General features: G+C 65.9%; 54 protein-coding genes and 1 pseudogene (1 of these 55 only partly in view). 18 read left to right on the top strand and 37 right to left on the bottom strand.

Features of this window, described 5'->3' with window-relative positions; all coding sequences use genetic code 11:
• Window positions 1-312 precede the first annotated feature (312 nt).
• The 5 genes from DNK34_RS05865 to mtnA all read right to left on the bottom strand — a co-directional run bounded on the left by DNK34_RS05865 (window position 313) and on the right by mtnA (window position 7,254).
• Window positions 313-687 carry an endonuclease domain-containing protein gene (locus DNK34_RS05865; RefSeq protein ID WP_131173518.1) on the bottom strand — a complete coding sequence of 125 codons (375 nt, stop codon included), beginning with the start codon at window positions 685-687 and terminating at the stop codon, window positions 313-315.
• A 106-nt stretch (window positions 688-793) separates the two neighbouring features.
• Entirely contained in the window at window positions 794-1,900 is a 1,107-nt protein-coding gene (gene pheA, locus DNK34_RS05860) for a prephenate dehydratase (protein WP_131173519.1), read from the bottom strand.
• Window positions 1,900-2,985, bottom strand: a complete 1,086-nt coding sequence (serC, locus tag DNK34_RS05855) for a 3-phosphoserine/phosphohydroxythreonine transaminase (protein ID WP_131173520.1) — start codon at window positions 2,983-2,985, stop codon at window positions 1,900-1,902. The genes pheA and serC overlap by 1 nt, the downstream gene beginning before the upstream one ends.
• A gap of 152 nt (window positions 2,986-3,137) precedes the next feature.
• Entirely contained in the window at window positions 3,138-5,954 is a 2,817-nt protein-coding gene (gyrA, locus tag DNK34_RS05850; RefSeq protein ID WP_131173521.1) for a DNA gyrase subunit A, read from the bottom strand.
• A gap of 226 nt (window positions 5,955-6,180) precedes the next feature.
• Complete coding sequence (gene mtnA, locus DNK34_RS05845) at window positions 6,181-7,254, bottom strand: S-methyl-5-thioribose-1-phosphate isomerase (RefSeq protein ID WP_131173522.1); 1,074 nt, start codon at window positions 7,252-7,254, stop codon at window positions 6,181-6,183.
• A 377-nt stretch (window positions 7,255-7,631) separates the two neighbouring features.
• Here mtnA and DNK34_RS05840 point away from each other — a divergent pair, with 377 nt between their 5' ends.
• From DNK34_RS05840 to DNK34_RS05820, 5 genes are all read left to right on the top strand, one after another.
• Window positions 7,632-8,957, top strand: a complete 1,326-nt coding sequence (locus DNK34_RS05840) for a TRZ/ATZ family hydrolase (RefSeq protein ID WP_131173523.1) — start codon at window positions 7,632-7,634, stop codon at window positions 8,955-8,957.
• A 137-nt stretch (window positions 8,958-9,094) separates the two neighbouring features.
• Window positions 9,095-9,793, top strand: coding sequence for a bifunctional 2-polyprenyl-6-hydroxyphenol methylase/3-demethylubiquinol 3-O-methyltransferase UbiG (gene ubiG / locus DNK34_RS05835; protein WP_131173524.1), 699 nt, complete (start codon window positions 9,095-9,097; stop codon window positions 9,791-9,793).
• Complete coding sequence (mupP, locus tag DNK34_RS05830; RefSeq protein WP_131173525.1) at window positions 9,793-10,464, top strand: N-acetylmuramic acid 6-phosphate phosphatase MupP; 672 nt, start codon at window positions 9,793-9,795, stop codon at window positions 10,462-10,464. Before ubiG ends, mupP begins: the two co-directional genes overlap by 1 nt.
• A gap of 112 nt (window positions 10,465-10,576) precedes the next feature.
• Window positions 10,577-11,317, top strand: a complete 741-nt coding sequence (locus DNK34_RS05825) for a YciK family oxidoreductase (protein ID WP_131173526.1) — start codon at window positions 10,577-10,579, stop codon at window positions 11,315-11,317.
• A gap of 225 nt (window positions 11,318-11,542) precedes the next feature.
• Entirely contained in the window at window positions 11,543-12,469 is a 927-nt protein-coding gene (locus DNK34_RS05820; protein WP_131173527.1) for a GGDEF domain-containing protein, read from the top strand.
• A gap of 684 nt (window positions 12,470-13,153) precedes the next feature.
• Here DNK34_RS05820 and rluB read toward each other — a convergent pair.
• The 6 genes from rluB to DNK34_RS05790 all read right to left on the bottom strand — a co-directional run bounded on the left by rluB (window position 13,154) and on the right by DNK34_RS05790 (window position 18,010).
• Window positions 13,154-14,350 (bottom strand): 23S rRNA pseudouridine(2605) synthase RluB, encoded by a 1,197-nt coding sequence (gene rluB, locus DNK34_RS05815; RefSeq protein WP_131173528.1) that lies wholly within the window; start codon window positions 14,348-14,350, stop codon window positions 13,154-13,156.
• 141 nt (window positions 14,351-14,491) lie between these two features.
• Entirely contained in the window at window positions 14,492-14,671 is a 180-nt protein-coding gene (locus tag DNK34_RS05810) for a DUF1289 domain-containing protein (RefSeq protein WP_131173529.1), read from the bottom strand.
• 29 nt (window positions 14,672-14,700) lie between these two features.
• Complete coding sequence (gene scpB, locus DNK34_RS05805; protein WP_131173530.1) at window positions 14,701-15,489, bottom strand: SMC-Scp complex subunit ScpB; 789 nt, start codon at window positions 15,487-15,489, stop codon at window positions 14,701-14,703.
• Between the two features lie 157 nt (window positions 15,490-15,646).
• Window positions 15,647-16,498 carry a segregation and condensation protein A gene (locus tag DNK34_RS05800; RefSeq protein WP_131173531.1) on the bottom strand — a complete coding sequence of 284 codons (852 nt, stop codon included), beginning with the start codon at window positions 16,496-16,498 and terminating at the stop codon, window positions 15,647-15,649.
• 5 nt (window positions 16,499-16,503) lie between these two features.
• Entirely contained in the window at window positions 16,504-17,133 is a 630-nt protein-coding gene (locus DNK34_RS05795) for an L-threonylcarbamoyladenylate synthase (protein WP_131173532.1), read from the bottom strand.
• Window positions 17,134-17,146: 13 nt separating this feature from the next.
• Window positions 17,147-18,010, bottom strand: coding sequence for a PHP domain-containing protein (locus DNK34_RS05790; RefSeq protein WP_131173533.1), 864 nt, complete (start codon window positions 18,008-18,010; stop codon window positions 17,147-17,149).
• Window positions 18,011-18,152: 142 nt separating this feature from the next.
• Here DNK34_RS05790 and DNK34_RS05785 point away from each other — a divergent pair, with 142 nt between their 5' ends.
• From DNK34_RS05785 to DNK34_RS05765, 5 genes are all read left to right on the top strand, one after another.
• The gene (locus DNK34_RS05785; protein WP_131173534.1) at window positions 18,153-18,452 is read left to right on the top strand and encodes a YciI family protein; all 300 of its coding nucleotides are present in this window, start codon (window positions 18,153-18,155) and stop codon (window positions 18,450-18,452) included.
• Between the two features lie 38 nt (window positions 18,453-18,490).
• Window positions 18,491-18,895 carry a translation initiation factor 2 gene (locus tag DNK34_RS05780; RefSeq protein WP_131173535.1) on the top strand — a complete coding sequence of 135 codons (405 nt, stop codon included), beginning with the start codon at window positions 18,491-18,493 and terminating at the stop codon, window positions 18,893-18,895.
• Window positions 18,896-18,902: 7 nt separating this feature from the next.
• On the top strand, window positions 18,903-19,583 hold the full coding sequence (locus DNK34_RS05775) for a response regulator transcription factor (protein ID WP_131173536.1): 681 nt from the start codon (window positions 18,903-18,905) through the stop codon (window positions 19,581-19,583).
• A gap of 104 nt (window positions 19,584-19,687) precedes the next feature.
• A complete protein-coding gene (locus DNK34_RS05770) occupies window positions 19,688-20,098 on the top strand; it encodes a Spy/CpxP family protein refolding chaperone (protein WP_131173537.1) in 411 nt (136 codons plus the stop codon).
• A gap of 77 nt (window positions 20,099-20,175) precedes the next feature.
• Window positions 20,176-21,507: a sensor histidine kinase gene (locus tag DNK34_RS05765; RefSeq protein ID WP_131173538.1), complete on the top strand. Its 1,332-nt coding sequence runs from the start codon at window positions 20,176-20,178 to the stop codon at window positions 21,505-21,507.
• A gap of 1,039 nt (window positions 21,508-22,546) precedes the next feature.
• Here the strand turns inward: DNK34_RS05765 and DNK34_RS05760 are convergent.
• From DNK34_RS05760 to DNK34_RS05745, 4 genes are all read right to left on the bottom strand, one after another.
• The gene (locus tag DNK34_RS05760; protein WP_131173539.1) at window positions 22,547-23,476 is read right to left on the bottom strand and encodes an aliphatic sulfonate ABC transporter substrate-binding protein; all 930 of its coding nucleotides are present in this window, start codon (window positions 23,474-23,476) and stop codon (window positions 22,547-22,549) included.
• A 2-nt stretch (window positions 23,477-23,478) separates the two neighbouring features.
• Window positions 23,479-24,522: an L-glyceraldehyde 3-phosphate reductase gene (mgrA, locus tag DNK34_RS05755; RefSeq protein WP_131173540.1), complete on the bottom strand. Its 1,044-nt coding sequence runs from the start codon at window positions 24,520-24,522 to the stop codon at window positions 23,479-23,481.
• Between the two features lie 119 nt (window positions 24,523-24,641).
• Window positions 24,642-25,967, bottom strand: a complete 1,326-nt coding sequence (locus DNK34_RS05750) for an LLM class flavin-dependent oxidoreductase (RefSeq protein ID WP_131173541.1) — start codon at window positions 25,965-25,967, stop codon at window positions 24,642-24,644.
• Window positions 25,968-26,061: 94 nt separating this feature from the next.
• The gene (locus DNK34_RS05745) at window positions 26,062-28,290 is read right to left on the bottom strand and encodes a TonB-dependent receptor (protein ID WP_131173542.1); all 2,229 of its coding nucleotides are present in this window, start codon (window positions 28,288-28,290) and stop codon (window positions 26,062-26,064) included.
• A 286-nt stretch (window positions 28,291-28,576) separates the two neighbouring features.
• Here DNK34_RS05745 and DNK34_RS05740 point away from each other — a divergent pair, with 286 nt between their 5' ends.
• Window positions 28,577-29,620, top strand: a complete 1,044-nt coding sequence (locus DNK34_RS05740) for a LacI family DNA-binding transcriptional regulator (protein ID WP_131173543.1) — start codon at window positions 28,577-28,579, stop codon at window positions 29,618-29,620.
• 152 nt (window positions 29,621-29,772) lie between these two features.
• Here DNK34_RS05740 and DNK34_RS05735 read toward each other — a convergent pair whose 3' ends face one another.
• The gene (locus tag DNK34_RS05735) at window positions 29,773-30,342 is read right to left on the bottom strand and encodes a nitroreductase family protein (protein ID WP_131173544.1); all 570 of its coding nucleotides are present in this window, start codon (window positions 30,340-30,342) and stop codon (window positions 29,773-29,775) included.
• Window positions 30,343-30,642: 300 nt separating this feature from the next.
• Window positions 30,643-30,747: pseudogene (locus tag DNK34_RS25685) on the bottom strand (YkgJ family cysteine cluster protein); the annotation flags it as partial.
• Window positions 30,748-30,914: 167 nt separating this feature from the next.
• Between DNK34_RS25685 and DNK34_RS05725 the strand changes: the two are divergent.
• The 3 genes from DNK34_RS05725 to DNK34_RS05715 all read left to right on the top strand — a co-directional run bounded on the left by DNK34_RS05725 (window position 30,915) and on the right by DNK34_RS05715 (window position 34,828).
• Window positions 30,915-32,369, top strand: a complete 1,455-nt coding sequence (locus DNK34_RS05725; protein WP_131173545.1) for a TrkH family potassium uptake protein — start codon at window positions 30,915-30,917, stop codon at window positions 32,367-32,369.
• 331 nt (window positions 32,370-32,700) lie between these two features.
• Window positions 32,701-33,006, top strand: coding sequence for an Mpo1-like protein (locus DNK34_RS05720; RefSeq protein WP_131173546.1), 306 nt, complete (start codon window positions 32,701-32,703; stop codon window positions 33,004-33,006).
• A gap of 433 nt (window positions 33,007-33,439) precedes the next feature.
• Entirely contained in the window at window positions 33,440-34,828 is a 1,389-nt protein-coding gene (locus DNK34_RS05715) for an adenylate/guanylate cyclase domain-containing protein (protein WP_131173547.1), read from the top strand.
• 71 nt (window positions 34,829-34,899) lie between these two features.
• Here the strand turns inward: DNK34_RS05715 and DNK34_RS05710 are convergent, their stop codons facing one another.
• The 7 genes from DNK34_RS05710 to recQ form a co-directional block, all read right to left on the bottom strand.
• Window positions 34,900-35,943: a glycosyltransferase family 4 protein gene (locus tag DNK34_RS05710; RefSeq protein WP_131173548.1), complete on the bottom strand. Its 1,044-nt coding sequence runs from the start codon at window positions 35,941-35,943 to the stop codon at window positions 34,900-34,902.
• Window positions 35,940-36,764, bottom strand: coding sequence for a UDP-2,3-diacylglucosamine diphosphatase (locus tag DNK34_RS05705; protein WP_131173549.1), 825 nt, complete (start codon window positions 36,762-36,764; stop codon window positions 35,940-35,942). Before DNK34_RS05705 ends, DNK34_RS05710 begins: the two co-directional genes overlap by 4 nt.
• A gap of 260 nt (window positions 36,765-37,024) precedes the next feature.
• Window positions 37,025-37,324: an Rdx family protein gene (locus DNK34_RS05700; RefSeq protein WP_131173550.1), complete on the bottom strand. Its 300-nt coding sequence runs from the start codon at window positions 37,322-37,324 to the stop codon at window positions 37,025-37,027.
• Window positions 37,325-37,366: 42 nt separating this feature from the next.
• Window positions 37,367-39,325 carry a motility hub landmark protein FimV gene (locus DNK34_RS05695; protein WP_207401575.1) on the bottom strand — a complete coding sequence of 653 codons (1,959 nt, stop codon included), beginning with the start codon at window positions 39,323-39,325 and terminating at the stop codon, window positions 37,367-37,369.
• Window positions 39,326-39,540: 215 nt separating this feature from the next.
• On the bottom strand, window positions 39,541-40,944 hold the full coding sequence (locus DNK34_RS05690; RefSeq protein WP_131173551.1) for a DHA2 family efflux MFS transporter permease subunit: 1,404 nt from the start codon (window positions 40,942-40,944) through the stop codon (window positions 39,541-39,543).
• Entirely contained in the window at window positions 40,944-41,378 is a 435-nt protein-coding gene (locus tag DNK34_RS05685; protein WP_131173635.1) for a MarR family transcriptional regulator, read from the bottom strand. The genes DNK34_RS05690 and DNK34_RS05685 overlap by 1 nt, the downstream gene beginning before the upstream one ends.
• A 138-nt stretch (window positions 41,379-41,516) precedes the next feature.
• Entirely contained in the window at window positions 41,517-43,640 is a 2,124-nt protein-coding gene (gene recQ / locus DNK34_RS05680; protein ID WP_131173552.1) for a DNA helicase RecQ, read from the bottom strand.
• Between the two features lie 164 nt (window positions 43,641-43,804).
• Between recQ and DNK34_RS05675 the strand changes: the two genes are divergently transcribed.
• Window positions 43,805-44,392, top strand: coding sequence for a UPF0149 family protein (locus tag DNK34_RS05675; protein ID WP_131173553.1), 588 nt, complete (start codon window positions 43,805-43,807; stop codon window positions 44,390-44,392).
• A 231-nt stretch (window positions 44,393-44,623) separates the two neighbouring features.
• Window positions 44,624-45,025, top strand: coding sequence for a YbaN family protein (locus tag DNK34_RS05670; RefSeq protein WP_131173554.1), 402 nt, complete (start codon window positions 44,624-44,626; stop codon window positions 45,023-45,025).
• A 318-nt stretch (window positions 45,026-45,343) separates the two neighbouring features.
• Here DNK34_RS05670 and DNK34_RS05665 read toward each other — a convergent pair whose 3' ends face one another.
• From DNK34_RS05665 to ccmA, 10 genes are all read right to left on the bottom strand, one after another.
• Window positions 45,344-45,691 (bottom strand): hypothetical protein, encoded by a 348-nt coding sequence (locus DNK34_RS05665; protein ID WP_131173555.1) that lies wholly within the window; start codon window positions 45,689-45,691, stop codon window positions 45,344-45,346.
• Window positions 45,688-46,899 (bottom strand): c-type cytochrome biogenesis protein CcmI, encoded by a 1,212-nt coding sequence (gene ccmI / locus DNK34_RS05660; RefSeq protein ID WP_131173556.1) that lies wholly within the window; start codon window positions 46,897-46,899, stop codon window positions 45,688-45,690. Before ccmI ends, DNK34_RS05665 begins: the two co-directional genes overlap by 4 nt.
• A complete protein-coding gene (locus tag DNK34_RS05655; protein WP_131173557.1) occupies window positions 46,896-47,381 on the bottom strand; it encodes a cytochrome c-type biogenesis protein in 486 nt (161 codons plus the stop codon). The genes ccmI and DNK34_RS05655 overlap by 4 nt, the downstream gene beginning before the upstream one ends.
• Window positions 47,378-47,914, bottom strand: coding sequence for a DsbE family thiol:disulfide interchange protein (locus tag DNK34_RS05650; RefSeq protein ID WP_131173558.1), 537 nt, complete (start codon window positions 47,912-47,914; stop codon window positions 47,378-47,380). The genes DNK34_RS05655 and DNK34_RS05650 overlap by 4 nt, the downstream gene beginning before the upstream one ends.
• Window positions 47,911-49,884 carry a heme lyase CcmF/NrfE family subunit gene (locus DNK34_RS05645; RefSeq protein WP_131173559.1) on the bottom strand — a complete coding sequence of 658 codons (1,974 nt, stop codon included), beginning with the start codon at window positions 49,882-49,884 and terminating at the stop codon, window positions 47,911-47,913. The genes DNK34_RS05650 and DNK34_RS05645 overlap by 4 nt, the downstream gene beginning before the upstream one ends.
• Window positions 49,881-50,348, bottom strand: coding sequence for a cytochrome c maturation protein CcmE (gene ccmE / locus DNK34_RS05640; protein ID WP_131173560.1), 468 nt, complete (start codon window positions 50,346-50,348; stop codon window positions 49,881-49,883). Before ccmE ends, DNK34_RS05645 begins: the two co-directional genes overlap by 4 nt.
• Complete coding sequence (ccmD, locus tag DNK34_RS05635; protein WP_131173561.1) at window positions 50,345-50,521, bottom strand: heme exporter protein CcmD; 177 nt, start codon at window positions 50,519-50,521, stop codon at window positions 50,345-50,347. Before ccmD ends, ccmE begins: the two co-directional genes overlap by 4 nt.
• Window positions 50,518-51,276, bottom strand: a complete 759-nt coding sequence (locus DNK34_RS05630; protein ID WP_131173636.1) for a heme ABC transporter permease — start codon at window positions 51,274-51,276, stop codon at window positions 50,518-50,520. Before DNK34_RS05630 ends, ccmD begins: the two co-directional genes overlap by 4 nt.
• A gap of 93 nt (window positions 51,277-51,369) precedes the next feature.
• The gene (gene ccmB, locus DNK34_RS05625) at window positions 51,370-52,041 is read right to left on the bottom strand and encodes a heme exporter protein CcmB (RefSeq protein ID WP_131173562.1); all 672 of its coding nucleotides are present in this window, start codon (window positions 52,039-52,041) and stop codon (window positions 51,370-51,372) included.
• Window positions 52,038-52,682, bottom strand: a complete 645-nt coding sequence (gene ccmA, locus DNK34_RS05620; RefSeq protein ID WP_131173563.1) for a cytochrome c biogenesis heme-transporting ATPase CcmA — start codon at window positions 52,680-52,682, stop codon at window positions 52,038-52,040. Before ccmA ends, ccmB begins: the two co-directional genes overlap by 4 nt.
• 115 nt (window positions 52,683-52,797) lie before the next feature.
• Between ccmA and fliK the strand changes: the two genes are divergently transcribed.
• Together fliK and DNK34_RS05610 are read left to right on the top strand one after the other, a co-directional pair.
• Window positions 52,798-54,339, top strand: a complete 1,542-nt coding sequence (fliK, locus tag DNK34_RS05615; RefSeq protein ID WP_131173564.1) for a flagellar hook-length control protein FliK — start codon at window positions 52,798-52,800, stop codon at window positions 54,337-54,339.
• The gene (locus tag DNK34_RS05610; protein WP_131173565.1) at window positions 54,336-54,650 is read left to right on the top strand and encodes an EscU/YscU/HrcU family type III secretion system export apparatus switch protein; all 315 of its coding nucleotides are present in this window, start codon (window positions 54,336-54,338) and stop codon (window positions 54,648-54,650) included. Before fliK ends, DNK34_RS05610 begins: the two co-directional genes overlap by 4 nt.
• A gap of 76 nt (window positions 54,651-54,726) precedes the next feature.
• Here DNK34_RS05610 and DNK34_RS05605 read toward each other — a convergent pair whose 3' ends face one another.
• From DNK34_RS05605 to DNK34_RS05595, 3 genes are all read right to left on the bottom strand, one after another.
• Window positions 54,727-55,125, bottom strand: coding sequence for a DUF2802 domain-containing protein (locus DNK34_RS05605; RefSeq protein WP_131173566.1), 399 nt, complete (start codon window positions 55,123-55,125; stop codon window positions 54,727-54,729).
• 1 nt (window position 55,126) lies between these two features.
• Window positions 55,127-55,606: a chemotaxis protein CheW gene (locus DNK34_RS05600; protein WP_131173567.1), complete on the bottom strand. Its 480-nt coding sequence runs from the start codon at window positions 55,604-55,606 to the stop codon at window positions 55,127-55,129.
• Window positions 55,607-55,697: 91 nt separating this feature from the next.
• A protein-coding gene (locus DNK34_RS05595) for a CheW domain-containing protein (protein ID WP_131173568.1) crosses the window boundary here: on the bottom strand, window positions 55,698-56,174 show its 3' portion. It continues 342 nt past the right edge of the window; the window shows 477 of its 819 coding nt (coding positions 343-819); its start codon lies beyond the right edge, outside the window; it ends in the stop codon at window positions 55,698-55,700.

Below are 56,174 nucleotides of genomic sequence, written 5' to 3'. Positions count from 1 at the left end.
AGCCAGAACTCCAGCCACACATTCAAATACCCGCGATCCGCCTTTTGCCTCCCTCTATTACGGGAAAGCTTCAGTTGGGCGCCATACATACCATCTGCGTCGCACCTTTCCCTCACCCCTGGCCCCTCTCCCGGAGGGAGAGGGGAACCGTTAGGCGGTGGGCATTCATATGCGTTTCGCCAGGCAGTTCGTGTAGTCATTACGTTGCTTAATCTTTGCTGGCGTCAGGTTCCAGCCACACACTCGCAATACGCGCGATCCGCCTTTTGCCCCCCTCTCCCTCCGGGAGAGGGGTTGGGGGTGAGGGGCGGTTCAGCGCGGTAGCAGGGCAATCCGCTCACTCGCCACCCGGTATATTTCCTGCAGAACCGCCTCGGTTTCCTTCAGCACCTGATCATTCCAAAAGCGCAGCACCATAACCCCTTGCGCCTCGAGGCTCAATGTTCGCCTCACATCGTCCTCGCCGCCATGTTGCGAACCATCCAGTTCGACGACCAGCTTCGCCGCGTCACAATAGAAGTCGACGATGGAGGGCGGCATGGGATGTTGCCGGCGAAACTTGAAGCCGCCCAGGCGCCCGGCGCGCAGGTAGTACCACAGGCGAGCCTCGGCATCCGTGGCGGAGCTGCGCAGTTGACGGGCCCGCTGCTTGTGCCAGGCGGGCAAGGGTGTGTTGCGGGATGGCATCCTTGCCCTCCTTGGTTAATACCGTTGCGCTCCAGGCGCTGGGCACAGGGTACCTGCTCAACGGAGCACCCGGGCAGCCCTTCCCTCCTGGAGAAGCCGCTTCGCCTTACAACACCGCCTTGGGGTAGGAACCGAGCACCTTGAGCGCCACGGCTTCCTGGTTGATCTTCTCCAGCACGTCCTTGATCAGCGGATCGCGGTGGTGGCCGACGAAGTCGATGAAGAACGCATAGGTCCACTTGCCGCTGCGCGACGGGCGGGTTTCGATGCGGGTCAGGTCGATGTTGTTGTGGTGGAACGGCACCAGCAGTTCATGCAGCGCACCCGGCTTGTTGCGCATGGAGACGATCACCGAGGTCTTGTCGTCGCCGGTCGGCGGGACTTCCTGGGTGCCGATGATCAGGAACCGGGTGGAGTTGTCCGGGCGGTCCTCGATCTTCTCGGCCAGGCGGGTCAGGTCGTACAGGTTGGCCGCCATGTCGCCGGCGATGGCCGCCGAGTTCCACTCGCTCTTCACCCGCTTGGCGGCTTCGGCGTTGCTGGACACCGCCACCCGCTCGACGTTCGGATAATGGGCGTCCAGCCACTTGCGGCACTGGGCCAGGGACTGGGCATGGGAGTAGATGCGGGTGATGCGGTCGGTCTTGGTCGCGTCGCCGACCAGCAGGTGGTGGTGGATGCGCAGCTCCACCTCGCCGCAGATGACCAGGTCGTGCTCGAGGAAGCTGTCCAGGGTGTGGTTGACCGCGCCCTCGGTGGAGTTCTCCACCGGCACCACGCCGAAGTTGACCGCACCGGCGACCACTTCGCGGAACACTTCGTCGATGGCGGCCATGGGCTGGCTGATCACCGCGTGGCCGAAATGCTTCAGTGCCGCGGCCTGGGAGAAGGTACCTTCCGGCCCCAGGTAGGCGACTTTCAGCGGGTTTTCCAGGGCCAGGCAGGCGGACATGATTTCACGAAACAGGCGCGCCATCTCTTCGTTGCCGAGCGGGCCACGATTGCGCTCCATGACCCGCTTGAGCACCTGCGCCTCGCGCTCGGGGCGATAGAACACCGGCGTCTCGCCTTCGGCCAGGGAAGCCATCTTGACCCGCGCCACTTCTTCGGCGCAGCGCGCGCGGTCGCTGATCAGCTCGAGGATGCGTTCATCGAGGTTGTCGATGCGTACGCGCAGCGCCTGCAGCGCCTGATCCGAGGCGACATCCGTCATCAGCCGTGCTCCTTCTCGAACTCCGCCATGTAGGCGACCAGCGCCTGCACCGCATCCAGGCCCACGGCGTTATAGAGGGAGGCGCGCATGCCGCCCACCGAGCGATGGCCCTTGAGGTTGAGCAGGCCACGGGCGTCGGCACCCGCCAGGAACGACTTGTCCAGGCGCTCGTCAGCCAGACGGAACGGCACGTTCATCCACGAGCGGGCATTGCCGGAGATCGGGTTGCTGTAGAAGTCGCTGGCGTCGATGGCGCCGTACAGCAACTCCTTCTTGGCCTTGTTGCGCTGCTCCATGGCGGCGACACCGCCCTGCTCCTTCAGCCACTCGAAGACCAGGCCGGAGAGGTACCAGGAAAAGGTCGCCGGGGTGTTGTACATGGAGCCGTTGTCGGCGGCGATCTTGTAGTTGAGCATGGTCGGGCAGGCGCTGCGCGCACGGCCGAGCAGGTCGTCACGGACGATCACCACCACCAGGCCACTGGGGCCGATGTTCTTCTGCGCGCCGGCGTAGATCAGGCCGAACCGGGAGATGTCGATCTCGCGCGAGAGAATGTCGGAGGACATGTCGACCACCAGCGGCACGTCGCCGGCGTCCGGAATCCAGTCGAACTGCAGACCGCCGATGGTTTCGTTGCTGGCGTAGTGCAGGTAGGCGGCGTCCTTGGACAGCTGCCATTCGTTCTGCCCGGGAATGGCGAAGTAATCGTAGGGCTTGGCGCTGGCGGCGACGTTGACGTTGCCGTAGCGGCGCGCCTCCTCGATGCTCTTCTTCGACCAGATGCCGGTGTCGATGTAATCGGCGATACCGTCTTCGGGCAGCAGATTGAGCGGGATTTCGGCGAACTGCTGGCTGGCGCCGCCCTGCAGGAACAGCACCTTGTAGTCGGAGGGAACGTTGAGCAGATCGCGCAGATCCTGCTCGGCCTTCTCGGCGATGGCGGTGTATTCGTCGCTGCGGTGGCTCATTTCCATGACGGACAGGCCTTTGCCCTGCCAGTCGAGGAGTTCGGCCTGGGCACGCTGCAGAACGGCGGTCGGCAGCGCGGCCGGGCCGGCGCAGAAGTTAAAAGCTCGCTTGCTCACGTCTGTCTCTCTCAAGATCGATGCCTACCAGGCCCCGATAACCAGGGCCCATGAATCTCCTTCACGCCCGCCTTCATGATTCACAGCGGGTTGCAACCCGTGGGAGGCGCTTCAGCGGCGAGCTCGCGGCCAAAACCCCTTCCACGACAACCTTACTCCTCGCGGCCTTCCTCGGCCTGCTCGCCGGCATCCGCCGCCGGCTCGTCGCCGAGCGCTTCTTCGAGCTCGGCCGCGGCGAGCGGATTGCCCTCTTCGTCCAGTGTCACCTCGTCGAGGTCATCGTCCTCGGATGGCTCCTGCACACGCTCCAGGCCGACCAGCTTCTCGTCCTTGGCCAGCTTGATCAGGGTCACGCCCTGGGTGTTGCGGCCGGAACTGGACACTTCGTCGACGCGGGTGCGCACCAGGGTGCCCTGGTCGGAAATCAGCATGATCTCTTCGCCGTCCTGCACCTGGATGGCGCCGATCAGCTTGCCGTTGCGCTCCTTGGTGACCATGGCGATCACCCCCTGGCCGCCACGGCCGCGACGGGGGAACTTGCTCAGCGCGGTGCGCTTGCCGAAACCGCGCTCGGAGGCGGTGAGGATCTGCGCGCCCGACTCGGGAATCAGCATGGAGATCAGGCGTTGTTCCTTGCCGATGCGCATGCCGCGGATACCACGGGCGCCACGGCCCATCACGCGCACCACGCCTTCGGCGAAACGGATCACCTTGCCGGCATCGGAGAACAGCATGACTTCCTTGGCGCCATCGGTGATGGCCGCGGCGATCAGGGTGTCGCCTTCCTTCAGCTTCAGGGCGATCAGGCCACTGGAGCGCGGACGGCTGAACTGCGACAGCGGGGTCTTCTTCACGGTACCGAAGGCGGTGGCCATGAAGATGTAGGCGCCGGTCGGCTCGGCCACCAGCTCCGCGGTCTCGCCGTCGACTTCCTCGACCTCGGCCACTTCAGCAGCCTCATCGGCCTCGACCACTTCGCCTTCGATCACCGCGTCGTCGGCATCGTCCAGATCGTCGTCGGCGCCACCATTCTGCTGCTGCAGGGCCTCCAAGTCGATCTGCAGCATGGTGGTGATGTACTCGCCCTCGTCCAGCGGCAGCAGGTTGACCAGCGGCCGGCCGCGGGCGGCGCGGGACGCCTCGGGGATTTCATAGGTCTTGAGCCAGTACACCTTGCCCTTGCTGGAGAACAGCAGCAGCGTGGCATGGCTGTTGGCGACCAGCAGGTGAGCGATGTAGTCCTCGTCCTTGATGCCGGTCGCCGACTTGCCCTTGCCGCCACGGCGCTGGGCCTGGTAGGCGGCCAGGGGCTGGGTCTTGGCGTAGCCACTGTGGGAGATGGTCACCACGCGCTCTTCTTCGGGGATCATGTCGCCGAGGGTCAGATCCAGGCGCGAGTCGAGGATTTCGGTACGGCGCTTGTCGCCGAACTCGGCCTTGACCGCTTCCAGCTCTTCGCGGATCACTTCCATCAGGCGCACGGCGCTGGTGAGGATGCGGATCAGCTCGCCGATCTGGGCCAGGATTTCCTGGTACTCGGCCAGCAGCTTCTCGTGCTCCAGGCCGGTCAGGCGGTGCAGGCGCAGGTCGAGGATGGCCTGGGCCTGTTCCGGCGACAGGTAGTACTTGCCTTCGCGCAGGCCGTATTGCGGATCGAGGTTCTCCGGGCGGCAGGAATCGGCGCCGGCGCGTTCGACCATGGCCTCCACGGCGCTGGATTCCCACGGTGTGGAGATCAGCGCTTCCTTGGCCTCGGACGGCGTCGGCGAGGCCTTGATCAGGGCGATCACCGGGTCGATGTTGGACAGCGCGACGGCCTGGCCTTCGAGGATATGGCCACGCTCGCGCGCCTTGCGCAGTTCGAACACGGTGCGCCGGGTCACCACCTCGCGGCGGTGCAGGATGAAGGCCTCGAGCATGTCCTTGAGGTTGAGGATCTTCGGCTGGCCGTCGATCAGCGCCACCACGTTGATGCCGAACACGCTCTGCATCTGGGTCTGGGCGTAGAGGTTGTTGAGGATCACCTCCGGCACTTCGCCGCGGCGCAGCTCGATGACCACGCGCATGCCGTCCTTGTCGGACTCGTCGCGCAGCTCGGTGATGCCTTCGAGCTTCTTCTCCTTGACCAGCTCGGCGATCTTCTCGATCAGCCGGGCCTTGTTCAGCTGGTACGGCAGCTCGGTGATGACGATCTGCTGGCGGCCGCCGACCTTGTCGATGTCTTCGACCTCGGCACGGGCACGGATATAGATGCGCCCGCGGCCGGTGCGGTAGGCCTCGATGATGCCGGCGCGGCCGTTGATGATCGCCGCGGTGGGGAAATCCGGGCCGGGGATGTACTGCATCAGGTCGTCGACCGTCAGCTCCGGGTTGTCGATCAGCGCCAGGCAGCCGTCGATGACTTCACCGAGGTTGTGCGGCGGAATGTTGGTCGCCATGCCCACGGCGATACCGCTGGAACCGTTGACCAGCAGGTTGGGGATCTTGGTCGGCATGACCGCCGGGATCTGCTCGGTGCCGTCGTAGTTGGGCACCCAGTCCACGGTTTCCTTGTGCAGGTCGGCCAGCAGCTCGTGGGCCAGCTTGGTCATGCGCACTTCGGTGTAACGCATGGCCGCGGCGTTGTCGCCGTCCACCGAACCGAAGTTGCCCTGGCCGTCGACCAGCAGGTAGCGCAGCGAGAACGGCTGCGCCATGCGCACGATGGTGTCGTACACCGCCGTGTCGCCGTGGGGGTGATACTTACCGATCACGTCACCGACCACACGGGCGGACTTCTTGTACGCCTTGTTCCAGTCGTTGCCCAGTTCGCTCATTGCGAAGAGCACCCGGCGGTGCACGGGCTTCAAGCCATCTCGCGCATCCGGCAGGGCTCGCCCGACGATCACGCTCATCGCGTAGTCGAGGTAGGACTGCTTCAGTTCGTCTTCGATGTTGACCGGGAGGATTTCTTTGGCCAGTTCGCCCATGAGTAGCCTGGTTCCTTTTTTCTGGTGAAGCTCCGCGCCCTCCGGGTGGAACGGGGCAGAGCGCGTCGCTATATGGCCTCAGGCCAGCAACGACTCACGACAAATCAATACGTTAAGGCAGTGATGGCGACCGCTGACGGCACCCCTGAAAACCGCCGGAGCTTACCACAAACAGCGCCCCGCACCTATCCCCGCCGGGCGATGCCGCGACTGCCTGCGCCGCCACTCAATGCAGACGCTTGCGACACATCAACTGGGCGATTTTCGCCGTATCGGGGCGCTCGATCACGCCCTTCTCGGTCACCAGGAAATCGACCAGGTCCGCTGGCGTCACATCGCACAACGGATTGACCACGTGGGTGCCGCTGGCCGCGACCGGCTCACCCGGCTCGAACAGGTGCGCGCTGCCCGGCTCGCCAACCAGCTCATCGCCGCTCTCCAGCGCCAGATCGATACTCGAACTCGGCGCCACCACCATGAAGCGCACGCCGTGATGCATCGCACTGACCGCCAACTGATAGGTGCCTATCGCGGCGAGCAGGTCACCATTGGCCGCGACGCGTTCGGCACCGACGATCACCCAGGTGATGCCGCGGGTCTTCATCAGGTGCGCGGCGGCGGCATCGGCATTCAGGGACACCGCCAGTCCCTCCTCGGCGAGCTCCCAGACGGTCAGCCGAGCGCCCTGCAGCAGGGGCCGGGTCTCGTCGACGTACAGGCGCTCCAGCAACCCCTCCAGCTGGGCGCCGCGCACCACGCCCAGCGCGGTCCCGAAGCCGCCCGTCGCCAGGGCGCCGGCATTGCCGTGGGTCAGCAGGTTCTGCAGATTGCCCTGATGACGGCGGATCAGCTCGACCCCGAGCTGCGCGGTGACCAGATTGGCCTCGCGATCGCTCAGGTGGATCCCCTGCGCTTCAGCCTCGAGCACGGCCAGCGGCGCTTCCCCCGGGCGCAGCCGCTTCAGGCGCTCGCGCATGCGCGCCACGGCCCAGGCCGGACTCGCGCCGGAGGGCTGGGCCTGCAGCAGCAACTGGCAGTCCTGCTGCAGCGCCGCCTGCCAGTCGCCGCCCTCGGCCAGGCGCTGACGCGCCCCCAGCAACACCCCGTAGGCCGCGCTGATGGCGATGGCCGAGGCGCCGCGCAGGGCCATGTTGGCGATGACCCGCGCCACGGCCGGCAGCGAATCGCAGACGTGCCAGACCTGCTCGAAGGGCAACAGGCGCTGATCGAGCACATGCAGAGCCCCCTCGCGCCAGGCGAACCCCACGACATGCTCAGCCGCCAGTAACTGCTCGCGCATCACCCACTCCATCCTGAAAAGCCGACCATTATACGCCGCGCCGCGCAACGCAGGCGCGTCAACCACCATCAGGGCCAGGGCAATTGCGCTATAGCATGGGGCATCGCCCGCACTCGATGAAAAGCGCTGGAGGCTGGAAAGCTGGACGAGAAACCGCTGCTTCGCGTCGTGCTCGAGCCGCTTTTCGTTCAGCCTCCAGCTTTCCAGCGCTGTATTCGGCTCGGGCTCCTGCTTCGCTCTACCTCCTGCATCCATGCAGTCGCCGGCTCTTCGAGCGCATAGCGCGATTGCCCTGCCACCCGGGCCGCGAGCGCCACACCTTCAAGGCCGGCACATTCCCCTATAGACTCGATCTTTTCAACCACGGGATACCCGCCATGGCCGACGCCCCGCTCGACCTCCTTCTACTGCCCTCCTGGCTGGTGCCGGTCGAACCTGCGGGCGTCGTGCTGCACGACCATGGCCTGGGTATCCGCGCAGGGCGCATCGTGCTGATCGCGCCGCGGGCCGAAGCCTTGCGCCATACCGCCCTGGAAGTGCGCGAGCTGCCGGGTCGTCTGCTCACCCCGGGCCTGGTCAACGCCCACGGGCATGCGGCGATGACCCTGTTCCGCGGCCTGGCCGATGACCTGCCGCTGATGACCTGGCTGGAAAAGCACATCTGGCCGGCCGAAGCCAAATGGGTCAACGAGCAGTTCGTCCAGGACGGCACCGAACTGGCCATCGCCGAACAGATAAAAAGTGGCATCAGTTGCTTCGCCGACATGTACTTCTTCCCGGAGATGGCCTGCGAACGGGTACACGCCAGCGGCATGCGCGCGCAGATCAGCGTTCCGGTGCTGGATTTCGCCATTCCCGGCGCCCGCGATGCCGACGAAGCCCTGCGCAAGGGCATGACCCTGTTCGACGACCTCAAGCACCACCCACGCCTGAGCGTGTCCTTCGGCCCCCATGCGCCCTACACGGTCAGCGATGCCAACCTGGAAAACGTGCGCGTGCTCGCCGAGGAACTGGACGCCGGCATCCACATGCACGTGCAGGAGACCGCCTTCGAGGTGCAGCAGAGCCTGCAGCACCATGGCGAACGCCCCCTGGCCCGCCTGCAGCGCCTGGGCCTGCTGGGCCCGCGCTTCCAGGCCGTGCACATGACCCAGGTCGATGACGAGGACATCGCCCTGCTGGTGGCGACCAACAGCAGCGTGATCCATTGTCCCGAGTCCAACCTCAAGCTGGCCAGCGGCTTCTGCCCGGTGGAAAAACTCTGGCAAGCCGGGGTCAACGTCGCCGTCGGCACCGACGGCGCAGCCAGCAACAACGACCTCGACCTGCTTGGCGAAACCCGTACCGCCGCCCTGCTGGCCAAGGCCGTGGCCGGCTCGGCCAACGCCCTGGACGCCCACCGCGCCTTGCGCATGGCGACACTCAACGGCGCCAGGGCACTGGGCCTGGACAGCCAGATAGGCTCGCTGGAACTGGGCAAATCCGCCGACCTGGCCGCCTTCGACCTGCGCGGCCTGGCCCAGCAACCCGTGTACGACCCGGTTTCACAACTGATCTACGCCTGCTCGCGCGATTGCGTGGAGTACCTGTGGGTCGCCGGCAAGCCGCTGCTCGAAGCCGGCGTACTGACCCGCCTGGACGAACAGCGGATCATCGCCACCAGCCGCGCCTGGGGCGAGAAAATCGGCGGCCGCCAGGCCTGACGATCGCCACACAACGCGATCTGCGACAAACTGTCATACATTGAATGTCCCCGCGGTGGCCACGCCGCGGGGCAAAACTGGCAACATGGGCGTCTCACGCCCCTGGCCTCCCGCATTCGCTTCACTCAGGGAACACTATGAGCAACGTCGACCACGCTGAAATCGCCAAATTCGAAGCCCTCGCCCATCGCTGGTGGGATCGGGAAAGCGAGTTCAAGCCGCTGCACGAGATCAATCCGTTGCGCGTCAACTGGATCGACGAGCGCGCCGGCCTGGCGGGCAAGAAGGTGCTCGACGTCGGCTGCGGTGGCGGCATCCTCAGCGAAGCCATGGCCCAGCGTGGCGCCAGCGTGACCGGCATCGACATGGGCGAGGCACCACTGTCCGTGGCCCGCCTGCATCAGCTGGAATCCGGCGTGGAAGTGGATTACCGGCAGATCACCGCCGAAGCCATGGCCGAAGAAATGCCCGGCCAGTTCGACGTGGTCACCTGCCTGGAGATGCTCGAGCACGTGCCCGATCCCTCTTCGGTGATTCGCGCCTGCCACACGCTGGTCAAACCCGGCGGCCAGGTGTTCTTCTCCACCATCAACCGCAACCCCAAGGCCTACCTGTTCGCGGTGATCGGTGCCGAATACATTCTGCGCCTGCTGCCGCGCGGCACCCACGACTTCAAGAAATTCATTCGCCCGTCCGAACTCGGCGCCTGGAGCCGTGACACCGGCCTGCAGGTCAAGGACATCATCGGCCTGACCTACAATCCCCTGACCAAGCACTACAAGCTGGCCAGCGACGTCGACGTCAACTACATGGTTCAGACTCTCAAGGAGGCCTGATGCGGCTGCGCGCGGTACTTTTCGACATGGATGGCACGCTGCTCGACAGCGCGCCCGACTTCATCGCCATCTGCCAGGCCATGCGCGCCGACCGCGGCCTGCCGCCGGTCGATGAAAAGCAGATCCGCGACCATGTCTCGGGCGGTGCCCGCGCCATGCTCGTCAACACCTTCGACATCGACCCGCTGAGCGACGGCTTCGAGGCGCTGCGCCTGGAGTTCCTCGAGCGCTACCAGGATCATTGCGCCGTGCTGACACGCCCCTTCGACGGCATCGAGCCGCTGCTCGAAGACATCGAGCGCGCGCGCCTGATCTGGGGCGTGGTGACCAACAAACCATTGCGTTTCGCCGAACCGATCATGCAGCGCCTGGGCCTGGCCGAGCGTTCGGCCATTCTCATCTGCCCCGATCACGTGACCCGCAGCAAGCCGGATCCGGAGCCGATGATCCTCGCCTGCGCCACCCTGCGGCTGGAGCCGGCCAGCGTGCTGTTCGTCGGCGACGACCTGCGCGACATCGAGTCCGGCCGCGCGGCGGGCACCAGGACCGCGGCCGTGACCTACGGCTATATCCACCCCGACGACAATCCGCGCCACTGGGGCGCCGACGTGGTCGTCGACCACCCGCTGGAGCTGCGCAAGGTACTCGACCAGGCGCTGTGCAGCTGCTGATGCGGCAGCTGCAAGCTGCAAATCAGCATCCGCCTCTGAAACCGTTGCAATACCAGGCTTTTGCTTGAAGCTTATGGCTTGAAGCTTGCCGCTCTCCGAAGGAGCCCCCCCTATGTTCGACTACAGCGCCCGCCCCGACCTGCTCGAGGGCCGCGTGATCCTGGTCACCGGTGCCGGACGCGGGATCGGTGCCGCCGCCGCCAAGACCTTTGCCGCCCATGGCGCCAGCGTGTTGTTGCTGGGCAAGAGCGAGGACAACCTGAGCCGCGTCTACGATGCCATCGAGCAGGCCGGACACGCCCAGCCGGCGGTGATCCCCTTCAACCTGGAAAACGCCCTGCCCCATCAGTACGACGAGCTGGCGGCGCTGATCGAAAAGGAATTCGGCAAACTCGACGGCCTGCTGCACAACGCCTCGATCATCGGCCCGCGCACGCCGCTGGAACAACTCTCCGGCGACAATTTCATGCGCGTCATGCAGGTCAACGTCAACGCCACCTTCATGCTCACCAGTACCCTGCTGCCCCTGCTCAAGCTGTCCAGCGACGCCTCGGTGGTCTTCACCTCCAGCAGCGTCGGCCGCAAGGGGCGAGCCTACTGGGGCGCCTACGCCGTGTCCAAGTTCGCCACCGAAGGGCTGATGCAGGTCATGGCCGACGAGGTCGACGGCGTATCGGCGATCCGCGCCAACAGCGTCAATCCCGGCGCCACCCGCACCGACATGCGCGCCCAGGCCTACCCTGGCGAGAACCCGGACAACAACCCCAGGCCCGAAGCCATCATGCCGGTCTATCTGTACCTCATGGGCCCGGACAGCAGCGGCGTCAACGGCCAGGCGTTCGACGCCCAGTAGGGCCTGCGGCTTACTCCGGCCCACGACATTAAATTGTCACCACCGGGTACAGGGTCGGCAATTCCTTGCCGGCCTTCTGACGGCCCATGGCCATCAATGGCCTTTTGCCGCCCGCCCAGTTAGCCAACCCTTTGAACATCAAGGACTTTTAGCTGACCAAGAAGACTGGCACGAAATTCGCTCTATGACCGTAAAGCCGCATAGAAGCGCCAGAGGTTCAGCAGAATGGTCCCCCCCAGCCAGAAAAACACCATCGATTTCGACGCCGCCAAGCTGCAACGCCTGGGGTTTCCGGGCAGCCGCAAGAACGCTGCCCGCCCGGTCAGCCTGGCGCAACTGCGTCAGCAACTGAGCATGCTGCTGCAGACCAGCCTGGATGCCGAGCGCGTACTCAACCTGTTCTTCCGCGAGCTGCAACGGCTGGTGCCGGTGGATGCCCTGGGCTACCAGCACACCAGCAGCGACCTGCGCCTGGAGATAGGCGAGCCGGCCACGCATTCGGCCACCTATCGCCTCAGCCATGAGGACGAATACCTGGGTGAACTGGCCTTCCGTCGCCGCCAGCGCTTCAGCGACGACGAACTGGCGCAGCTCGAGTCGCTGCTGGCCAGCCTGCTCTTCCCGCTGCGCAATGCCCTGATGTATCGGGTCGCGATCCAGAGCGCACTGCGCGATCCGCTGACCGATACCGGCAACCGCATCGCCATGGATCAGGTGCTGCAACGGGAAGTCGAGCTGTCGCGGCGCAATCAGCAGCCGCTGTCCCTGCTGATGCTGGACCTGGATCACTTCAAGCGCATCAACGACGAACACGGCCACGGTGCCGGCGACCAGGTGCTCAAGGCCGTCGCCAGCACCCTGAAGAATCAGCTGCGCAATATCGACATGGTGTTCCGCTATGGCGGCGAGGAATTCCTCGTGCTGCTTTCCGGCACCCACCGCGAAGGCGCTGCACAAGTCGGCGAGCGCCTGCGCCAGGCCATCGTGGATCTGCAGTGCGTGGCCCAGGGCCTGCCCATCGAACTGTCGATCAGCCTGGGCTGCGCCAGCCTGCTGCCGGGCGAGTCCGCCGACAGCCTGCTGCGCCGCGCGGACAGTGCGCTGTATAGCGCCAAGCGCAGCGGGCGCAACCGCCTGGCCATGGCCGGGTAAACCCTGGTGCCGATCAGATAAGGTTTTTGCAGGGACAGGGCACCTACGGGAGCGTGGCAAACCACCGTCCGTGCAGAAACGCCAACCTCGGAGCGATGCGATCGTGGCCATCCTGCAAAACCACGGTATGGCCACCATTCGCCGCGGGGTCGCGGCTCCCACCGGTTCGCGGCAAACCACCGACCGTGTAGGAACGTCGCCCTCGGCGCGATGCGATCGTGGCCATTCTGCAAAAATCGCGGTATGGCCACGATTCGCCGCAGGGTCGCGGCTCCCACCGGCTCGCGGCAAGCCAGCGATCGTGTAGGAACGTCGCCCTCGGCGCGATGCGATCATGACTATCCTGCAAAAACGTGGTATGCCCACGATTCGCCGCGAGGTCGCGGCTCCTACCGGTTCGCGGCAAGCCAGCGATCGTGTAGGAGCGCCGACCTCGGCGCGATGCGATCGTGACTATCCTGCAAAAACGTGGTATGCCCACGATTCGCCGCGAGGTCGCGGCTCCTACCGGTTCGCGGCAAGCCACTGATCGTGTAGGAGCGCCGACCTCGGCGCGATGCGATCGTGGCCATCCTGCAAAAATCGCGGTATGGCCACGATTCGCCGCGGGGTCGCGGCTCCCACCGTCTTGCGGGCTAAACGCTTAAATGGCTCCCGGCCCTTTTTCGACCAGCAACCGCCTGCCTATTCCGGCTTGCGACCACGACCGAAGCCAGGCCGCTGGCCTTCGCCACCCGGCTGGCCGCGACGCTTGACCGGGCCGGCCGGTTTGCGCGAAGGACGCTCGGTCAGCTCGATGCCCGGGCGGTCCGTGCCGGGCTTGTTCGGGCGCTTCTTGTTGACATCGCGCGGGCGCTCGGCGACCGGCGTACCGCGCGCCGGCTCGCTGCGGCCTTGCTCGCCACGCGGGGTGCGGGGCGCACGGGCCGGACGCTCGCCGGCCTGCTCGTCGCGGCCACCGCGCCCACTGCGGGACTCGCCCTGAGCCGGCCCGCCATGGGCTGGACGCAGGGTACGTGCCGGGCGCTCGCCACGGCCGACCGGCTTGGCCGACTTGCGCTGCAAACGATCGAGCTTGTCGCGGGTTTTCTCTTTCATGTCCGGCAAGGCCACCGGCTTGAGGCCGACTTCCTCGCTGAGGATGTCCACCTCGCGCTGGCTCATTTCGCGCCAGCGCCCCATGGTCAGGTCCGAGGTCATGAAAACCGGACCGAAACGTACGCGCTTCAGACGGCTGACCACCAGACCCTGGGATTCCCACAGACGGCGCACCTCGCGGTTACGCCCTTCCATGACCACGCAGTGGTACCAGTGGTTGAAGCCTTCGCCACCGGGCGCTTCCTTGATGTCGGTGAACTTCGCCGGGCCGTCCTCGAGCATCACGCCCGCCTTCAGGCGCTCGAGCATTTCCTCGTCGACCTCGCCACGCACGCGCACGGCGTACTCGCGGTCCATCTGGTAGGACGGGTGCATCAGGCGGTTGGCCAGTTCGCCGTCGGTGGTGAACATCAGCAGCCCGGTGGTGTTGATGTCCAGGCGGCCGATATTGATCCAGCGCCCCTCTTTCGGCCGTGGCAGACGGTCGAACACCGTCGGCCGGCCTTCCGGGTCGTCACGGGTGCAGATCTCGCCATCGGGCTTGTTGTAGATCAGCACGCGGCGCACGGTCTCGGCAGCCTCTTCGCGGCGGATCAGGCGGCCGTCGATGGCGATGGCATCGTGCAGATCGACGCGCTGGCCGAGGCTGGCGTCCTTGCCGTTGACCTTGACCCGGCCAGCCGCGATCCAGGATTCGATCTCGCGGCGCGAGGCCAGGCCCATGCGCGCCAGGACTTTCTGCAATTTCTCGCCAGCGGGGCTGTATTCTTCGGTTTCACTCATCTGGGCACCTCCCGGTGTTTCTCTGGTGATGGATGGCGGACGCCATCGAAGGGGCGCGCATCATACGCGGATCGGCGGCCATAAGCACGTGGCCAGGCAAAGCATAGCGGCGCAAACGCGCCGCCGCTCGAATGCTGCGCTTCAGCGCTTGCGCCGGGTATGCCCGGTCAAGGCCAGCAAGCGCATATCGGCCTCGGCCATCAACGCGCGCCGCTCGCTCTTGTCGAGTTTCTTCCAGTTCTTGATCTCGGCCTTGCTGCGCCCGCAACCGATGCAGATGCCCTCGGTGAACTTGCACACGCTGATACAGGGATCTTTCACGTCGACAACCTTCTCGCCATGTCCCGCGATCAGCTGTCGCGGGACTCACCATCCATAGGGGAAGGGACAGCGGCGTCCGCCTCCGGGTTCGCCTCGTCGAGGTCATCGAAGTCGGTCTTGAGGCCTTGTTCCATGGCGTCCAGTTCGGCCAGCAGGCTGCCGAAGCTGGTTTCCCGATCCGGCTCGGCCGGCGTTTCATCGGCCGCCGCCAGGTCGGCACGGGCCTGCAGGTCATCGGGCACGGCCGGATCGTCTTCATCGGCGGCCAGTACCGGCTCGGGCTCGAGTTCGCGCAATGCGGCCAGGGGCGGCAGCTCATCGAGGTTCTTCAGGTTGAAATGATCGAGAAAGGCCTTGGTGGTGGCGAACATGGCCGGCTTGCCCGGCACGTCGCGGTAACCGACGACGCGCACCCATTCGCGCTCCAGCAGGGTCTTGACGATATGGCTGTTGACCGCCACGCCGCGGATATCCTCGATCTCGCCCCGGGTGATCGGTTGCCGGTAGGCGATCAACGCCAACGTCTCGAGCATGGCGCGCGAGTAGCGCTGCGGGCGCTCTTCCCACAGGCGGCCGACCCAGGGCGCGAAGTTGTCGCGCACCTGCAGGCGATAGCCGGACGCCACCTCCTTGAGTTCGAAGGCGCGTCCCTTGCAGGCCCCGGCCAGTATGGCCAGCGCTTTCCTGAACACCTCGGCGTCCGGCCGCTCCGCCTCCTCGAACAGCTCCATGAGCCGGTCGAACGACAGCGGCTTGCCCGCCGCCAGCAGCAGCGCTTCGATCAGGGTGGACAGTTGGCGGGGGTCGGACAGGTTCATCGTCTGCAGTTACCGGCCATGAAAGGGAGGTGAGAAGCGCACAAGGCCGCGAGTCTAGGGTCTGTTGACGCCCGATCGCAAGCCACGCTCAGCGAACCGCTGCCCGGAAGGCTCCATGCACCGCGCGGATTGGCATCCTGTGCGCCCCTCGGGCGTTTCAGGCGAGTTGCGGCTCGGCGACCTCGCTGTCGACGCGCAGGCGCACGTGGATCGCGGCGAAGGCCTGGTTCTGCACCAGCTCCACCAGCGACTCCTTGACCAGTTCGAGCACCGCCATGAAGGTCACCACCACGCCCAGGCGCCCTTCCTCGACGCTGAACAGTTCGATGAACGGCACGAAGGCGCCGCCCTTGAGGCGTTCGAGCACCTCGCTCATGCGCTCGCGGGTGGACAGCGCCTCGCGGCTGACCTGGTGGCTCTCGAACATGTCGGCGCGGCGCAGCACCTCGGCCATCGACAGCAGCAGCTCCTCCAGGCTGACCTCCGGCAGCAGCTTGCGGGCCCGCGCCTCGGGCGCTTCCAGGCGCGGTACGCTGATGTCGCGGCCGACCCGCGACAAGCCATCGATGCCCTCGGCGGCGGCCTTGTAACGCTCGTACTCGAGCAGGCGGCGGATCAGCTCGGCACGCGGGTCGTCCTCCTCCTGCTCGGCTTCCGCCGAACGCGGCAGCAGCATGCGCGACTTGATCTCGGCGAGCATGGCGGCCATCACCAGGTATTCGGCGGCCAGTTCCAGGCGCACGCTGTGCATCAGTTCGACGTAGCCCATGTACTGCCGGGTGATTTCCGCCACGGGAATGTCCAGCACATCGATGTTCTGCTTGCGGATCAGGTAAAGCAGCAGGTCCAGCGGCCCTTCGAAGGCCTCGAGAAAGACTTCCAGGGCGTCCGGCGGAATGTACAGATCCAGCGGCAGCTCGGTCAGCGCCTGGCCATAGACCATGGCGAACGGCAGTTCCTGCTGGGCGCCCGCCTGGCTGTCGACGGGTTCGCTGGGCGGACTCGGCATGCGCTTCAGTCCTGCCCGGAGAACGGCGCCGGATCGCCGCAGCCGACCCGAACCACCTGCGGTTCGTCATCGACCAGGCTGACCACGGTGGACGCCTCGAGGCCGCCGAAACCGCCATCGATGATCAGGTCGACCTGACGCTCGAGCATCTGGCGCATTTCGTAGGGATCGCTCATCGGCAGCGTTTCTCCCGGCAGGATCAGGCTGACGCTCATCATCGACTCGCCCAGCTCTTCCAGCAGGGCCGCGGCGATCGGGTGATTGGGCACGCGCAGGCCGATGGTGCGGCGCTTGGGGTGCAGCAGCATGCGCGGTACTTCGCGGGTGGCGTTGAGGATGAAGGTGTAAGGCCCCGGTGTATGGTTCTTCAGCAGGCGGAACGCCGCGGTGTCGACCTTGGCGAAGGTGCTGAGCTGCGACAGGTCGCGACAGACCAGGGTGAAGTTGTGCTTGTCGTCCAGCTGGCGCAGCCGGCGGATGCGCTCCAGCGCGTTCTTGTCGCCGATCTGGCAACCGACCGCATAGGAGGAGTCGGTGGGATAGATCACCACACCGCCGCCACGGATGATTTCCACGGCCTGCTTGATCAGGCGCGACTGGGGACTTTCCGGATGAATCTGGAAAAACTGACTCACGCTAACTCCCTGCTCAAATGGCGTCAGGCTGCTGGACATGGCGAAATCGCGTCCAAAGAGGTGAAAGATCATCGGGCAATGGCCGGTACATGCCCAGTTCCGACCAGTCGCCCGGGGCATGGAAGTCACTGCCGGCGCTGGCCATCAGACCGAACTCGCGGGCCAGGATCGCCAACCCGCCAACCTGCTCGGCCGGCTGCATGCCATTGACCACCTCCAGGGCATGGCCGCCGGCTTCGGCGAAGGCGGTGACCAGTTTACGCCGTTTGCTGCGGGTGAAATCGTACTGCCAGGGGTGGGCCAGGCTGATCCAGGCACCGGCTTCGCGCAAGGTGGCAATCGTTTCCTCCAGGCTCGGCCAGTGCTGCTTGACGTCGCCCAGCTTGCCGGCGCCCAGCCATTTGCGAAACGCCTCGGCACGATCCTTGACGTAACCGGCGCGCACCAGGAATTCGGCGAAGTGCGGGCGGGCCGGCGCATTGCCGCTGTCGCCCTGGGCCTGCTGAATGGCGCGCGCACCGTCCAGGGCGCCGGGCATGCCCTTGTGTTCGAGACGCCGGGATATCTCGGCGGCGCGTAGCCAGCGCCCTTCGTGCAGCTCGGCAATGGCCCGCAACAACGCCGGCGCCTCGCGGGAAAAGGCATAACCGAGCACATGGATGGTCGCCCCGCCCCAGAGGCAGGACAGCTCGATACCGTTGACCAGGCGCATGTCCAGCGCGGCAGCGGCCACACCGGCTTCGTCGAGCCCCTCGAGGGTGTCGTGATCGGTCAGTGCCAGCACGCGCACGCCGCGCTCATGGGCACGCGCGACCACCACGGCGGGCGCCAGGGCGCCATCCGACGCGGTGCTGTGACAATGCAAATCAACCTGCATAAGAGGCGCTTTCCCGAAGAATCATGTTTGTTATTATGCCGTGGACTGCGGATTCTTGCTGGCGCCGCACAAGATTCGCTCGACTTTGCCCGCCCATCCTGCTTTTCTGCGCCTCGGGCACGTTTCAGTATTAAGGATCGAAATGCTCTACGCCATTATCGCCACCGATGTCGAAAACTCCCTGGAGCAACGCCTCTCCGCACGCCCGTCCCATCTGGCCCGCCTGGAGCAACTGAAGAGCGAAGGCCGCCTGGTCCTGGCCGGCCCGCACCCGGCCATCGACAGCAACGATCCGGGCCCGGCCGGCTTCAGCGGCAGCCTGATCGTCGCCGAATTCGAATCCCTGGCCGCGGCCAGGAGCTGGGCCGACGCCGACCCCTACCGCGCTGCCGGCGTCTATGCCGAGGTGCTGGTCAAACCGTTCAAACAGGTTCTGCCCTGACCTCCGCCCCGCCATCCATCCAGGAAAGAGGAACTCCGATGCGCGCAGGCCTGTTACCCCTGATCCTCGCCTTCCTGACCCTGTCCCTGCACGCACTGGCGGAACAGGCTGTGCCGGCAAGTCCCGCGCCGAGCACGCCGGACACCTCATCGAGCGCGGCCGAAGTCGATGCGCTGCAACAGCGCCTGGCCGCCAGCGAAGCCCGCAACGCGCAATTGCAGAACGCCGTCAGTGAACGCGAAAGCGCCCTCAATGCCCGCCTGCGTCAGGAAAACCAGCGCCTGCAACTGCAACTCGAACAGGCCCTGGCCGATGCGCCCGAACCCCTGCTCAGCCAACGGCAGATGTGGTTCGTCATCGGCGCGGGTACGGCCCTGATCAGCGTACTCATCGGCGCCATACTGCGCGGCAGCCGCCGCAAACGCCGAGAGTGGATCAACTGAGCGAACCATGAGCACTCTTCTGTTAATCGACGACGACGTCGAACTCTGTGACCTGCTGGCCAGTTGGCTGAAGCAGGAAGGTTTTCAGGTCACCGCCTGCCACGACGGCCAGAGCGCCCGCAGCGCCTTGTCCCAGTCGGCACCGGATGCCGTGGTGCTGGATGTGATGCTGCCCGACGGCAGCGGCCTGGAACTGCTCAAGCAACTGCGCAGCGAACATGCCGAGCTGCCGGTTCTGATGCTCTCGGCCCGTGGCGAGCCGCTGGATCGCATCCTCGGCCTGGAGCTCGGCGCCGACGATTACCTGGCCAAGCCCTGCGACCCGCGCGAGCTGACCGCACGCCTGCGCGCCGTACTGCGCCGCAGCCTGCCCCCCGCCACGTCCAGCCAGCTGGAGCTGGGCGACCTGCGCTTCAGCCCGGCACGCGGCGTGGTGGCGCTCGGCGAGAACCAGGAGATCGTCCTCACCCTGTCCGAAAGCCGGGTGCTCGAGGCCCTGCTGCGCCAGCCGGGCGAACCGGTGGACAAGCAGGAGCTGGCGCAACTGGCCTTGGGCCGCAAGCTGACCCTGTACGACCGCAGCCTGGACATGCACGTCAGCAACCTGCGCAAGAAGATCGGCCCGCACCCCGACGGCCGTCCACGGATACTGGCCCTGCGCAGTCGTGGCTACTACTACAGCATCTGATGCTCTTTACCCAGGCTTTACCCTTACCTGACCGCCCTTGACCTTGATTCCCCTAATCTGGGCACATCCGGCAACTGGCCGGTTTCGAGACAAGGAGATACACCATGCGCAAGACCATGACCGCTCTGCTCCTCGCCCTGACGCTGCCGGCCCTGGCGATGGCCGCACCCGGTGGCGATCACCGTCCAGGCGGCGACCGCGGCCCGCGGATGTTCCAGGAGCTGGATCTGAACAAGGATCAGCAACGCCAGGTTCGCAAACTGCTGGGCGAGCAGATGAAGAACGATCGCGAGCTCACCCAACGCTACCTGGACAAGCTGCCGGACGCCGAGAAAAAAGCCCTGCAGGATGAGCGCAAGGCCTCGCGCGACAAACAGCATGCCGCCATCCGCGCCTTGCTCACGCCCGAGCAGCAGAAGACCTTCGACGAGCACGCCGCCAAGCTGAAGGAGCGTCAGGCTGATCGCGAGGCCTTCAAGGCCTGGAAAGCACAACAGCCGAAAAAGGCCGAGTAAGCCGAGCCCCACACCGACACCCACTCCCGCTGACAAGCCTGAGTGGGTGTCGGCGTTACAGAGCCTAAGGAGTTCCCGTGCGTTCACTGTTCTGGCGTATTCTCGCCAGCTTCTGGCTGGCCATTGCCGTGGTAGCCGGCCTGTCCATGCTGCTCGGGCGCGCCCTGAATCAGGACGCTTGGATCCTCAACCAGCACCCGGCCCTGGACAACCTGCCGGAGCGCTGGACCCAGGCCTACGAAAGCCAGGGCCCCCGTGCCGCCCAGGATTTCCTCGAGCAGCGCAAGCGCGCCTACCGTATCGATATCCAGGTACTCGGCGAAAACGGCCAGGCCCTGGTCAGAGGCACCTTTCCAGCACGTGCCGCCGCGTTCGAGGCGCGCAACGACAGTGACCGGCGTCTGCCGTGGCGACGCCTGACCACGGACTACACCAGCCCGCTCAGTGGCGAGACCTACCTGTTCATCTACCGCATCCCGCATCCGGAGCTCGATGCCTGGCACCGCGGCAGCCTGCTCTGGCCGTTGAGCGCATTGGCGATCACGCTGGTGGTACTGACGCTGTTCAGCCTGCTGCTGACGCTGTCCATCACCCGTCCGCTGGATCGCCTGCGCGGCGCCGTCCATGACCTCGGCCAGACCGCCTACCAGCAGCACAGCCTGGCCCGCCTGGCCAACCGCCGTGACGAGCTGGGCGTACTGGCCGCCGACTTCAATCGCATGGGCGCGCGCCTGCAGGATCTGATCGGCAGCCAGCGGCAACTGCTGCGCGATGTGTCCCACGAACTGCGTTCACCGCTGGCCCGCCTGCGTATCGCCCTGGCCCTGGCCGAACGCGCCGAGCCCGAGGAACGCGAACAACTGTGGCCACGCCTGATCCGTGAATGCGACCGCCTGGAAGCGCTGATCAGCGAAATCCTCGCCCTGGCGCGCCTGGATGCCGACCTCGGCGTGGCGCAGCCCATCGACCTGGCGCAACTGGTTGCCAAGCTGCGCGAAGACATGCAGCTCAGCGCCACGCAGCAACAGATCGATATCAGCCTGCAACCCGGCATGCACCTGCAAGGCTGGCCGGCGATGCTCGAACGGGCACTGGACAACCTGCTGCGCAATGCGCTGCGTTTCAACCCGCAAGGCCAGCCCATCGAACTCAACATCGTACGCCGCGCCGACGAGGTGCACCTGGAGGTCCGCGACCATGGCCCCGGCGTGGCCAGCGAACACCTGCCCCAGCTCGGCGAACCGTTCTTCCGCGCCCCCGGCCAGAGCGCACCGGGCCACGGCCTGGGCCTGGCCATCGCCCGTCGCGCCGCGGAGCGCCACGGTGGCAGGCTGGTGCTGGAGAACCACCCTGACGGAGGCTTCAGCGCCAAGCTGATCCTGCCCCTGGAGTCGGGCCAGACGGCGTAGAGCCTGTTTCCCACGACCCCAAAGGCACCGCGCCCTCCCCGGCGATTGCTGGCCACGCTGCGGACCCCGCTGGATGACCACAATCCCATCGCCCCGGGGGCGGGGCTCCTACACGATCGGTGGCTTGCCGCAAACCGGTGGGAGCCGCGACCCCGCGGCGAATGGTGGCCACACCGCAAATGCCGCTGAATGGCCACGATCGTATCGCGCCGAGGGTGACGCGCCTACACGGGCGGTGGCTTGCCGCGAACCGGTGGGAACCGCGACCCCGCGGCGAATGGTGGCCACACCGCAGGTGCCGCTGAATGGCCACGATCGCATCGCGCCGAGGGCGACGCGCCTACACGGGCGGTGGCTTGCCGCGAACCGGTGGGAGCCGCGCCCCCGCGGCGAATGGTGGCCACACCGCAAATGCCGCTGAATGGCTACGATCGTATCGCGCCGAGGGCGACGCGCCTACACGGGCGGTGGCTTGCCGCGAACCGGTGGGAGCCGAGACCCCGCGGCGAATGGTGGCCACACCGCAGGTGCCGCTGAATGACCACGATCGCATCGCGCCGAGGGCGACGCTCCTACACGGGCGGTGGCTTGCCGCGAACCGGTGGGAGCCGCGACCCCGCGGCGAATGGTGGCCACACCGCAGGTGCCGCTGAATGGCCACGATCGTATCGCGCCGAGGTCGACGCGCCTACACGGGCGGTGGCTTGCCGCGAACCGCTGGGAGCCGCGACCCCGCGGCGAATGGTGGCCACACCGCAAATGCCGCTGAATGGCCACGATCGTATCGCGCCGAGGGCGACGCGCCTACACGGGCGGTGGCTTGCCGCGAACCGGTGGGAGCCGCGCCCCCGCGGCGAATGGTGGCCACACCGCAGGTGCCGCTGAATGGCCACGATCGTATCGCGCCGAGGGCGACGCGCCTACACGATCGGTGGCTTGCCGCGAACCGGTGGGAGCCGCGCCCCCGCGGCGAATGGTGGCCACACCGCAGGTGCCGCTGAATGGCCACGATCGCATCGCGCCGAGGGCGACGCGCCAGTCAGGGGTGCCAGACGGCCTTGTCGACCTCGACCGGTACCGGCAGCAGGCGGTTTTCCAGAAACAGGTCCGCGGTACGTTGCTGGGCGGCGACGATATCCGCGCTCACCGCGATCGGGGGCGATGGCGGGCGGTGGCTGAAGGTACGTTCTATCACCGCCTCGGGCAGCCCCATGAAACGCGCCAGCAGGCTGATGCTGGCGGCCCTGTCGTCACGGGTCAGGGCTTCGGCGCGCCCCAGTTCTTCGAGCAGTTGTGGAATGAACGCCGGATTCGCCTCGGCGAAGGGCCGGGCGGCGAGAAAGAACGGCCCGATCAGGCCCAGGCCTTCGCCATTGGCCAGCAGCCGGGCCTTGCCTTCCAGCTCGATGGCCGAATAGAACGGGTCCCAGATCGCCCAGGCGTCGACACTGCCGCGCTCGAAGGCAGCCCGGGCATCGGCCGGCGCCAGGTAGACCGGCTGGATATCGGCAAACGTCAGGCCGGCCTTGTGCAAGGCGCGCAGCACCAGGTTATGGGCGCTGGAGCCCTTCTGCAACGCCACCTTGCGCCCGGCCAGATCGGCCACGGACCGGATCGGGCTGTCCCGGGGTACCAGAATCGCCTCGGCCTGGGGCTTGGGCGGCTCGGCGGCGATATACAGCAGATCGGCACCGGCGGCCTGGGCGAAGAGCGGGGGTATATCGCCCGTGGCGCCGATATCCAGGCTGCCGATGTTCAGCGCTTCGAGCATCTGCGGCCCGGCGGGAAACTCGATCCACTGCACGCGGGTTTCGCCGAAGCGCTGCTCCAGCATCTTGTGTTCCTTGGCCAGCACCAGGCTGGCCGAGCCTTTCTGGTAACCGATGCGCAAGTTTGGCGGATCGGCCTGGACACCCTGCGCCAGACCCAGCAGCGCCAGTATGGCGGCGCCCAATCGAAGCAGCTTCATGCTCATTCCTGCCAGTCGGTCGAGGGCTTGGCCCACAGGTTGATACCGCTCTCCACGGCATGCTGATCGATCTGCGCCAGTTCCTCGGCGCTGAAGCTCAGGTTGTCCAGCGCGGCGACGTTCTCGACGATCTGCTCCGGCTTGCTCGCGCCGATCAGTGCCGAGGTGACGCGTGGATCACGCAGCGTCCAGGCCAGCGCCAGTTGCGCCAGGCTCTGCCCACGGCGCCGGGCGATCTGATCGAGGGCGCGGACCCGGGCGATGTTTTCCTCGGACAGGTGTTCCGGACGTAGCGAGGCGCCACCGGGACGGTTGACCCGGGAGTCTGCGGGAATGCCATCGAGGTACTTGTCGCTGAGCAGGCCCTGGGCCAGGGCGGTAAAGACGATCACGCCCGCCCCCTCCTCGTCCGTGGCCGCGAGCAGATCCTTCTCGATCCAGCGATTGAGCAGGTTGTAGGCCGGCTGGTGGATCAGCAAGGGCACGTTGCGCGCCCGCAGCAACGCGGCGATCTCCCGGGTCTTGCCCGCCGAGTAGGAGGAGATGCCGATGTACAGCGCCTTGCCCTGCTCGACGATGCTGGCCAGGGCGCCGGCGGTTTCTTCCAGGGGCGTATCCGGGTCGAAACGATGCGAATAGAAGATGTCGACGTAGTCCACGCCCATACGCCGCAGGCTCTGATCGAGGCTGGAAATCAGGTATTTGCGCGAGCTGCCGCCCTGGCCATAGGGCCCGGGCCACATGTCCCAGCCGGCCTTGGTGGAGATGATCAGCTCATCGCGGTAGTGGCGGAAGTCCTCGCGCAACAGACGGCCGAAGTTGCTCTCGGCGCTACCGTAGGGCGGGCCGTAATTGTTGGCCAGATCGAAGTGGTTGATGCCCAGGTCGAAGGCGGTGCGCAGCAAGGCGCGCTGGGTGTCGATGGGCGTGGCGTCGCCGAAGTTGTGCCACAGCCCCAGGGACAGTGCCGGCAGCACCAGGCCACTGCGGCCGACGCGACGATAGGGAATGCGTTCGTAACGATCAGGGGCGGCAAGGTAGCTCATGGTGTTCTCCTTCATATGAATCAAAAGCAGCTATGAGCTGCAAGCTTCAAGCGGCAAGTTAAAAGCGGTTCAGGTGTAACACCTGCGCTTTGCTTCTGGCTTGAAGCTTGCGGCTGTAGCTAAAAAAACCGGTTGCCCGGCCGCGGCAGTCCCAGGTGATCGCGCAGGGTGCGGCCCTGGTACTCGCGGCGGAACAGCCCGCGCCGCTGCAGTTCGGGCACCACCAGGGTGGCGAAGTCCTCGAGGCCCGCCGGCAGATGTGGCACCAGCAGGTTGAAACCGTCGGCAGCGCCGTCCTCGAACCAGGCCTGCAACTCGTCGGCGATCTGCGTCGGGGTGCCGATCAGGCTGTAGTGCCCTCGCCCGCCGGCGATGCGCCGCCCGAGCTGGGCCAGGCTGAGGTTTTCCGCCCCCGCCAGCTCGGTGAGCAGTTTCTGCCGGCTTTGCTGGCCGTCCTCGGTCAGCGGCAGCTCCGGCAACGGGCCATCCAGCGGATAGCCGGACAGGTCGAAGTTACCCAGCATGCGCCCGAGCAGCGCCACACCGACCGCCGGTTCGACCAGTTCCTGGAACTGCTCGAACTTCTCCCGCGCTTCGTTCTCGCCATGGGCGACCACCACGAATACCCCGGGCATGACTTTCAGCGAGTCCGGGCTGCGCCCGAAGGCGCCCAGACGACCCTTGAGATCGGCGTAGAAGGCCTGGGCCTTGGCCAGGGAGGTCTGTGCGGTGAACACCACCTCGGCAGTCTGGGCGGCGAGCCGGCGCCCGGTTTCCGAGGAGCCGGCCTGGACGACCACCGGCCGCCCCTGGGGCGAACGCGCGACGTTCAGCGGCCCGCGCACCTTGAAGTGTTCGCCCTGGTGATCGAGCACGTGCAACTTGTCGGGATCGTAGAACCGGCCACTGGCCTTGTCGCGGCCGAAGGCGTCGTCCGCCCAGCTGTCCCACAGGCCGCTGACCACCTCGTGGAACTCCCGGGCCCGGGCGTAGCGCTCGGCGTGGGCAATGTGCGCATCCAGACCGAAGTTGTGCGCTTCGGCGGCCGCGTCGGAGGTCACCAGGTTCCAGCCGGCACGGCCGCCGGAGAGGTGGTCGAGGGAGGCGAACTTGCGAGCCACGTGATAGGGCTCGTTGTAGCTGGTGGTCGCGGTGCCGATCAGGCCGATGCGCTCGGTCACGGCGGCGAGCGCGGACAGCAGCGTCAGCGGCTCGAAGTACACCGAGCGTGCGGTATGGCTGGAAATCGCGTCGGTCGGCGCGGCAACGCTGTCGGCCACGAACAGCGCATCGAACCTGGCGGCTTCGGCGATCTGCGCGCTGCGCCTGTACACCGAGAAATCCAGCGGGTCGGCCGGCACCTCGGGATGCCGCCAGGCGGCGACATGGTGCCCGGTGGCCATCAGGAAGGCGCCGAGGCTGAGTTGACGGGGAGCTTGACTCATAGGGAGATTACCTTGCGATCTGCGAGTGGCCGTGCCGCCGCTCTGGGTCGGCTCGCACGGGGTTGACACGCAAGTGGGTACGGCTGACGGCAGCTTAGAAATCCTTGTGCAGCTGTACGCCGAAATAGCGCTGGTCGTCGCGTGGCGCCATGCGGTAGATGTGGTTGCCGCCCGATGCCAGCAGGGTCGAATAGGACTTGTCGGTGAGGTTCCTGGCCAGCAAGGCCACCCGCCAGCCGTCGTTGTAGTTGGCCAGGGCCACACTGGCGTTCCAGATGCCGTAGGCGCCCTGGATGGTGTCCGGGTTCTGGTCGAGGCTGTACTGCACCTTGTCCTGCCAGCTGTAATCGGTGCTCAGCTCCACATCCAGGCCGTTGTCCAGGGGAATGCTGTAGTCGGCGCGCACATGGCTCTTCCAGTCCGGGCTGAAGGGCAGCGGCGCGCCGTCGATATCGCAGGTGGCTGCCGCGCCGGGTGGGCACTGGAAGCTGTCGACCCGGGCCTTGGTGTAGGCGACGGCGCCGGACAGTTTCAGCTGTCTGGTGGCCTGCAGGCTGTAGTCCAGTTCCACCCCTTGGGTCTTCACGCTGCCGGCATTGATCAGGCGGGTCACCACCTGGTTGGCCACGGTGTCGAAGAAGTTGGCCTGGTAGTTGTCGTAATCGGTGTGGAACAGCGCCAGGTTGGCCACCAGGCGATTGTTCCAGGCCGTGCTCTTCAGACCGAGCTCGTAGGAATCCGAGGTTTCCGGCTCGAGCGCATCGGTATCGCGCGGCTGCATGTTGAAGAACACGTTGTAGGCCGGGCCCTTGTAGCCACGGGAATAGGTGGCGTAGCCGGTCAGCTCGTCGCTGAAGTCGTACTGCAGGCCGACGCGCCCGGTCCAGCCGTCCTCGTCCACCGAGCCGGAACTGCGGGTCGACGGCTGGATGCCGGCGACGGTCGTGGCGGAGGTGGACACCCGGCGATGATCGTATTCGACGTCGTCGTGGGTCCAGCGCAGGCCGAGGATGCCGCGAAAGTCCTCGGTGAAGTTGAAGGTGTTCTCGCCGAACAGCGCATAGCTGTCGTTGCTCACGCTGTAGTCGGCGCGCCCATTGTCGATGACGCCAGCGTTGACCGACTGGCGCCGGTACACCTCGTCCGAACGGCCGTGCATGTAGAAGGCGCCGACCACGTACTCGAGGAACTCGCCTTTCGGCGAGGCCAGGCGCAATTCCTGGGAGTACTGGTCGTAGCGCACGTCGCCCTTGTCATGGGAGGCCGTGGTCGGCAGCTGGGCGCTGCGGTCGCCGTCCTGGTACTGGGTGTTGTCCCAGCCGCGCCAGGCGCTGATCGAGGTCAGGGTGAAGTCGCCCAGTTGCCAGTCGGCCTGGCCGGACAGGCCGGTGTTGGTGTCCTCGACGTGGGTCTTGTAGTCGCTGTTGATGGTGCGGTTGTGAGCGCTGGGGCGCAGGCCGGCCGCCAGCGCCGGGGCGCTGGTCGAGACGATCACGCCACTGGGGATGCTGTCTTCGCCTTCGAGGTAGTCGCCGGTCAGGGTGAATGTGAAATCCTCGTTCGGCTCGAACTGCAACTTGCCGCGCACGCCCTTGCGCTCGTAGCCGTTGACGTCGTGACCGTTGGCGACGTTCTCCACGTTGCCGTCGTAGCGGCCCCACAGGGTGCTCAGCGAGCCTTTCAGGGTGTCGCTCAGGCGGCCGCCGATGCCGAAGCGCAGGCGGTTTTCGTTGCCGCCGCCGAAGTGCGAGTAATCGACATAGCCGCGGGTTTCCTCGGCGATGTCCCGGGAGACGATATTGAGCACCCCGGCCGAGGCATTCTTGCCGAACAGGGTGCCCTGCGGGCCTCGCAGCACCTCGATGCGCTCCACATCGAGCAGATCCAGGGTCGACTGCCCGGGACGGCCGAAGACCACGCCATCCACCACGGTGGCCACGGTCGGCTCGACACCCGGCGAGGTGGAGATGGTGCCCACGCCACGGACGAACAGCGAGGTGTCCTTGTTCGACGCGCCGGAACGGAAATTCAGCGTTGGCACCTGTTGCACGATGCTCGACACGCTGTTGCGGTTGTCGCGCTCCAGTTGCTCGCCATCGACCACGGCGACGGCCACCGGCACCTTCTGCAGCGACTCTTCGCGGCGGGTAGCGGTGACAGTGACGGTTTTCAGCGCCGTTGCCGAGGTGTCGGCGGCGACCGCGTCCTCCTCGGCCCAGGCCTGCTGGCCGAGGCTGGCGAGGAAAATGGCGGCCGCCAGAGGGCTGCGGCGGCTGAATGCGGTGAGGCCGTTCCGTGCGGCTTTACGATCTGTGTTGTGCATGGGAATCCACTGCCGATATGACCAGACATTGCCTGCCAGGCAGGCGGTTCAGGAACTGTCGGAGGTCTGGTCTCGCTCGTACGAGTGGCAGCTGGTTGCAGACAGTTCGTCGCTTGTTAGCGCTAACATGGCCAGTATCGGGATGCCCGCATAGAGCGTCAAATAATTAAAAATTATTTTTATATTCCACAAAACACTTCCCGAAATTCCGCGCGGCGATCTTTTGTTAGCGCTAACAAATGCAGTAAGGTTCGCGCACTGTCTTTCCAGCCGGGCGTTATCGACCTTGACCAGCAGCAGAGAACCCAGCCGCAAGCGCCGCGGCGCCGGGCGCGTCACCCTGAACACGGTCGCGCAGCGGGCAGGCGTTTCCGCGATCACCGTGTCGCGCTTCTTCAACCAGCCGGAACAGGTTTCCGACGAGTTGCGCGAGCGCATCCAGGCGGTGGTGACCGAATTGGGCTATGTGCCGAACATGGTGGCCGGCGGCCTGGCTTCGGCTCGCGGGCGCATCATCGGCATGGTCATCCCGAACATTTCCGGGCCGATCTTCGCCAACACCATCCAGGGCTTCAGCGACACCCTCAGCCGCCATGGCTATCAACTGCTGCTGGCGTCCAGCTACTTTTCCGAGGAGCAGGAGGAAAGCGCGGTGCGCGCCTTTCTCGGCTGGTCGCCGGCGGCCCTGGTGGTCACCAGCCACTTCCACAGCGCCGGTACCGAAAAGATGCTCGCCGACGCCGATGTTCCACTGGTGGAAATCTGGGACTACCGCCCCGAGCGGGCGCCCATGCAGGTGGGCTTCGTCCATCGCGAGGTGGGCGTGAGCGCCGCCCGCTACCTGCTGGGCAAGGGCTATAGGCGCATCGCCTTCGTGCAGAACAGCGTCGCCGGCGACCTCAGCGCGCTGGAACGCCGCGACGGTTACGCCGATACGTTGCGCGAGGCCGGCCTGGAGCCCTGGGTGTTCGTGCCCAGCGCCGACTGTGCGCCCTTCGAGGCCGGCAAGCAGGCCATGGACAGCCTGATGGCGCGCACACCGCGCCCGGATGCGATCATTTTCGCCAACGACAACCTGGCCGCTGGCGGTCTGCTCGCCGGCCAGCGCGCCGGCCTGCGCATTCCCCGGGACTGCGCCGTGGTCGGCTTCGGCGACTACGCCTTCGCGCCGATGCTGATGCCGAGCCTGACCACCATCCGCCCACCGGCGCTGCAGATCGGCGAGCTGGCCGCCACCCGCATCCTGCAGGCGCTGGGGGTCTCGACCATGGCGGACAGCTCCCCGCCCGGCCCGCTCGACTGCCAGTTGATCGAGCGGGAAAGCGCCTGAAGGCGCCCTGATGCCGATCAGATAAGGTTTTTTGAGACCCCCTACAGAAGAGCGGCAAACCGCCGTCCGTGTAGGAGCGTCGACCTCGGCGCGATGCGATGGCGGCCATCGCACAAAGCGTGTCATGGCCAGCAATCGCGCGGCCAGTTGCCTCAGCCGCGAGCCGGCGACCAGGCGCTGACGAAGTCCTCGACCGCGAGCGGCGTCGGTGTGCGCGGCTCGCGCTCGGGGCTGCCCAGGTAGAGATAGCCGACCACCTGTTCGTCGGCCGTAAGCCCCAGGCCTTGATTGACCTGTGCGTCGTAGGACAGCTCGCCGGTACGCCAGACCGCGCCGATCCCCTGAGCATGGGCGGCGATGAGCATGGCGTGCGCCGCGCAGCCGGCCGCGATCAGCTGCTCCTGCCGCGGCACCTTGGGGTGCGCCTGCAGCCGCGCGATCACCACCACCAGCAGCGGCGCCCGCAAGGGCATGCCGCGGGCCTTGGTCAAGGCCTCGACGCTGGCGTCGCCGGACCTGGCCGCCAGCGCGCTGGCGAACAGCTCGCCCAAGGCGACCCGATCATCGCCCTCGACGGTCAGAAAGCGCCATGGCCGCAGCTGACCATGATCCGGTGCGCGCAGTGCGGCACGAAACAGCCGTTCGCGCTGGGCCGCATCCGGTGCGGGCTCGCACAGCCGGGGCACGGAAACGCGGTTGATCAGGGCATCGAGGGCATCCATCGGCTCACCTCCTGGAAAAAGAACCGGGATTCTAGCAGCCAAGCGCCCTGAGCATGGCCCGTGCGCTTTGGATGGCAGCCATTGCCCGGAAGCGGGTTGGGCCGCCCGATCGCCGCTGAAGCGCTTCTCATCAAACATCAGGTAACCCGTTGGTTCATATGATTTTAAAAAAATCAGGAAGGGTCGGGCCGCGTAGGATGGGTGCCAACCCATCGGCAATTGATGGGTTTCACCTACGCGGCCCGCCCCATCCTACGGCCTGTTTGCTGCGCGACAGCGCTGCGGACAGTGGTGCTCGCCATCCGGCACCGTACCGCCCGCCGATTGACACTCGCCCCAGAAGAAAGACACACGAAAAGGCGCGCAGCAGGCGCCGCACGCAAGACACGCATTGCTGGAAATGATTTCGCAGGCTCAGAAACCGCCAAGAGCCGGCACCCGGGGGCGTATTCCATGCCTCGCCATCACCTTGTCAAGCAGGCGGTGGGTGGTGTTCCAGGCCGACGGCGACGTTGGTTTACAGCACCGGCGGCAACGGTAGAATGGCGCCACTTTTTCGCGGAAAACCACCGATGGCCTGGCCGACCTTACGAATCATCGCATTCATCAACGGCATTTTCCTCATCACCCTGGCCATCGGCATGACCATCCCCATGCTCACCCTGGTGATGTTCGAGCGCGCGGCGGAGCTCAATCCGTTTCTCTGGTCGAGCCTGATCACCTTTCTCGCCGGGCTGTCGATGATCGTCCGCGGCCGCCCGCAGGATGCCCACCTGCGCCCCCGCGACATGTACCTGCTGACGGTATCGAGCTGGCTGCTGGTGTGCATCTTCGCCGCCTTGCCGTTCATGTTCACCCAGCACATGAGCTACACGGACGCCTTCTTCGAGAGCATGTCGGGCATCACCGCCACCGGCGCCACCGTGCTGATCGGCCTGGATGACATGTCGCCGGGCATCCTGATCTGGCGGTCGCTGCTGCACTGGCTGGGCGGCATCGGCTTCATCGCCATGGCCGTGGCCATCCTGCCGATGCTGCGCATCGGTGGCATGCGCCTGTTCCAGACCGAATCCTCGGATCGCTCGGACAAGGTCATGCCGCGCTCGCACATGGTGGCCAAGTACATGGTGGTGGCCTACCTGGGCATCAGCCTGCTCGGCTGCCTGGCGTTCTGGCTGGCCGGCATGAGCCCGTTCGACGCGGTCAATCACAGCATGTCGGCGATCTCCACCGGCGGTTTTTCCACGTCCGACCTGTCGCTGGCCAAATGGACGCAGCCGGCCGTGCACTGGGTCGCGGTTCTGCTGATGATCCTCGGCAGCCTGCCGTTCGTGCTCTATGTCTCGACGCTGCGCGGCAATTACGGCGCGGTGCTCGGCGACCAGCAGGTTCGCGGCTTCCTCGCCATCCTCATCGGCACCTGGCTGGTGCTGGGTACCTGGTACTACCTGACCACCGACCTGCACTGGCTGGATGCGTTGCGCCACGTTGCGGTCAATGCCACCTCGATCATGACCACCACCGGTTTCGCCCTCGGCGACTACTCGCTGTGGGGCGGTTTCGCCGGCATGCTGTTCTTCTACCTGGGCTTCATTGGCGGCTGCTCGGGCTCGACCGCCGGCGGCCTGAAGATCTTCCGCTTCCAGGTCGCCTACATCCTGCTCAAGGCCAACCTGATGCAGCTGGTGCATCCACGGGCGGTGATCAAGCAGCAATACAACCGCCACCGCCTGGACGAGGACATCGTCCGCTCGATCCTGACCTTCTCCTTCTTCTTCACCATCACCATCGCCCTCCTGGCCCTGGCGCTGACTCTGTGCGGCCTGGACTGGATCACCGCCCTGAGCGGCGCGGCGAGCACGGTATCCGGCGTCGGCCCCGGCATGGGGCCGATCATCGGCCCGGCCGGCACCTATGCCAGCCTGCCGGACGTGGCCAAGTGGCTGCTGACCCTGGGCATGCTGCTCGGACGCCTGGAAATCCTCACCGTGCTGGTGCTGCTGATGCCGGCCTTCTGGCGACACTGACACGCGAGTGTCGGTGGACGCCCGATCCCCACACGGCATTCAACGATAGCGTGAAGGCTGGCCACGCTGGCGCAGGGGGCGCGTCCCGCGGCGATTGGCGGGCCCAGCATCGATCCCGCTGAATGGCCGCCATCGCTTCGCCCCGGGGTCGGGGCTCCTACGATTGGGCCTTTTGACCTCCGTTCGGATTATTGTACGGGGAGCGTCAGGACGGTCCCTATCCGAGCACCCGGGCACTGGCGGTGATTCCCCCCAGTGAACATGGGCCTGAACGCAAAGCGGTACTAGACTACGAGACACCGAGCCCGATAAAAACAACAGGAGGTGCTCCATGCCGAAACGCTTCAACTCCTTCGCCGAGTTCTACCCCTATTACCTGCAGGAGCACAGCAACCCGACCTGCCGGCGCCTGCACTATGTCGGCAGCCTGCTGGTGCTGGCCGTGCTCGGCCATGTGCTGCTCAGCCAGCAATGGCTGTGGTTGCTGATGCTGCCGGTGATCGGCTACGGCTTCGCCTGGGTCGGGCACTTTTTCTTCGAGCACAACCGTCCGGCGACTTTCCAGTACCCGCTGTACTCGCTGATGGGCGACTGGGTGATGCTCAAGGATGTCCTCACCGGCCGCATTCGCTTTTAGCCGGGCCAAGCCAGGCGTTGACCACCGCGACCCTTCATAACGATCAGATAAGGTTTAGGAGCGGGCGCCTACAGGAGAGCGGCAAACCACCGCACGTGCAGGAGCGTCGCCCTCGGCGCGATACGATTGCAGCCATCGCGCAGAATCCGTGGCGTAGCTAGCATTCGCCGCGGGGTCGCGGCTCCTGCAGGGCCAGCGTCTTGCGAGCCACCTGCTTGACTGGCTGGTATCGACCGCGACCCTGGCATTTTCGCTGGTGGCCTTCTTTCATCTGCCGCTGGTGGCCCGTAGCCTACCGCTGCTCCTATTCCGCTTTGCCGCCATCGTCGCGCTTGGTTATGATCCCGCTTTGCCGCTGGCCCGTTCGCACGTCTGCCACTCGCATGACGCCCGGTATGGCAGTCGGAACCTCAGTAGGGATTTCCTCCAACGCATGAATGCAACCTTCTCCAGCCATCCCGACGCGCTGCCAACGCCTCCCCTGCGCGAATACTATTCGCGGGTGCTGGCCTATATAGCCCTGGCCGCCAGTGTCGCCGCCGGCACCTATGTGCAGGTGTTCGGTCACGATATGCTGTGGATGGTGCCCTACGCCCTGCTCTACCCCCACCTGGCCCACCATCTCGGCCAATATTTCAAGCGCGATCATCCACAACGAACCGTGCTAGTCCTGCTGTTCATCGACGCCCTGCACTGCGGCGCGGCCCTGGCGTTCCTGAGTTTCTCCGTGGTCCCCAGCCTGATGTGCCTGCTCACCCTGTGCTTCAGTGCGCTGATCATCGGCGGGCTGCGCGACATGGGCCTGGCGCTGCTGGTCGCGATCAGCGGCACCCTGCTCACCGCCTCGCTGATCGATCTGCGCATCGAGCCCGAGACGCCGGTGCTGGTGGCCCTGGTCAGCATCGCCTTCTCCACCCTGTACATCTGCATCACCGCCTATTTCGTGCACCACCAGGGCATACGCCTGACCCAGGTGCGCAGCGAGATCAAGCGCGAACAGGAAAAGGCGGCCCGGCTGGCGCGCAACCTGGCCAAGTACCTGTCGCCGCAGGTCTGGGAATCGATCTTCAGTGGCAAGAAAAGCGTGCGCCTGGAAACCCAGCGCAAGAAGCTGACGGTATTCTTCTCCGACATCAAGGGCTTCACCGAGCTGTCCGAGGAGCTGGAAGCCGAAGCCCTGACCGACCTGCTCAACAGCTACCTCAATGAAATGTCGAAGATCTGCCTCAAGTTCGGCGGCACCATCGACAAGTTCATCGGCGACAGCGTGATGGTGTTCTTCGGCGACCCGACCAGCCAGGGCGCCAAGAAGGACGCCGTGGCCGCGGTGTCGATGGCCATCGTCATGCGCAAGCACATGAAGGTGCTGCGCCAGCAATGGCGCGCCCAGGGCATCACCAAGCCCCTGGAAATCCGCATGGGCCTGAATACCGGCTATTGCACGGTCGGCAACTTCGGCGCCGACACGCGCATGGACTACACCATCATCGGCCGCGACGTGAACCTGGCCAGCCGCCTGGAAAGCGCCGCCGAAGCCGGCGAGATCCTCATCTCCCACGAGACCTACTCGCTGGTCAAGGACGTGATCATGTGCCGCGACAAGGGCCAGATCAACGTCAAGGGCTTCACCCGACCGGTCCAGATCTACCAGGTGGTGGATTTCCGCCGCGACCTGGGCGCCAGTTCGAGCTATGTCGAACACGAACTGCCCGGCTTCTCCATGTACCTGGACACCAATGGCATCCAGAACTTCGACAAGGAACGCGTCATCCAGGCCCTGCAGCAGGCCGCCGAGAAACTGCGCGACAAGATCATCATGTAGGGCGGCATGGTCGCCGCCTTGCCTGCAGGCGTCGGTCGACCCTCAGCGAGACCTTGTCCGCACGGGGCATTTCACCAGCCGCCAATCGCCGAAACCGGTACGCCTTGCGGCAATGGCTCGCCACTGAGCAAGGGTTGCCGGGCGAGGAACTCCAGGGCCGACGCGTGCCAGGATTGTCGCCCCGCCACCTCGGCGCATCGCCCGCGATCCAGTTCGAGCGCCGCCAGGCAGGCCTGGCGCAGGTCATCGGCCAAGACCCCGGTCACCCCCGGCAGCACCACGTCCAGCGGGCCGGGCACGGTAAAGGCGGCCACCGGCGTACCGCACGCCTGGGCCTCGAGCATCACCAGGCCATAGGTATCGGTCAGCGACGGGAACACCAGCACACTGGCCCGGCGATAGGTTTCGGCCAGGGCCTCGCCGTGCCGATAGCCGAAGAACTTCGCCAGCGGATAGGCCTGCTCCAGTGCCTGGCGTTGCGGCCCATCGCCGACGACCCACTTTTCCCCCGGCAGGTCGAGGTCGAGAAAGGCCTGCAGGTTCTTCTCCGGGGCGATGCGCCCGACGTAGAGGAACACCGCCGAGAGCTGCCCATGCCGCCCTCCCTGGCGCTTGAACAAACGCGTATCGACGCCCTTGCGCCATAGCGACAGACGCTGCAGGCGGCGACGGGCGAATTCCGTCCGCAAGCGCTCGGTGCTCACCAGTACCGCCTGGCTGGGCCGGTGAAAGGCACGCAGGAAGGCGTAGCCCAGGCTCAGCGGCAACCAGCGATAACGGGCGCTCAGGTACTCCGGGAAACGGGTATGGATGGCGCTGGAAAAGGCCAGGCCGCGGCGTTTCAACCAGCGCCGCGCCGCCCAGCCCAGCGGGCCTTCGGTGGCCAGGTGCACGCAGTCGGGACGAAAGGCCTCGATGGCGGCGCCAACGCGCCACAGATTCCACACCAGGGGAATCTCCGGATAGCTCGGGCAAGGCACGCTGCGAAACCCATGGGGCGCCAGCACCTCGACCTGGTGGCCCATGCCTCGCAGTTCGTCGACCAGCGCCTGCAGGCTGGTGACCACGCCATTGACCTGCGGCGCCCAGGCATCGGAAACGATCAGCAGCCTCATGCCGCCGGCTCGATGACCGCGACCTTGGCCGCCTGCAGACGGGCCAGCCGATCCTGGTCATCGGCCAGGCGGTACAGCTCGATATGGCCGTCCAAGTGCTCGATCAATGCCGTGCACGACTCGACCCAGTCGCCGCAGTTCATGTATTCGACCTGGTCCATCTGGCGGATCTCGGCATGGTGGATGTGGCCGCAGACCACGCCGTTGAAGCCGCGCCGGGTGCACTCATGGGCGATGGCCTCTTCGAAGTCGCTGATGAAGTTCACCGCGCTCTTGACCTTGTGCTTGAGGTAGGCCGACAGCGACCAGTAGCCATAGCCATAACGGTGGCGCCAGCCGTTGAGCCAGCGGTTCAGGGTCAGGGTGAAGCCATAGGCCGAATCGCCGAGAAAGGCCAGCCAGCGGTGATAGCGGGTGATCACGTCGAACTGGTCGCCATGGATCACCAGCAGGCGACGGCCATCGGCGGTGATGTGTTCGGCCTCGTCCACCAGGTGGATATTGCCGAGCAGCAGCCTGGAGTAACGGCGCAGGAATTCGTCGTGGTTGCCGGTCACGTAGATCACCTCGGTCCCGCGCTTGCTCATGGTCAGCAGGCGGCGGATCACGTTGGTGTGGGCTTGTGGCCAGTAGATGCCGCCGCGCAGTTTCCAGCCATCGATGATGTCGCCCACCAGATAGATACGGTCGGCCTGGTAGCGCTTGAGAAAGGCCGCCAGGTGCTCGGCCTGGGAATCGCGGGTACCCAGGTGCACATCGGAAATCCACAGGGTACGGACACGTTGCTTGCGACTCGGTCTTACCAGCTGTGCGCTGCTCATGGGCGGTCTCCGGCGGTTTTCGCCGAGCTTGCGCGAAGCCGGTGAAAGGTTTGTGACCGCGTCATGGCCATTGCATGACAGCTTCACTGGCCGCTGGCGGCGATCCCGGCCCGGCGTCCCGCCACCGTGCGCGCGAGCCTCAGCGGCGACAGGCTTGCGGCCATCCCGCGAAATCCGCGCCGCGGCCACCATTCGCCGCGGGCCGCGGCACCGCCAAGAACCGGGTCTTGCCAGCGAACCGAACACTGGCATCCGTATGCTCAGGCAGGCGCCGCGTTCCGATCGTTGTGGCCCAGATCGCGAGTGGGGTCGATCTGGTCACGCACGCGTTGCTTGAGCACCTTGGCTTCGGGGAAACCGCCATCGGCCTTGCGCTCCCAGATCTGCACATCGTCGCAGAGGATGCGGAACACGCCGCCGGTGCCCGGTTCCAGGCTGACTTTTGCCAGGTCGTCGGCGAAGGTCGACAACAGTTCCTGGGCCAGCCAGGCGGCACGCAACAACCACTGGCACTGGCTGCAATAGGTGATGGTCACTTCCACTTTTTTGTTCTGACTCATTGTGATTCTCCTTGGCGATTGCTCAGCCCGTGACGCGGCACCTCAGGCGATCCGTGCCAGCAGCTCGCGAGCTTCCTGCTTCTGCTGCTCGTCGCCCTCGTCGATCACTTCATTGAGAATGGCACAGGCCGCCTGCAGATCGCCCTGCTCGATATAGGCCAGCGCCAGGTTGAGCTGGCTCAGGCTCTCGTGGTCCGCAGCCAGTCGGTCGAGGTCGTCCGGCAGCTCTTCCTCGACCAGCATGGCGCTGGCGAAAGGACTGCGGGCATCAGGGAAAAAGGCCTCCGGCAACTCGTCCAGCTGGCTGTCGAGCTCGGCCTGGACAGCGGCTTTCCTGTTCGCGTCCGGGGCGAACGGGCTGACCAGGTCCCAGTCCGCATCCAGGGAAAGGTCGTCCAGATTGAGTTGAAAGTCATCGTCCTGAGGGGGCTGCGCGGCAGGCGCAGGCGTTTCATCGAACGCCAGGATCAGGTCGTCCAGGGGCTCCGGCGCCGGCTGGGCGAACAAGGCGGGGTAACGCGCCTTGAGCTGATCGATACGGGCAGGGTCGAAACCCGACTCACGCAGCACGGCCTCCTCCTCGGCGAAGGCCTCGGCGTTACCCTGCTGCGCCAGCACGTCGAGCAGGCGCAAGCGGATATCCCCACGTTGCGGCTGCGCCAGGCATGCCTGACGCAGGGTGGTCGCCGCCTCCCCCAGGCGGCCGTAGGCGATATAGATATTGGCGCCCTCGAGGGCATCGGTCGCGCCCACCAGGCTGGCTGGTTCCAGGCCCTGCGGGCGGGCCGGCACCGGCGCCTCGGCGCGCGTCACCACGACCGCCTCGGCGGGAGGCGGCATGACCACCGCGGGCTCGACCACGGCCCGGGCATCACGCCTGCGCGAGCGCCAGAACAGCGCCAGCAATGCGCCAAGCACGGCCAGCAGCGAGACCGCCAGGAGCCACCACATCCCCTGTTCACGTGGCGCCTGCCCGCGCTGGGTAGCCGCTGCGGCAGGCGTCACGACGGGCTGCGCGGGCGTGCGGGCGGCGATCTGCGCCTGCAATTGCGCCAGTTGCGCGTCCCTGGCCTGCATCTGCTGCTGCAGGGCCTGCAACTGCTCCTGCATGGCCAGCATGTTCTGCTGCAACTGCAGGTTCTCCGCGGTGCGGCTGGCCAGTTCTTCGTCGACGCGGCGCATCTGGGCCAGTAGCTCGACCTGCGGTTCCTGCGGCTGTTGCGGCGTGCTGTCGCTGGCGGCCGCGGACATCGGCTCGGCGGCCGGGGTGGCGGCAAGCGCAGCGGGGCTGGAGACGGGCACGGCGCTATCGGGCAGCAGCAGGCTGGCCCCGGCGCGCAGACGGTGGATGTCGCCATTGCCGAATGCCTGGGGATTGAGGGCATGGATATCGCGCATCAGCTCCTGCTGGGTCGCCGGGCTGCCATGGCCGCGCAGACGGCTGGCAATCGTCCACAGGCTGTCGCCACTGGCAACCGTATAGCGCTGGCCCTGTGTTGCCGCCGGCGTGGGCCGTGGTGCGGCGGCAGGCGCCCTGGCGGCCGGGCTGGGCCGATCCTCGCCGCGCACGGCAGGCACGGCGGCGAGCGCACGGTAGGCCGAGGAACCGGGCGGATCGAGCAACAGGGTGTACTCGCGCAGCAACTGGCCGTTGGGACGGCTGACTTCGACGATGAAATTCAGGAACGGCTCACGAACCGGCTGGCTGGATACCACCCGGATGGCGCTGTTGCCGCCGCGCAGCAGGGGCGTGAAACGCAGATCGCTGAGGAAATGGACGCGGTCGACGCCGGAACGCTGGAAGGCATCGGCCGAGGCCAGTCGGACCTTCAGATCGTCGGCGCTCAAATCGCCAACGGCGAGCAGTTCGATTTCGGCGTCCAGTGGCTGATTCAAGGCCGAGTGCAGGGTGATTTCGCCCAGGCCCAGCGCCGGCGCCAACCCCGAATAGAAGGCCGAGCCCGAAGCCAGCCCGATCAGCAATCGACGAACACGCGTCATAAAAAAACTCTCGATAACTCCGCTCGGGTAGTCATATCGCAGAAAGCCGACACAGGTCGGATGCGATGCGAAAACAGCGCGGCACAGTGTTGCGTCGGAAAACGCTCCTTGTCCCCCCGACCAGTGAGTAGGGTCATGCTTGGCCAGCAAGCGATTGGCCATCATACGCAAAAGACGCCAAGGCAACCAAACAAACCGATCAATGACGGAGCCGGTCAAGAATGCCGCGGGCGAACGCCCCAGGCAGCGAACACGGCCAACGCAAAAATCGCCGCCATCAGCCAGAAACTCTGCTGGAAGGCCAGGGCCTCGGCGGCCCTGTCCCCGCCTTCGCGGCCATGCCGCCACTCGAGAAAGAAGGTCAGCAGGTTGATCCCGAAGGCCCCGCCCAGTTGCCTGACGAAGGTGATGGCGCCGGCACCGCTGGACAGTTCTTCAGGCCCGAGAATATCCAGCGACCCGGTGGTCAGCGCCGGCAACAGAATGCCCAGGCCGATACGGCCGATGCAGGCCCAGAAGCACAACAGCAGAAACGAAGCCCCTGGCTGCAGCCAGCCGAGGCCGGCCGAGGACAGCGCCAGCATGAGCAGGCCGCTGACCAGCAGCACCGCCGTGGAAAGCCGGTCGCTGAGCCAGCCGCCGAGAAAGGATGCAGCGCCCATCATGACCCCCGTGGGCAACAGCAGCAGGCCGGCCCAGCCGGCGCTGTAGCCTTCGACGGTCTGTACATACAGGGGGAGCAGATAGGTCGTGCCATACAGCCCCATGCCCAGCGCCAGGGCCACCCAACTGGCACCGCGGAAACCCGGGTGACGCCACAGCGCCAGTGGCAGCAAAGGCTTGCTGCTGTAACGACTGCGCAGCAGAAAGCCGATCACCGCCGCCGTGCCCAGCACGCCGGGGGCCCACACCCGCCACGCGAACCAGGCGAAGCGCTGCGCTTCGGCCAGGGCGCCGAGCCAGGCGAACAGGCCGATGCACAACAGGACGAACGCCCACAGGTCGAGAAACGGCGTGTCGCGCTGCCGCACGCTGGGCAGCAGCAACTGGCCGCCGAGCATGCCCAGCAGGCACATCGGCAGGGGTAGCCAGAATACCGCCTGCCAGCCAAAGCCATCGACCAGGTAGCCACAGATGGTCGGCCCCAGGGTCGGCGCGATCATCACCCCCAGGCCATACAGACCCAGGGCGGTACCGCGCCCGCCATTGGCGAACACGCGGAAGATCAGCACCATGGCCAGCGGCTGGACGATGCCGGCACACAGCCCCTGGAGAATGCGCAAGGCGATCAGTTGCCAGGCGGCGCTGGCCACCAGGGCCAGCAGCGAGGTGACGATGAACAGGCCGAGACCGGTCTGGGCCGTGGCTCTGGCGCCGAATCGCGCCTGCGCCCAGGAGGACAGCAGCAACCCGGCGGTCATCGCGGCGAGAAAGCCGGTGGACAGCCACTGGGCCAGGGGCCGGCCGATCTGGAAGTCGGCCATGATCGCCGGCAGCGCCACATTGATACTGGTGGAAGCCAGGATCATCGCCATGCTGCCGAGCATCAGCACAGCGAGCAGGTAGTGCGGGTAGCGGGCGCCGAACCGTTGCTGCAGCGCCGCGAGGTCCTGGCGCATCAGCGCCGTTCCAGGTTGCCCAGAATCCGCGCGTGAACCTGCTGACAGCGGCGCAAATCGTCTTCGTCGATACCGGCGAACAGCTCTTCGCGCACCTGGGTGGAAATGGCTTCGATCTTTTCGATCAGCGGCTTGGCCGGCGGGCACAAGGCGATCTTCTTCGCCCGGCGGTCCTCGGGAACCGACTGCCGACTGACCAGGCCCTGGGCTTCCAGGCTGTCGAGCAGACGCGCCAGGGTCGGCCCCTCGACACCGACGCTCTGCGCCAGCTCGCGCTGGGTTGGCAATTCGGCGAAGCGGCCCAGGTGCAACAGCACCAGCCAGCGCGCCTGGGAGAGGCCCAGACCGGCCAGCCGGCGGTCGAGTTCGGCGCGCCAGGAACGGGAAAGCTGGGCCAGTTGCATGGCAAAACGGTGTTGATCGGACTGCTGCATCATGATGGCTCTTGGATTTATCAAAAACTAATTATTAGTGAGCTAATCATAGCTGACGGTCAAGGGCAAGCTGGCGGATGTTGCAGCGTTTCACACCGGCTTCGGGAAGGTCGCGACACGGCGCGCCGGGCAGGCGGCTCAGACCTCGAATTCGGCTTGCAGGGCCGCGCGTACGCACTGCAGCACCCCCTCCTCCACCCGCCCGGCGAACAGCTCGCTGAGCGCGGCGACCGGCGGCAGCTCGCCTTCGCCATCGAGAAAGGCATCCTGGATCTCGCCGAGCAGTTCCTGTGGCAGATCCAGTGCCTGCTCGAGCGAAAGCTGCTGTGCCGCGATGGCTTCGGCGAGCAGGCCATAGGCGCTTTTCTCACTGCAGCCGAGCTGATTGGCGATCTGCGCCGGGGTCATGCCGGCCCGGGCCAGGCTGACCAGCTCATGGCGCAGATCCACCGCCGCCGGCGGCGTTTCGGCACCGGCCAGGACGGCGAGAAAGGCCTCACCATAGCGCTCCAGCTTGCGCGCGCCGACGCCACTGACCCGCGCCATGTCCGCCAGGTTGGCCGGCTTGCTGCGCAGCATTTCCAGCAACGTGGCATCGGGGAAGATCACATAAGGCGGCACGCTGTGCTCCTGGGCCAGTTTGCGGCGCAAGGCGCGCAACGCTTCCCACTGCTCGCGCTCCTCACCACGCACCAGCTGGCTGGCGGCGCTGCTGGAGGCCTTGGCGCTCTGCTGCGGCTTGAGGTCGCGGCGCAGCTGCAGGCTCACCTCGCCGCGCAGCAGGGGCCGGCAGCTATCGGAAAGACGCAGTCCGCCGAACCCTTCGAGGTCGACATCGGCCAGACCGCGCGCCACCAACTGGCGGAACAGGGAGCGCCATTCGCCTTCGCTGAACGCCTTGCCCACGCCGAATACCGACAGGTGCTGGTGGCCCATGCCGCGTATTTTTTCATTGTCGCGGCCGAGCAATATATCCACCAGATGACCGACCCCGTAGCGCTGGCCGCTGCGGTAGATCGCCGACAGCGCCTGGCGCGCCGGCTCGGTGGCGTCCCAGGTCTGCACGCCGTCCATGCAGTTGTCGCAGTGGCCGCAGGGATTGGGCAGTTCCTCGTCGAAATAGGCCAGCAGCGCCTGACGTCGACAACGGGTTTCCTCGCACAGGGCGAGCATGGCATCGAGCTTGTGCTGCTCGACCCGCTTGTGCCGCTCGTCGCCTTCGGAGTTGTTGAGCATCTGCTTGAGGAAGATCACGTCCTGCAGGCCGTAGGCCATCCAGGCATCCGCGGGCAGGCCGTCACGGCCGGCACGGCCGGTCTCCTGGTAGTAAGCCTCCAGCGACTTGGGCAGATCCAGGTGGGCGACGAAACGCACGTTGGGTTTGTCGATGCCCATGCCGAAGGCGATGGTCGCCACCATGATCAGGCCTTCCTCGTTGAGGAAGCGTTTCTGGTGATAGGCGCGCAGTTCGTTGGGCAAGCCGGCGTGATAGGGCAGCGCCGGAAAGCCCTGCTCGGAGAGGAAGGAGGCGACCTCCTCGACCTTCTTGCGCGACAGGCAGTAGACGATCCCGGCATCGCCCTTGCGGGCGGCGAGAAAGGCCAGCAGCTGCTTGCGTGGCTGCTCCTTGGGCACGATGCGGTAGAAAATGTTCGGCCGGTCGAAGCTGGACAGGAAGCGCTCGGCGTTCTGCAGGTGCAGCCGGGTGACGATCTCCTCGCGGGTGCGCATGTCGGCGGTGGCGGTCAGGGCGATACGCGGCACATTGGGGAAGAGTTCGGCCAGTTGCCCCAGTTGCAGGTACTCGGGACGGAAATCGTGCCCCCATTGCGAGACGCAGTGCGCCTCGTCGATGGCGAACAGGGCGATCTCCAGGCGCTGCAGGAACGCCAGCATGCGCGGCTGCACCAGGCGCTCCGGCGCCAGATAGAGCATCTTGATCTCGCCACGGCGGATGCGCTCGGCGATGTCGCGCTGCTGCTCGGCGTCCAGGGTGGAGTTCAGCGCCACCGCGGCGACGCCGAGTTCCTCCAGGGTCGCGACCTGATCGTCCATCAGGGCGATCAGCGGCGACACCACCACCGCCAGGCCATCGCGCAACAGCGCCGGCACCTGGAAGCACAGCGACTTGCCGCCGCCGGTGGGCATCAGCACCAGGGCATCGCCACCACTGGCCACGCGCTCGATGATCGCTCCCTGACGGCCACGAAAACTGTCGTAGCCGAAGATGTCTTTGAGGATGCGTTGCGCCTGATCGAGCATTGAGGATCTCCGAATCGAGCGGGGCATTATACGCAACTGACTCCGGCGAACAGCGCTGGCCGGTGTTTTTTAGCTTTTACGCGGCCCTTTTGCCTGCAACTCTGGCCGCCCCAGTTGGTCTGCACTAGAATCCAGCCTCGTTTACTCCTTCAAGGTAGCCCCCGATGTCCTTCGCCGAGCAACTGTCCCGCCTGCAAGCCTTCCTCGATGCCGATGAATTGCACGAAGAGGCCCTGGACTACGTGGCCGCACACGGCTACCTGACCGCGCTGTCGATCTGCCCGGACAAGGTCGAGCAGCGTGAGTGGATCGACGCGCTGTTCTCCGAGCCGCCGCACTACCGCAGCGATGCCGAGCGTGACGACATCGAGGCCACTCTGGTGCAGCTGCAGGCGCATATCGCCCGTCAGTTGGCCAGCGACGACGAACCGGAAGTACCCTGCGAACTCGACCTGGGCGACGACCCGGACGATTCCGACCTGCGCGGCTGGTGCATCGGCTTCATGGAAGGCGTGTTCCTGCGCGAGGCCGTATGGTTCGACGACGCCGAAGACGAAGTCAGCGAGCTGCTGCTGCCGATCATGGTCGGCTCCGGCCTGTTCGACGAGCAGCCGGAATTCGCCGAGATCGCCCGCGACCGCGACCTGGTCGACAGCATGATCGAGCAGATCCCGGAACTGCTGACCGCCCTGTTCCTGCTGTGCAATGCCCCGGAAGAAAAACCGGCCCTGCTCAAACCCCGCCATCACTGAGAGCCTGTTCACGATCTCGCGAGCCAGAGCCATGCAAGGGCTAGGCGCCCCCGCAAGAACAGGCGAGAAAGCGGAGCGGGCTCGCACTCGAGTTTACTGGTGTAAATGAGCATGACTCGCTTCGCTCGCCCCTTCGGGGCCGCACTGAAGTGCGTTGGCCGCAAGCGGCCTGCCGGGCCTGTTTTCAACGCCGCAGGGCCGACGCGCAGCGGATCGTGACGGGCTATTGATATGGCACGCGCTCCCTACGAAACAGCCAACCCGGTGCTGCGCTACGCCCTGCTGACCCTCGGCTGGCTGAGCGTGGCGCTGGGCGTTATCGGGATCTTCCTGCCGGTCCTGCCCACCACGCCTTTCCTGCTACTGGCCGCCGCCTGTTTCATGCGCAGTTCCAGGCGCTTCTACCACTGGCTGGTGGAACACCCGCGACTGGGCCCCTGGATTCGCGATTACCTGCATGGCGAAGGCATTCCGCGCAAGGCCAAGGTCTACGCCATCGGCCTGATGTGGCTGAGCATCGGCCTGTCCTGCTGGCTGGTACCGATGTTCTGGGCCCGTCTGTTCATGCTCACCAGCGCCGTGCTGGTGAGCCTGTATATCCTCAAGCAGAAGACCCTGCCCGATCCGCGTTGAGCTGGAGGCTGGAGGCTGGAGGCCCGTAGATACCGTCTTGTCCCTTGGCATGCAAGAGCCCGTTGGGAATCAGAGATTTCACCTGTAGGAGCGCCGACCCCGGCGCGATGCGATCGTGGCCATCCTGCAAAATCACGGTATGGCCACCATTCGCCGCGGGGGCGCAGCTCCTACAGAATCGCAGCAAACCACCAACCGGGTAGGAGCGTCGACCTCGGCGCGATGCGATGGCGGCCATCCCGCAGAATCCATGGCGTGGCCACCATTCGCCGCGGGGGCGCGGCTCCTACGCAGATGCGTGGCCTCCGTCCTTACCTGCTATTGCCCGTGGTGGCGGAACAAGGCGGGCGGCACGCCGCTGCTGTCGACCGGCTGCCAGGGCCCTTGCAGATTGCCGGCCCAGCTCCAGCCGTTGTTCCAGCGGTAGAAGGTGCGCTCGCGATAATAGGTGTCGCGCTCGGCCGCCAGCACATAGACGCCCAGAGCGCCATCCCAATGGCTGTCCACCCCGGGCGGCGGGGCGAAGCGCGGGTGCGACTTGCTCACAGGTGGCGATCCGCTCGGTGGTATCGAGCCGTCGCCGCCAGGCGCAGCAGGGCGCTGCAAGGTACAGCCAGCAACGCTCAATAGGGTGATCGCCAGGGCGATCGGCATCAGTCTGTTCATGGTTTTTCGCCGTCAGCGCTATCGATTACCAGGTGCTGCAGGGTACGCGTGGTGCTGGCCAGGGGCTCGCCCTGCCCTGTCCACTCACCGTTCATGGCATCACCTGTGCGCGAGATACGCGCCACCAGTTGAACCTGGTCGAAAGCGGAAAGTTTCAACTGCGGCATCATCGCATCGGCATCCGACAGGCTGACCTCGGCGGGCAGCTCCGCCACCGTCAGGCGCTTGGCGGCCAGGGGCATCGTGGGACCGGAGGCGGGCCGGGCGAAGACGAACACGGCGTCGCCCGGCTGCACCTTGTCGCGCAGGTCAGCGGCCAGCTCGACACGGACCCTCAACTGGCTGTTCTCCGGCGTCTGCGCCGCCGCGCCGCCGCCGGCCTGCGGGTCCAGTTGCTGGCGCGCCCGGGCGATACCACCCTCGATGGCCTGCCGCGAAGGGTCCTCATCCGGCAGCACCGCGACCAGTCGCTCCCAGTAGCCGATGGCGTCCTGGAAGCGCTGCTCCTCATAGGCGGCGATGCCGAGCAGGCCGAGGCTGGTGGGCTCCTGCGGGTCGGCGCGCAGCGCCTCTTCGGTCAGTTCGGCCAGTTGCGCCGTCCATTGCCTGTCAGCGGCGAAGTACAACGCCTGGGCCCATTGGCCGAGCAGCTCCGGCACCCGCCCGGCCACGCCGACGGCCTTCTCGAAGGCCTTTGCCGCATCGGCTGCACGCTCCTGGGCCATGTAGCTGCGGCCGAGGAAGTACCAGCCCTCGGCGGAATCCGGATTGCTCTGCACCGCGCTTTCCAGGCGGGCGGTCATCTCTTCGATGCTTTGCGGCTGAGCGACGAAGTCACGCGCGCGCTGCACCTCGCCAATCGCCCCCCAATGGCTGTACAGCAGCACGCCCAGCAGCGGCACCAGCAACGCCGCGAGCAATGGCAGCGCCCTGCCCAGCCGGCGGGCTGGACGCACATGATCCGCGCCTTCGGTATCGGCGAGCAGCTCGCGGGCCGCTTCGTCGCGCGCACTGGCCAGTTGCTCCTCGCCGAGGGTGCCGGCCAGGCGCTGCTGCTGCAGTTCGGCCAGACGCTCCTGATAGAGGGTGACATTGAGCGCGGTACGATCCTCTTCCGTCTGGGCCTTGCGCCCGCGCAGCAAGGGGATCAGCAGAAAACTCAGCGCGGCCAGACACAGCAGGCCGGCGGACAGCCAGAAATCGATCATGGGTCTTTCTTATCCAAAGGCGTCTGTTTCAACAGCTCGGCCAGGCGTTGCCGCTCAGCGCCGGACAGGCCGGCGGCAGCCTCTTCATCGGCACCACGCCGGCGCAGCAGGATCACGCCGAGCAGCACGAAGCCGCCGACCAGCAACCCCGCGGGGCCGTACCACAGCAACAGCGTGCGGCCAGTCAGCGGCGGCTTGTACAACACGAAATCGCCGTAGCGGGCGACCAGGTAGTCGACGATCTGCGCGTTGCTGTCGCCGGCCTCGAGCATGCGGTAGATCTCCGCGCGCAGATCCATGGCGATGGGCGCATCGGAATCGGCGATGTTCTGGTTCTGGCATTTCGGGCAGCGCAGCTCCTCGGTGAGCTGGCGATAACGCGCGCGCTCCGCCTCGCTGGCGAACTCGTAGGTGTCGATGGCCGCCTGCGCCGTGCCGAACAGGCTCAGCGCCAGGATCACCGCGGGCAGGTAGCCTTTCATCGCGCGGCCTCATCGACCAGTTGCTGATACAGCGGGGCGAGTTTTTCCCGCCATACGCGCTCGTCGATCACCCCCACGTACTTGTGGCGGATGATGCCCTGGGCGTCGACGAAGAAGGTCTCCGGGGCGCCGTACACGCCCAGATCCAGGCCCAGCGACCCGCGCGGGTCGCTGATGTTCAACAGATAGGGGTCGTGGAAATCACGCAGCCATTTCTGCGCTGCGGCGTTGTCATCCTTGTAGTTCACGCCATGGATGTTCACTCCCATGCCGGCCAGCGTGTTCAGCACCGGGTGCTCGACGCGGCAGGCCACGCACCAGGTGGCCCAGACGTTGACCAGCGAGGGCTTGCCCTTGAGATCGTCCTGGGTGATGGTCCTGTCGCTCTCCACCGCCGCCAGGGAAAACGCCGGAAAGGGTTTGCCGATCAGTGCCGACGGCAATTCGGCCGGGTCGAGGAACAGGCCACGATAGAGGAACACCGCGACGGCGAGAAAGATCAGCAGCGGCAACAGCAGAATCAGACGTCTCACGCTTGCGCCCCCTGCATACCCAGCGCGTCACGCACGCGGGTCTTGACCTTCAGCCGGTAGCGCCGGTCGGACGCCGAGAGGAAGCCACCGAAGCCCATCAGCAGCGCGCCGAGCCAGATCCAGCGCACGAACGGCTTGATGTGCACGCGCACGGCCCAGGCGCCGTTTTCCAGGGGTTCGCCCAGGGCGACGAACAGGTCGCGGGTCAGGCCGGCGTCGATACCGGCTTCGGTCATCATCGCCTGCTGCACGGTGTACAGGCGCTTCTCCGGGTGCAGCACGGCGATCTGCCGGTCCTCGACGAAAATGCGCACCGTGCCCCGGTCGGAAACGAAGTTCGGCCCTTCATGGTGCGCGGCGCCTTCGAAGACGAAGCGATACCCCCCCAGTTCCACCGAATCGCCCGGCGCCATGCGCAGGTCGCGCTCGAAACTGCCCAGGCTGGTGAGAATCACCCCCAGGGCGCAGACCGCCAGCCCCAGGTGCGCCAGCTGCATGCCCCAGTAGCTGCGGGTCAGGCTGGCCAGGCCCTTGAACAGGCCCTTGTGCCGCGTCTTGTCGTGGATGTCGCGCAGGCCGGCCAGCACCACCCAGGCGGCCAGCAGGCAGACGCCCAGCACCGCCCAGTGGAAATCGCCGAGCAGCCAGGTCGCCAGCAGCGCTAGCACCACGCTGGCGACCAGCACCGGCGCCAGCATGCGCAGCAGCCATTGCAACGGCGTGTCCTTCCAGCGCACCAGCACGCCCACGGCGATCATCGCCATGAGCAGGCCCATCAGCGGCACGAACAGCGCGTTGAAATACGGCGGGCCGACCGACAGCTTGGCACCGCTGAGGGCGTCGAGCAGCAGCGGATAGAGCGTGCCCAGGAGAATCATCGAAGCGGCCACCACCAGAATCAGGTTGTTCACCAGCAGCAGGGTTTCCCGCGACCACAGGGCGAAACCGACCTGGCTCTTGACCACCGGCGCGCGCAGGGCGAACAGCGTCAGCGAACCGCCGACCACCAGCAGCAGGAAGGCCAGGATGAACACTCCGCGCTCGGGGTCGCTGGCAAAGGCGTGCACCGAGGTCAGCACCCCGGAACGTACCAGGAAAGTCCCCAGCAGGCTCAGGGAGAAGGAGGCGATGGCCAGCAATACGGTCCAGCTCTTGAACACCCCGCGCTTCTCGGTCACCGCCAGCGAATGGATCAGTGCCGTGCCCACCAGCCAGGGCATGAAGGAGGCGTTCTCCACCGGGTCCCAGAACCACCAGCCGCCCCAGCCCAGCTCGTAATAGGCCCACCAGGAGCCCAGGGCGATGCCGATGCCGAGAAAGGCCCAGGCGATGATGGTCCAGGGTCGCGACCAGCGCGCCCAGGCGGCGTCCAGCTTGCCACCGAGCAAGGCGGCGATGGCGAAGGCGAAGGCCACGGAAAAACCGACATAGCCCATGTACAGCATCGGCGGGTGGATGATCAGGCCGAAATCCTGCAGCAGGGGATTGAGGTCGCGACCATCGGCCGGCACGTTGGGCAACAGGCGGGCGAAGGGATTGGAGGTGGCGATCAGGAACAGCAGGAAGCCGACGCTGATGATGCCCATCACGCCCAGCACCCGGGCGAGCATTTCCTCGGGCAGTTGCCGCGAGCAGATGGAGACGGCGAACGTCCAGCCGCCGAGGATCAGCGCCCAGAGCAGCAACGAGCCCTCATGGGCGCCCCAGACGGCACTGAACTTGTAGTACCAGGGCAGCGCGCTGTTGGAGTTGTGCGCCACGTAGGCCACGGAGAAATCGTCGACCATGAAGGCCTGGGTGAGGCAGGCGAAGGCGAACAGCAGGAAGGCGAACTGCCCCCAGGCGGCGGGTTGCGCCAGGCTCATCCACTGGCGGTCGCCGCGCCAGGCGCCGACCAGCGGCAGGGTGGCCTGTACCAGGGCCAGGCACAGGGCCAGGATCATCGCCAGGTGGCCGAGTTCGGGAATCATTGCGCGACGTCCTTCTGGGCACTTTGGTAATGCTTGTTCATGCCGCTCTGCTCCAGCGCCTGCTGCACCTCGGGCGGCATGTAGTTCTCGTCGTGCTTGGCCAGCACTTCGTCGGCCTGCAACAGGCCGCCTTCATCGACCCTGCCCATCGCGACGATGCCCTGCCCCTCGCGGAACAGATCCGGCAGGATGCCGTGAAAGCGGATGGTGACCCGGGCAGCGCCGTCGGTGACCACGAAATCGGTCTGCAACGAGTCTCCGGAGCGTTTCACCGAGCCCTTTTCCACCAGGCCGCCGGCGCGGATGCGCGTGTCCAGCGGCGCTTCGCCGGCGGCGATCTGGCTCGGCGTGTAGAACAGGTTGATGTTCTGCTGCAGGGCGCTGAGCGCCAGCGTCACGGCGATGCCGACACCGACGAGAATCGCCAGGACGATGAACAGGCGTTTCTTGCGAACCGGGTTCACTTCGACTCCTCCCGGCGCAGACGACGCGCCTCGTCTTGCAGATAGCGGCGGCGCGCCAGCACGGGCAACGCCACGTTGAGCAGCAGTATCGCCAGGCAGATGCCATAGGACGACCAGACATAGGCGCCATGAGTGCCCATGGCGAGGAAATCGGCGAATGATGCGAAGCTCATCGGGCGCCCTCCACCTGTGCCTTGACCTCGGCCTTGACCCAGCTGCTGCGCGCTTCGCGGCGCAGCACTTCCAGGCGCATGCGCAGCAGCAGCACGGCGCCGAAGAAGCAATAGAAGCCCAGCACCATGAGCAGCAGTGGCAGCCACATTTCCATCGGCATGGCCGGTTTCTCGATCACGCTGAAGGTGGCGGGCTGGTGCAGGGTGTTCCACCACTCGACCGAGTACTTGATGATCGGGATGTTGACCACACCGACGATGGCCAGCACCGCGCAGGCCTTGGCGGCGCTGTCGCGGTTGCTGATGGCCTGGCCCAGGGCGATGATGCCGAAATAGAGGAACAGCAGGATCAGCATGGAGGTCAGGCGCGCATCCCACACCCAGTAGGTTCCCCAGGTCGGCTTGCCCCACACCGCGCCGGTGATCAGGGCGACGGCGGTCATCCAGGCGCCGATGGGCGCGGCCTGCTGCAGGGCGACGTCGGCGAGCTTGATCTTCCACACCAGGCCGACCACACCGGCGACGGCCAGCATGACGTACACCGATTGCGCCAGGAATGCCGCGGGAACGTGAATGTAGATGATGCGAAAGCTGTTGCCCTGCTGGTAATCCGGCGGGGCGAAGGCCAGGCCCCAGACCGTGCCGGTGAGCAGCAGCAATGCGGCGGCGACCGCCAGGCATGGCAGCCAGCGCCCACTGATCGCATAGAACCATTTGGGCGAGCCCAACTTGTGAAACCACGTCCAATTCATCAGGTCACTCATCATTCTCCGAGGTAGAGACCGCGCCAAACACCGCGCCGGAAAATGTCCGCGCGCTGGGCAGCCGTCCTCGGTAGCACGGTTAAATCACTCGCCGACGCTGATGGTCAGCCCGGCGGCGATGGCAAACGGCGTCAGGGTCACCGCCAGGGCGGTGAGGCTGGCCAGCCACAACAGATGGCCGACCACCGGCAACCCCTGCAAACTCGCTTGTAAAGCACCGCTGCCCAGGATCAGCACCGGTATGTACAGCGGCAAAATCAACAGCGCCAGCAACAGGCCGCCACGCTTGAGCCCCACGGTCAGAGCCGCGCCCACCGCACCGAGCAGGCTCAGCACCGGCGTGCCCAGCAGCAGCGAGCCCAGCAGCACCGGCAGGCAGCGCCCGGGCAAGCCGAGCATCAGCGCCAGCAGCGGCGCCAACAGCACCAGCGTCAACCCCGAGAAGATCCAGTGTGCCAGCACCTTGGCCAATACCAGAAGCGGCAAGGGGTGTGACGAAAGGACCCATTGTTCCAAGGAACCATCCTCGAAATCGCTGCGAAACAATCCATCCAGCGAGAGTAGCACCGCCAACAGCGCGGCCACCCATACCAGGCCCGGGGACAGACTCTGCAGCAATTGCGTCTGCGGGCCGACAGCCAGCGGGAACAGGGCAATGACGATGGCGAAGAACACCAGCGGATTGGCCAGTTCGGCCGGGCGCCGGCATAGCAGCCGGGCCTCACGGGTGAACAGAAGGATAAACACGTTATTCATCGGGCATGCTGCCCCAGATCAAGCTCACGGTAACCTTCCGGCATCAGGGTCAGTGAATGATGGGTGGTCAGCACCACCAACCCGCCCCGCTGGCAATGCCCGGCCAGGTGCGCCTCCAGTTGCGCCACGGCCTGCTTGTCGAGGGCGGTGAAGGGTTCATCGAGGATCCACAGCGGCGGCCCTTCGAGGTACAGGCGCGCCAGGGCCACGCGACGCTGCTGGCCGGCGGACAGGGTGTGACAGGGCACATCCTCGAAGCCGCGCAAGCCCACGGCCTCCAGGGCCTGCCAGATGCTGTCGCGACTGACCGGGCGATGCAGCGCGCACAGCCAGGTGAGATTCTCTTCGGCGCTCAGCAGTCCCTTGATGCCGGCGGCGTGGCCGAGCCAGACCAGGTTGCGCGCCAGTTCGTTGCGCTGGCTGGCCAACGGCAGGCCCTTGAGGCGAATTTCCCCGGCGCTGGGCTGTCTCAAGCCGGCGAGCAGGCGTAACAGGCTGGTCTTGCCGCTGCCATTGGGTCCGGAGATCTGCAGCATCTGCCCGGCATCCAGGCGCAGGTCGAGGTTCTCGAAGAGCATGCGCCAGTCCCGCTCACAGGCGAGCGCCACGGCTTCGAGGAAGGGACTGCTCACGGTATGCATACTCGGCTTCAAGTCGGCGCGGTTCCGGCCGCTATACTGGGACGGAGTGGAGCGCGATTATACATGCCGAATTCGCCTACTCGCAGTGTGCTTTTTCTACAGAGTATGACCCTCGATGAGTGAAATAAGCAGCCCACGTCCTGTCGCCCCCCTGCCGCCGAGCAATCGGCCGCAGCCGGCTGCCAGCGACCTGGCGGTCAAACTGCTGCAACCCCTCGAGGGTTTGCTGGCCAACGGCGAAAGCGCCAGGGCCGAGGTGGTGGCGCTGCGGGAAGCCGCCCAGAGCTTTCAACTGCTGCTCAAGCTGACCCTCGACAATGGCCGCCAGGCCACGCTGCAGGCCAGCAGCAGCCAGCCCCTGGCGCAGGGCACCGCCCTGGCGGTCACGGCGCTGTCCGAGACACGCCTGGCCATCGCCCTGCAAGCCGGTGGCGGCAAACCGCTGACCAGCCTGGATCTCGAACAGCTGCCCGTCGGCACCCTGCTGCAGGGCAAGGTCGTCTCCCGCGAGGCGCTGCCCGCGCAGGCATCGCAGACCGTCTACAAGGTGCTGGTCAACCTGCTCAACACGCCATTGGCCGGCAACAAGCTGGCCCTGGAAACCACCCTCAACCTGCCGCTGGGCAGCCTGCTCAGCGCCCAGGTGCAAGGCAACCAGTCGCTCAACTTCCTGCCGCTGAGCGGGCGTCTCGACCAACTGGCGCTGATCCAGCAACTGAGCGGCCAGCAAAGCCGCCAGGGCTCGCTGGAAGGGTTGTTTTCCGCGCTGCAGGGGCTGGGCAACCAGAGCGGCTTGCCGGATGGCCTGCGCGGCAGCATCGACAAGCTGCTCGGCGCCCTGCCCAATGCCGAACAACTGAGCACCAGCAAGGGGCTTGGCCAGGCCCTGGAAAACAGCGGCCTGTTTCTCGAAAGCAAACTGCTGGGCGGCCAGGCCAATGCCCTGCACGCCGACATGAAAGCCAACCTGCTGCGCCTGGTCAGCCAACTGCTGCCATCGCTACCCGGCTCCGCGCCGCTGGCCGCCACCACGGCCGGCGCCAGCATGACCCAGGCCCTGCCCGCCTTTGCCCGTAACATCCTCGGCAACCTCGGCCAGGCCAGCGGACGGCAGCAGGCCATGAGCTTCCCCCTGCCCTCGCGCCTGCTGCAGGCCATGGACGGTGAATCCGATCTCGAAACCCTGCTGAAACTGGCCGCCGCCGCCATTTCCCGGTTGCAGACCCACCAGTTGTCCAGCCTGGCCCAGAGCCAGGTCGGGCCGGACGGCAACCTGCTGACCACCTGGCAACTGGAGCTGCCGATGCGCAATCAGCAGGAACTGGTGCCGCTGCAGGTGAAGATCCAGCACGACGAGCCCGCGCCAACGGCCAAGCAGGATGCCAAGGAGACCATGTGGCGCATCGACCTGGCCTTCGACCTGGAGCCGCTCGGCCCGCTGCAGATACAGGCGCAACTGGCCCACGGCAGCCTGTCCAGCCAGTTGTGGGCCGAGCGCGCCAGCACCGCCAGCCTGATCGACAAGGAACTGGGCAACCTGCGCGAACGCCTGCTCGCGGCCGGCCTCACCGTGGGCGACCTGGCCTGCAGCCAGGGCACGCCACCGCAAGGCCCGAAAACCTCCCTGGAACAACGCTGGGTCGACGAAACCGCATGAGCCGCCAAGCCCCCCGCCAGGCCATCGCCCTCACCTACGATGGCCAGAACGCGCCCAACCTCAGCGCCAAGGGCGATGACGAACTGGCCGAAGCGATCCTGGCGATCGCCCGCGCCCACGATGTACCGATCTACGAAAATGCCGAGCTGGTGCGCCTGCTGGCACGCCTGGAGCTGGGCGAAGCGATCCCGGAACAGCTCTATCGCTGCATCGCCGAAATCATCGCCTTCGCCTGGTACCTCAAGGGCAAGTACCCGCCGGGCTTCGATCCTCGCGGCAAGCCGAAGGACGAGCCGCTGCTGCTGAATTAGCGGCAAGCTGCAAGCCTCAAGCGGCAAGCAAGCGGTCGTATTACAGAGGAATGGCTTTTGGCTTTTGGCTTGAAGCTTATAGCTTGCTCTTCTGGTGCAGCTTGGCGACCAGCTCGGCCTCGGCCTTGCTCAAGCCGCAGGACTGGGTCAGGTCGTCGACGCTGGCGCCCATCCCCACCAGGCGCGCGGCCTGGGTGAAGGACAGGCTGGAAGGGTCGCGCTGTTCGATCTGGGAAAGCTTGTCCGGCAGCGGCGCCACGGTGCGGCGCAGCTCGTGCAGCTCCTCGCCCATGCGGATGCTGCCGGTCAGGTAGGTGTCCAGGCGCTTGCCCAGTTCCTTGATCCGTTGATCGCGCTGCGCATCGCGCTCGGCCTGCAGTTGGCTGGCCAGACGCAGACGGCCGGCCAGCCACACGCAGGTCGCGACCAGCCCCAGGCACACCAGGGCGAGGACGATCAGCGCGATCTCGAGCACCTCAGATGTTCTCCAGCTCGGACCACTCTTCCTCGCTCATCATCTTGTCCAGCTCGACCAGGATCAGCAGTTCGCCATTCTTGTTGCACACGCCCTGGATGAACTTGGCCGACTCGTCGTTGCCGACGTTGGGCGCGGTTTCCACTTCCGACTGGCGCAGGTAGACCACTTCGGCGACGCTGTCGACGAGGATGCCGACCACCTGCTTGTCGGCTTCGATGATGACGATACGGGTGTTATCGGTGACGTCCGAAGAGTCCAGACCGAAACGCTGGCGCGTATCGATCACCGTCACCACGTTGCCACGCAGGTTGATGATCCCCAGCACGTAGCTCGGCGCCCCCGGCACTGGCGCGATTTCGGTGTAGCGCAGTACCTCCTGCACCTGCATCACGTTGATGCCATAGGTTTCGTTGTCCAGACGGAACGTCACCCACTGCAGGATCGGGTCTTCAGCACCTTGTGCAGAGCTTTTCTTCATGGCCTAGCCTCGTCATTGACCGCTTGCGGCGGTGTGCGGGGATTCCCGCTGTTCAATCGAGCGAACGTGCCGGAGCACGCGCGCCACTCATTCAGTGCAATGGCCTACCGGCCATCCGCCTGGTCGCACCGCTGGCGATCAGTTCGGCCAGCGCGGCCACATCCAGCAGCGCGCACATGTGTTCGATGACCGTGCCCGCCAGCCAGGGGCGCTGCGCGCGCTGGCCGCGCCATTTTATCTCGTCAGGCTCCAGGCGGATCGAACGGCTGACCTGGTGCACCGCCAGTCCCCACTCATAGCCCTGCACGGAAATCACGTATTGCAGGCCCTGGCGAAAATCCTCGCGGTAGCGGTCGGGCATGACCCAGCGCGCCGTGTCGAGCACCTTGAGGTTGCCCGACTGCGACGGCAGTATGCCGAGAAACCAGTCCGGCTGGCCAAACAAAGGCGTCAATTCCTGTCCGGCCAGCGGATAGATCGAGCCCAGGCACACCAGCGGCACGGCCAGCGTCAGGCCGGCGACATCGAACAGCAGGCATTCGAACGGCTCCTGCGCCCACTCGGGCCG

Origin of the sequence: Phytopseudomonas dryadis (assembly GCF_004327355.1) — a bacterium.
In the GTDB taxonomy this organism is placed as follows: Bacteria; Pseudomonadota; Gammaproteobacteria; order Pseudomonadales; family Pseudomonadaceae; genus Aquipseudomonas; species Aquipseudomonas dryadis.
The sequence above is the reverse complement of the archived record's forward strand: the minus strand, read 5'-3'. Positions and strand labels throughout refer to the sequence as shown.

Bases quoted from the DNA above. Each gene is read 5' to 3' on its own strand.
- DNK34_RS05675 (WP_131173553.1), top strand. From the start codon at position 43,805: ATGTCCTTCGCCGAGCAACTGTCCCGCCTGCAAGCCTTCCTCGATGCC.
- scpB (WP_131173530.1), bottom strand. From the start codon at position 15,489: ATGAACCTGTCCGACCCCCGCCAACTGTCCACCCTGATCGAAGCGCTG.
- DNK34_RS05825 (WP_131173526.1), top strand. From the start codon at position 10,577: ATGTTCGACTACAGCGCCCGCCCCGACCTGCTCGAGGGCCGCGTGATC.
- DNK34_RS05735 (WP_131173544.1), bottom strand. From the start codon at position 30,342: ATGGATGCCCTCGATGCCCTGATCAACCGCGTTTCCGTGCCCCGGCTG.
- DNK34_RS05800 (WP_131173531.1), bottom strand. From the start codon at position 16,498: ATGCCGAGTCCGCCCAGCGAACCCGTCGACAGCCAGGCGGGCGCCCAG.
- ccmI (WP_131173556.1), bottom strand. From the start codon at position 46,899: ATGATCGATTTCTGGCTGTCCGCCGGCCTGCTGTGTCTGGCCGCGCTG.
- rluB (WP_131173528.1), bottom strand. From the start codon at position 14,350: ATGAGTGAAACCGAAGAATACAGCCCCGCTGGCGAGAAATTGCAGAAA.
- mtnA (WP_131173522.1), bottom strand. From the start codon at position 7,254: ATGCGCGAGCAGTTACTGGCGGCTGAGCATGTCGTGGGGTTCGCCTGG.
- DNK34_RS05710 (WP_131173548.1), bottom strand. From the start codon at position 35,943: ATGAGGCTGCTGATCGTTTCCGATGCCTGGGCGCCGCAGGTCAATGGC.
- DNK34_RS05645 (WP_131173559.1), bottom strand. From the start codon at position 49,884: ATGATTCCCGAACTCGGCCACCTGGCGATGATCCTGGCCCTGTGCCTG.
- DNK34_RS05760 (WP_131173539.1), bottom strand. From the start codon at position 23,476: ATGAAGCTGCTTCGATTGGGCGCCGCCATACTGGCGCTGCTGGGTCTG.
- DNK34_RS05690 (WP_131173551.1), bottom strand. From the start codon at position 40,944: ATGCGCCAGGACCTCGCGGCGCTGCAGCAACGGTTCGGCGCCCGCTAC.
- recQ (WP_131173552.1), bottom strand. From the start codon at position 43,640: ATGCTCGATCAGGCGCAACGCATCCTCAAAGACATCTTCGGCTACGAC.
- ccmD (WP_131173561.1), bottom strand. From the start codon at position 50,521: ATGAGCTTCGCATCATTCGCCGATTTCCTCGCCATGGGCACTCATGGC.
- DNK34_RS05600 (WP_131173567.1), bottom strand. From the start codon at position 55,606: ATGAAGAAAAGCTCTGCACAAGGTGCTGAAGACCCGATCCTGCAGTGG.
- gyrA (WP_131173521.1), bottom strand. From the start codon at position 5,954: ATGGGCGAACTGGCCAAAGAAATCCTCCCGGTCAACATCGAAGACGAA.
- DNK34_RS05670 (WP_131173554.1), top strand. From the start codon at position 44,624: ATGGCACGCGCTCCCTACGAAACAGCCAACCCGGTGCTGCGCTACGCC.
- DNK34_RS05775 (WP_131173536.1), top strand. From the start codon at position 18,903: ATGAGCACTCTTCTGTTAATCGACGACGACGTCGAACTCTGTGACCTG.
- mupP (WP_131173525.1), top strand. From the start codon at position 9,793: ATGCGGCTGCGCGCGGTACTTTTCGACATGGATGGCACGCTGCTCGAC.
- DNK34_RS05685 (WP_131173635.1), bottom strand. From the start codon at position 41,378: ATGCAGCAGTCCGATCAACACCGTTTTGCCATGCAACTGGCCCAGCTT.
- DNK34_RS05745 (WP_131173542.1), bottom strand. From the start codon at position 28,290: ATGCACAACACAGATCGTAAAGCCGCACGGAACGGCCTCACCGCATTC.
- ccmB (WP_131173562.1), bottom strand. From the start codon at position 52,041: ATGAATAACGTGTTTATCCTTCTGTTCACCCGTGAGGCCCGGCTGCTA.
- DNK34_RS05820 (WP_131173527.1), top strand. From the start codon at position 11,543: ATGGTCCCCCCCAGCCAGAAAAACACCATCGATTTCGACGCCGCCAAG.
- DNK34_RS05715 (WP_131173547.1), top strand. From the start codon at position 33,440: ATGAATGCAACCTTCTCCAGCCATCCCGACGCGCTGCCAACGCCTCCC.
- DNK34_RS05655 (WP_131173557.1), bottom strand. From the start codon at position 47,381: ATGAAAGGCTACCTGCCCGCGGTGATCCTGGCGCTGAGCCTGTTCGGC.
- DNK34_RS05720 (WP_131173546.1), top strand. From the start codon at position 32,701: ATGCCGAAACGCTTCAACTCCTTCGCCGAGTTCTACCCCTATTACCTG.
- DNK34_RS05780 (WP_131173535.1), top strand. From the start codon at position 18,491: ATGCGCGCAGGCCTGTTACCCCTGATCCTCGCCTTCCTGACCCTGTCC.
- DNK34_RS05770 (WP_131173537.1), top strand. From the start codon at position 19,688: ATGCGCAAGACCATGACCGCTCTGCTCCTCGCCCTGACGCTGCCGGCC.
- DNK34_RS05840 (WP_131173523.1), top strand. From the start codon at position 7,632: ATGGCCGACGCCCCGCTCGACCTCCTTCTACTGCCCTCCTGGCTGGTG.
- DNK34_RS05700 (WP_131173550.1), bottom strand. From the start codon at position 37,324: ATGAGTCAGAACAAAAAAGTGGAAGTGACCATCACCTATTGCAGCCAG.
- pheA (WP_131173519.1), bottom strand. From the start codon at position 1,900: ATGACGGATGTCGCCTCGGATCAGGCGCTGCAGGCGCTGCGCGTACGC.
- mgrA (WP_131173540.1), bottom strand. From the start codon at position 24,522: ATGAGCTACCTTGCCGCCCCTGATCGTTACGAACGCATTCCCTATCGT.
- DNK34_RS05865 (WP_131173518.1), bottom strand. From the start codon at position 687: ATGCCATCCCGCAACACACCCTTGCCCGCCTGGCACAAGCAGCGGGCC.
- fliK (WP_131173564.1), top strand. From the start codon at position 52,798: ATGAGTGAAATAAGCAGCCCACGTCCTGTCGCCCCCCTGCCGCCGAGC.
- DNK34_RS05695 (WP_207401575.1), bottom strand. From the start codon at position 39,325: ATGACGCGTGTTCGTCGATTGCTGATCGGGCTGGCTTCGGGCTCGGCC.
- ccmA (WP_131173563.1), bottom strand. From the start codon at position 52,682: ATGCATACCGTGAGCAGTCCCTTCCTCGAAGCCGTGGCGCTCGCCTGT.
- DNK34_RS05790 (WP_131173533.1), bottom strand. From the start codon at position 18,010: ATGCAGGTTGATTTGCATTGTCACAGCACCGCGTCGGATGGCGCCCTG.
- DNK34_RS05785 (WP_131173534.1), top strand. From the start codon at position 18,153: ATGCTCTACGCCATTATCGCCACCGATGTCGAAAACTCCCTGGAGCAA.
- DNK34_RS05750 (WP_131173541.1), bottom strand. From the start codon at position 25,967: ATGAGTCAAGCTCCCCGTCAACTCAGCCTCGGCGCCTTCCTGATGGCC.
- ubiG (WP_131173524.1), top strand. From the start codon at position 9,095: ATGAGCAACGTCGACCACGCTGAAATCGCCAAATTCGAAGCCCTCGCC.
- DNK34_RS05705 (WP_131173549.1), bottom strand. From the start codon at position 36,764: ATGAGCAGCGCACAGCTGGTAAGACCGAGTCGCAAGCAACGTGTCCGT.
- DNK34_RS05610 (WP_131173565.1), top strand. From the start codon at position 54,336: ATGAGCCGCCAAGCCCCCCGCCAGGCCATCGCCCTCACCTACGATGGC.
- DNK34_RS05665 (WP_131173555.1), bottom strand. From the start codon at position 45,691: ATGAACAGACTGATGCCGATCGCCCTGGCGATCACCCTATTGAGCGTT.
- DNK34_RS05725 (WP_131173545.1), top strand. From the start codon at position 30,915: ATGGCCTGGCCGACCTTACGAATCATCGCATTCATCAACGGCATTTTC.